The organism is Pedobacter sp. AC402 (assembly GCF_979252805.1).
In genome coordinates this window covers 1-57671 of the sequence record NZ_CEEDAI010000013.1, presented here as the reverse complement: position 1 = coordinate 57671, position 57671 = coordinate 1, and the positions used below count along the sequence as shown (strand labels likewise).

The following is a 57671-nucleotide window of genomic DNA, read 5'->3' as shown; positions in this document are numbered from 1 at the left end:
AAGCTGTTACCGCACCTGTTTTAGGAGTGTCTTCCAACGTAACTATTGCCGGAGAAGAAGCTACCGGAAGGTCATTCACGGCCGTAACATTTATTGGCACGGTAACCTGAACTGTGCCCCCATTGCCGTCGCTAACAATAACCACAAAAGCGTCAGTTCCGTTGTAATTTGCATTTGGTGTGTAAGTATAAGTACCATCTGCATTTAACACCACTTTACCATTAGCTGGTGCAGTAGTTAGTGTAAATGTTAACGGATCTCCATCTGCATCTGTTGCAGTAATTTTTCCATTTTGCGGGGTATCCTCTGTAGTAGTGATGGATGCCGGAATTGCTGTGGCCACAGGTTCATCATTAACTGAATTGACATTAATTGATAAAGTAGCTGTCGCAATAGTTGTTCCATCACTAAGTGTATAAGTAATAATCGGCACCGAACCATTAAAATTTGGTGCAGGAATAAAAATATAGCTTCCATCATCCTTAATATTGATTGAACCTATCGCTATCCCTCCAGCACCTGTAATATTAACATTGCTGTTTAACTGCTGATTACCCGGCATACCAGCTACAGTAAAGCTGCTGATTAATAAAGCATCGCCATCAATGTCACTATCGTTCGCCAGTAATCCAGCGGCTGCACTAATAGTGAGTGTTTCATCTTCATTAGTTACTTGAACATCATTAGTTGCAACAGGTGCATCATTCAGTGCGGTAACCGTAATTGCCAGGTTAGCAGAGACTGTACCTCCATTGCCATCACCAACAATATAGTTAATTAATGGCACTGTTCCATTATAGTTTTGGATTGGCACGAAGGTATAACTTCCATCAGAATTAATGGTTATAGTACCCTTATCTGGTATGGTAAATGGTGTACCAATTACTGGTGTATCATTTACGCCATTTACTGTGTAATTGGTAATGTTCAGGGTATTGCCATCGGCATCAGTATCATTTGATAATAATCCATTTGATGCAGACCTTGTTAGCGAAGCATCTTCTGCTATGCTTATAGCATCATCGTTGGCAATAGGTGCATCGTTTATAGGAGTAATATTTAATGTCAAACTCGCTGTTGAGGTTAATGAACCATCACTTACTGTATAAACAATTACCGGAACTGTTCCACTGTAATTTGCGGCAGGACTAAATGAATAGCTACCATCGACATTTATAATAATGGTACCAATTCCGGGAATAATAAACGGCGCTCCAGGTGTTGGAGCACCCGTTATTCCGGCTATGGTATAACCTGTTATGCTTAATGATGGTCCATCAACATCAGAATCGTTATTTAACAAACCAGTTGATGCCGGCACAGTTAAAATTTCGTCCTCTGTTATTACGCCACTATCATCTGTTGCAACAGGAGCATCATTTACAGGTGTTACGGTAATATCCAGAGTTCCATATGTTGTACCATTAACATCAGTTACAGCATATAAAATTGAAGGTACTTTACCATTAAAATTAGCAACTGGCACAAACTTATAACTTCCATTTGTTTTGATAATTAATGAACCAACTGCTGGTATTGTGAATAATTTGCTACCTATCGAACTACCAACAACACCATTAACTGTATATTCTAAAACAGCAATCACATCACCATCTGGATCATTGTCGTTTGATAATAAACCATTAGCAGCAGTTTTAATTAAACCAGGCGAATCTTCATTGATCGTTTCAGTTTCGCTGTTCACTATTGGCAGATCGTTAACTGGTAAAATGGTGATGTTTACATTTGCAGACACATCTCCGTAGGCTGTTCCATCAAATGCATCCCATTTAAATGTTGCTGAACCATTATAATTGGCGTTTGGCGTAAAAGTGATGCTGGCTAAATCAGCAGCATTAATTTCGTCGCCAACGGTAAGGTTTGTTGTGCCAGATTTTAAAACACCATTTGCAGGAAGGCTGATAATTTTAATTTTTGTTAAAACATCACCCAAATCTTCATCCAAAAATTTGCTGGTAAAATCTGAAGCAGTAAAGTTAACAACAGCATCTTCATCTCCAGATTTTTGAATATCTGCTACCGTTGGCAAATCATTTACCGGAGTTACATTAATGGTTAATGTTGCAGACGAGCTGAGTGCACCATCAGAAACAGTGTAGTTAATTACAGGAACGGCTCCATTATAGTTAGCCAATGGTACAAAAGTGTAATCGCCATTGGCATTTATTGTAATTGCACCTATAGTTGGGATGTTAAATGGTGTACCCAAAACTGGCGTTGCTGCATTTCCTGCAATGCTATAACCGGTAATGGTTAGCGTGCTTCCTTCAACATCAGTATCGTTAGTTAAGAGATTTTTTGTAATTCCGGGCGAATCTTCATCTGTGGTTTCCACTTCAGAAGTAACAACTGGCGCATCGTTTACCGGATTAACTGTTATTTTTAGTTTTGCACTTGCCTCTCCAGCAGTTGCTCCCGCCCTCGCAGAAGGATCATCTTTAATGGTGTAAGTGATTTGAGGTACAATCCCGTTAAAGTTTAATACCGGACTAAAGGCATACGTACCGTCAGCGTTAATGGTAATCGAACCTACTTCTGGTATTAAAATTGGTGTGCCAACGGCCTGATCTCCAGTAATGCCATCAATGGTAAAATTAGTAACCATAAATGCATCATTATCTGCATCGGCATCATCACCTGCTCCACCAAACAAGGTATTGGCAAGCGTTCCATCGTCTTCATTCATTGCAATCACATCATCCACAGCTACCGGAGCCTGGTTGTTTGATGTAACGGTGATACTGAAAGTTGCCGTGGCGGTGCCACCCTGACCATCATCAGCAGTATATACAATTGGCGGAACCAATCCATTATAGGTGAGTAGCGGGGTGAAATTATACCCACCATTCGAATTAATGGTAATTATTCCAACTCCCGGAATGGTATAAGGGCTGCCTACTGTTGCAGCAACGCCCCCAACGGTATAACCTGTTATGGTTAAAACATTACCGTCAATATCATTGTCATTTGCCAATAATCCAGGAGCATTTTGAGCAAGCGACGTTGTTCCCTGAATAATACTGGCAACGTCATTTCCTGCTATCGGAGCATCATTAACAGGAGTTATCGTAATATCTACATTCGCATCTGTATTCGCATAAACCGTTCCATCGAAACCATTCCATTTAAAAGTTGTGGTACCGTTGTAATTTGCGTTAGGCAAAAAGGTAATGTTTGCAAAATCTGCTGCAACAATCTCCTGCCCTGCGGTAATACTTATACCGGCAAGTTTTAAACTACCATTTGCTGGTAAGGTAACCACTTTAATTTTTGTTAATGCACTGTTTTCGGCATCCAGATAATGAGTGGTAAAATCTGCAGCTGTAAAAGTTATTAATGCATCTTCAGCACCATTTTTAGCAATATTGCTTACCACAGGTGCATCGTTTACAGGCGTAACACCAATGGCTAATGTAGCCGTTGCAGTAGCTCCGTTTTCATCTTTAACCGTGTAAGTTATCAATGGTAAAGCACCATTAAAGTTAGCCACTGGTATAAATGTGTAACTGCCATTTGCGTTGATAGTAATCTCTCCTACTGCCGGGATAATAAATGGAATGCCAATAACAGGCGTTCCAACTATTCCAGGATAAGTAAAAGCACTAACATTTAATATAGCGTTCAAATCAACGTCTATGTCATTTGCCAGTAATCCATTCCCTTGAGCTCTGGTTAGTGTTGCATCTTCAGGTATTGTCGCATTATCATTTGCAGCAACAGGAGGATCATTTACTGCACTTACAGTTAAGGATAAGGTAGAAACTGCACTTGAGGTACCATCTGTTATGGTATAGCTGATTACCGGAACCGGCCCGTTAAAATTCAATACAGGGGTAAATGTATAACTACCATCCGCAGCAATTATAATGTTGCCCACTCCGGCAATACTTACCGCATTTCCTGGTAATTGATTCCCTGCAATACCTGCAATGGTATAACCCGTTACACTTAATTGGTTTCCATCTGCATCGGTATCATTGCTGAGCAATCCGGTAGCAGCAGTAGTAATTAACGGTGTATCCTCTATTGCTGTATTGGCATCACTTACCGCAACAGGCGCATCATTTACAGGGGTAATGGTTATCGCAAGTGTACCGGTAGCTGTGCCACCTGCCCCATCGTTTATGGTATAAGTAATTACAGGAACTGCCCCACTATAATTGGCTGAAGGAGCAAATGTATACGCACCATTATCAGCTATTGTGATATTGCCTACACCAGGAATGGCAAAAGGGACCCCAATAAATGGTGTACCAACTATGCCTGGAAAAGTATAACCAGTAATTGATAATACTGTACCTGCATCAACATCGCTATCGTTTGATAACAAGCCTGTAGTTCTTGAAACTACCAAGGTATTATCCTCAACTATGGTAGCAACATCATTGGCGGTAACCGGTAAATCATTTATCGGATTGATTGTAATGATTACATTATCTGCAACCGCAGCATACACGGTTCCATCAAAACCATTCCATTTAAAAGTGGTGCTTCCATTATAATTAACGTTAGGCACAAATATAATTTCAGCAAGGTCTGCAGCATCAATTTCCTGTCCGGAAGTAACATTAACCCCATTGAGTTTTAATAATCCGTTGGCAGGAAGAGATACAATTTGAATTTTAGTAAGTTGATTGCCATCTGCATCAGTAAAATTACTGGTAAAATCTGCCTGGGTAAAGCCTATCACCGTATCTTCATTTCCAGATTTTACAACATCTGAAACCACAGGAGGATCATTTACCGGAGTTACAGTAATTGAAACATTGGCTACAGGTGCATAATCCGTACCGTCGAAACCTGTCCAACTGAAGCTGGTATTTCCATTAAAGTTAGTGGCAGGAATAAATATCAGGGCCGGGATATTAGCAGCAGCTATTTCCTGATTTTCTACTACGGTTACACCATTTAACTTTAAAACGCCTTGTGTAAGATCGGGAAGCCCGCTTACCTTAATTTTTTCAAGGTCATCATTGTCCTGATCTTTAAAATTGGAAATAAAATCATTTAAAGTAAATGGTAACGAAACATCTTCAGCTGTGGTTTTTACAATTGGGGTAACAGTTGGCAAATCATTAACGGCAGCAATCGTGATATTAACGTCGCTTGGGTTATCCGCATAAGCCACACCATCTGAAGCGTTATATTTGAAAGTTGCATTTCCATTAAAATTGGCAGCCGGAATAAAGATGATATTTTGCAAATCAGCCTGAACAATCTCCTGATTTTGCACAATGTTTACACCATTTAGCTGCAATACGCCTTGCGTTGCCGATGGAAGGGTAATAATTTGAATCTTATTTAAAGCTTGACCATCATTATCAGTAAATTTACTGGTAAAATCGTTGCTTGAAAACGATAAAGGTGTATCTTCATTACCCGATTTGGTTATAAAGGCAATCACAGGAATATCATTTACCGGGGCAATAGTGATAATAATATTTGCCGGATTAGCCGCGTAATCTATACCATCACTTCCATTATAACCAAAAGTAACTTTGCCATTAAAGTTTGTTGCTGGCACAAATCGGAGGTTCCCTAAATCGGAAGCCGAAATTTCCTGACCAGCAATTACATTAGCACCATTTAATTTTAGTACACCTTGTTCTACCGGAGGAAGGCTAGAAAGTGCCAATACCTGGATTTTTGCCAACGTTCCATCCACATCAACAAACTTGTTATTAAAATCAGTTGCGGTAAATAATATATCATTGTCCTCTAAACCAGTTTTATTGATATCAGCCACTACGGGAATATCATTTATAGGCTGTATATTTAATCTGATAGATTTTGTATCTGTCAATTCCGGCCCGCCAGTATTTCCCTGATCGTTAACGGTTATGGTTAACGTTCTTATCCCATTGATATTTGCTGAAGGAGTATAGGTAAGTTTACCAGCTGAGATTAAATCATTAATACTGGTTATACTACCTGTTAAGGTGATCGAACTGGTTCCGTCGCCACTTACCGTTACGCCATTTGCACTTAGGGCTGCAATTGTACCACTAGTGGCATCAACAGAAAAAGTAACTTTAACTGGCAATTGGCCAGCATCCTGATCTGCAAAACTAATCCCCGTCAATTTTCTTGGGATATCTTCCATCATTACAATTGTAGCAGGTGTTGTGGCTACGGGTGCAATATTATAATCTTCTCTCCAATCGCGTTCTGTAGTTCCCGGAGTATCAAGATTTGGAAAAGAGCCAGGGTTTTGTCCGTTTGTTGGATTAAATAAAGCATCATTATTGTCGAACGCATCATCCAGTCCGTCAGCATCAGCATCAGTACCGGCTTTTACAATATTTGCAATACCATCATTATTGGTATCATATGCTTCAATTGTATCTGCATCGCCATCATTGTCCGAATCAAGATCCAGGTAATCGGGTTGGTCTGCCGAATCTGTATTTACGGGTGTTAAACCAGTTGTTCCATAGGCATCGTCAATTCCGTCATGGTTGGCATCAATGCCAGATGGAGCAATATAATTTGCCGTTAGCTGCGCTTCAATGTTATCAGGAATACCATCTCCATCCGAATCCAGATCCAAGAAATTAGGGATACCATCTCCATCGGTATCTCCACTTCCTTCTACGCTATCCAAAATTCCGTCATTATCAGAATCAAGATCTCTATAGTTGGGAATTCCATCACCGTCGTTATCTTTCACGGTCATTGGAACACCAGAGGGCTTCCCTGCCAGTGAACCAGTAATATTATTATAATTATCTACATAATCATTAATTCCGTCTGCATCAAAATCTCCGGTAAATGAAGGTCCAGCTTTCCCATCGTTATTTTGATCGGGGCCATTATTTTCAATTACATCAAAAATACCATCATTATCAGAATCAAGGTCTAAGAAATCAGGAATACCATCACCATCGGTATCAGGCGGCGTGTAGCCTCCATTTGCGGCAAGCGGAATCCCGTTGGCATCTACATTTGTGCCAATTAAGCCTACTCCAGGTAAACCGTTGTTATCAGGATCACTACCTCCAGCTTCAATAACATCTGGAATTCCATCGCCATCGGCATCTAAATCGTGGTAATCAAGTAAACCATCAAATCCACCATCAGTATTATTTAAAATACCTTCAACTACATCTAATATACCATCATTATCATCATCAAGGTCGGTACCATCCGGCACACCGTCTTTATCAAAATCTATACTGGCGCGCCAATCTCTTTCCCCACCCGGAATTTGCGTATTTGGCATCGATAATGGCGTTTGCCCACCATTCGTTGCATAAAAAACAGGGTTAGTATTCCCGTTATCATTGTCATAAATATCTGCAAGTCCATCGCCATCAGCATCAGGAAGCAAATCCATAATTCCATCCCCACCGGTAGCACCTGTCTGGTTGTTAACTTTGTCTACCTCCAACGGACTCACAACTGCATTTTCCAACCAATCTCTAAATCCATCGTTTTCAGCATCGGTATCTACATAATCAGGTGCATTACCACCATCTATATTGGAATAGCCAGAAGGAACTCCACCATTATTTACATCATAAGCATTATCAATCCCGTCACCATCTGTATCCAGCCCGGTTGGTGCAACGTAAGAATTGGTTGGTAAGCCTTCAATGTTATCGATAATCCCGTCGTTATCTGAATCGATATCCAAATAATTCGACAGTCCATCGAAATCTCTATCCTGATTAAATGCACTATTGATGGCTACAAAATCCGGATCATTTAAATCCGACAAACCATCTCCATCGGCATCAACAATGTTACCTGTGCCAATTATGCCATCATTTTCTCCATCAACAATATAAAAAGCAGCTTCAAAAGTGTCAGGTAAACCATCTCCATCCGAATCAAGATCAAGATAATTTGGTTTCCCGTCTTTATCTTTATCTTGAATAACTAGCGGAGTACCTCCCATTGCCGGATCTAAAGCATCATTTAATCCATTTCCATTGGCATCCACAAATGCACCTATACCAAATCTTCCATCCTTATCAGGATCATTTGATGCTTTTCCGTTTGATTCAATGGCATCAACAATACCATCATTATCCGAGTCTACATCCAGGTAATTTGGAATACCATCTTTATCAAAATCTCCTGTACCTTCTATTGAATCAGGGATCCCATCATTATCATCATCCAAATCAATACTATCAGGAACACCGTCTTTATCAGCATCGGATATGCTCACCGAAATACCATAGTTTGCGGTATTTGAAACACCGCCAGAATTATCTGTAGCATTATACGTAAATGTAATGTTACCGCTAAATAGTGGGTTTGGGTTAAATGTTAAAATTGCTGCCTGTGCAGGAGTTAAATTTTGACCAATTGTAACTGGTGTATTGTTTAGTGCTAAGGTACCTTGTGCAGTAGTAGGTATACTTGTAATTTTATATGATGAAATGGTTCCATCAATATCTGTGGCTACAAATGGATCGATTGTTTTAGCGCCGGCCGCACTTTTTAAAGTAGCCGTATTGGTTACATTATTTGCAACTGGCAAATCATTTACAGGATTTACAGTAATTGTTACAGTAGCCGTTGCACAATCGCGGTTAACATCGCATACCTGGTAGGTAAAAACATCAGTACCATTAAAATTAGCTGTAGGGGTGTATGTATAAAATCCGGTTGAAGCAAAAACCACGGTACCTTTAGTAGCACCACCATTTACTCCTACTAAGCTCCATACGTTACCGCCATCACCACTTGGTGTATCATTTATGGCAACATTTCCTTGTATCTGCGTATCTTCATCGCCACTAATGGCATCACCAACCGCTGCCGGAAAATCATTTACCGAGTTTATGGTAAGCGTTACAGTTGCAATATCGCAATCGCCATTAATGTCGCATAATTTATATTTAAAGCTATCTGATCCAAAATAATTTGCTTTAGGCGTATAAATAAAAGTTCCGTTTGCATTAAAAACCAAGGTTCCGTTTGCAGGATCGGTTTCTTTACTAAACACATTCCCTCCATCTGTACTTAATACATCATTGGCAGCTACATTCCGATTTAATACTTCATCTTCATTTAAAGTGATATTATCATCAACCGCATCAGGTATCGCATTAAAAGTCATAGATACCGTTGCAGCAGCACTTGAAACACTAGCATTGTCAATTTCGCTAAAAGTAAAGCTAAAGGTGCCCGCACCCGGAGGATCAAAAGTTAGTAACGATGCATTGTAATTGGTGATAATCTGATTTACAGTTACAGCCACACCGTTATAATACAATGTTCCACTGGTGGGCAAGGTTTGAATTTGCACTTTATTGGTATTGCCTGTTCCATTGAAATTGCCGTCTTCCGGATCGCTACCCGTTAATGTGGGTACAACAACAGTGGCCGTACCGCCAGGTGTAATAAAATTAGCACTCGCATTATTGGCGGTAGGAATTTGATCAATGGCAAAATTTATACTTGCTATGCTACTGGCAACAACCGAAAAAGCAACTTTTCCGTCAGGGGTGGCATCGCCATTACTGTTTAAACCCTCTGCTGTATTTTTGGCATTAAGCAATGTGGTATTTACATTTGTTCCTACAGCCTGCGTACCATTGGAAACCGCAATAATAAAGTTCGAATTTGTGGTTACACCATCTGCTGTTGCAAAGCTGTATGTACCATTGGCTAAAACTGCAGTGCTTTTAATCACAGTACCAGTGGCTGAACAAAGATTTGCGTACAGGGTGTTTCCGCCAATTGTATTGGTAGCTGTTCCTGAAATTGTACCTCCATTCGCATCTGCATAAACGTTTCCACTTAAAATAACTTCATTAAAAGCCATGGTAACGGTACCAGCTGATGTGCTTGTTCTTAATGATTCATCTCTATAACTATAGCTAAAGGTAGGTGTAACCGTACCATTTGCCGGATCGAGCTGCAATTGCGTAGGTTCATACGCACGGATTACTTGCCCGGCAGTTACTGCTACGCCATTGTAATATAAAATTCCGGCTGCAGCCGCAGGCAAGGTATTAATGATTAGATCTTTACCAGATAAATCACTATTGGAAGTTGGAAGGTCTTCGGCATCACTTCCCCTTAAATTTGGCACCACTATTTGTGTAGTACCGCCAGGGTTAGCTTGAGCGCTAGCAGTTACATTATCTGTTAGCGGCAATCGCTCTACACCAAAGTTTGCATTTTGTACACTGTTACTGCTGTTTACAGTAATGCCTGTGATAATTCCGTTAGGGCTACCATCACCTTGAGTTATAATCCCTTCACCAGTAAAAACCCAGTTTGCATTAGGGAGAGATGGCCCACCACCAGAACTTGTACCTATGCGGAGGCTATATGTTCCGTTAGGAACCTCAGCGGCATTGAATGAAAAAATACCATTAGCGGGTATTAACTTTGTGGCTGTAACAGTAGTACCATTAAATACGGTAACATACATCGAGCCTGAAATATTTGTGCCGGTACCGTTAACAGCATTGTCTTTTAAACCATCTGCATCATTAAACAATGCACCTGATAATACTATTGGACTATCAAAAATATTGAATGAAGCTGTTCCTATTCTAACCGAGCAACCCGCACTATACCCACCAATATTGTAAGCCATATTTAAATTTGCATTACCGCCGCCGCCTCCGTTGGTGTTGGTAATGGTATAAGTAACAGTTTCGCCATTTGGCTCTGCTACTCCATCATTTAATGCGGTAAAAGGAATACTGATAATCCCTGCTGTACTTCCTGTACTTACAACTGGATCGTAATCGCCCGGTGGCAGCGTTAAAACAATATCACCTGCTGCATTTGTGCTTATGGTTCCTCGTGTAGGTACACCTATGGTATAATCGCTTACAGCAGTAGCATTACCACTTTTTTGCAAGGTAACGGTGGCGGCATCTTTTAAGTTACCGCTGATATATAATTCCATAGCAGTTGCACCATTGGTGGCACTTCCTTCTGTTATCACCTGTGAAGTAAACCGCCTTATATCTGCTAATGGCTTTAAATCAATATCTGCATCGTCAATTAAGTTACCTGCTGATTGCTCTCCTATAGGATTACCACTCAAATCAAAAACCCGCCCAAAAACGCCTAATCTCCGCGTACCCTGCACGCCATTATTGGTTACAACACCTTGATAAAGTGTCCATTGACCAAAAACCGCATTGTGGCTGGTTGCTGCTGTAGAAACCGTATTACCGGTTGCAGGATCTATTAACTGGACTAAAAGATTTTCATTTTGATTGTCATTCTTTTCCCGTTTTCTGTGCCATATTGAAAAAGTAACGGTTTCACCAGGTAAAAGACATAAATCCTGGTAAAGCCCATTGGCTACAAAAGCATTTACCTCTGCCAGTCGGGTGCCTGATTTAGGAGGAATTTGTAAATAGCCATTTGCCCAGATTTCAATAGGTCTAACTACATTCCTATTAGTTGGAATTTGACAAAGCACGCCTGGACCACCTACATTATCATTAGAAATCCATCCAGGTATGCCATCAGTGCTCACAACTGAGTAAGCTAGACCATTACAACCTGGAGCATAGGCCTCAAAACCTGGATTTAGCAAAAACCGGGGAGCCTGAGCAATAGCCAATTGGGTATTGAAAAACAAGATTGCAAACAAAACCAGAAGCTTAGCAAACCAAAGATTGAATTGCTTTTTCAAACTGAATTTTAAAGAAAAGGGGGTGGATGTACCAAAAATTGTAGGTAAATTTTTATCCATGGAGTAAATTTTAGCAGCGTATAATTAGTATTTCTTCAATGTTTAAAATGATGGCTTATTAGATTCGTAAACGGGATATTACTGATCTGGCTACATCAGAAAATTATTTATGGATAAGGTTAAGTTACTACCTGCCTGACTTTAGGAAATCAGATGAGGGTAAGACATGCAGATTGGCTTTTAGATAACTACTTACCAACTGACCTGAAACGCATGTTCTTTTAAACACACTTAACATTATTGACTCCACACTTTTTAATTAATAAATTATAAATCTTAAATCGGGAAACTCAGGACTATAAATATTCAAGCAAGTGATTTGTTGTTGAATAAAATTGAATAGCCTTAATTTTTTTTTACAAAACTATATACTGATTGAGCTGAACTTAATTATTTTCGTGTCCATTGCATGTCCAAAGTGGTTGGACATCTGTCCATCTGGATAAAGAATCCGGATATTCACTTGATAACGCTTAAACGCATAAAGAAAAAATCCAGGAAAGAATAATTTTAATGCTAAAATTCTTCCTTCTTTATAATGCTGCGTAATGATACACCCGAAGCTTTACCAATACCTTTAAATACAATGCTAATTCCGGAGACGTTACCAAGCGTTTTATGATATTTTGCCGTTAGCACAGATCGGCCATTTAGAAATATGGTTACGATTTTGCCCTTCACCACCAAACGAACTTTACCACCTTTCTTTAAATCCATTCCTAAACCTGAAAGATCTTCTTCAATTCCATTCTTTTTTAATTCTGAAAAAGAAACGCCAGCCATCGCAGCGCAGCCCATCTGGGTTAGCGATAAACGATGTTCAGAAGAATCACCATATATCGTAAAACGGACTTCGCCACAATCTCTTCGTGGAAATACATCAAGTGCTTTTACATCGGCCAAAAATTCCATATTATCACCACTAATTTTGGATGTTTTTATGTTTAAGTAGCTTAAAAAATAAGTATTCAAGGTATCTACACCCGCATTCTTCACATCTTTCGCATTTATTTCACTACCTGATTGTGGATCATATCGCTTATTTAATTCGTAATATCCAGAATCGCGAGGCAAAGCCGCGATGGTCCAACCACGCGTTTTAACATATATTGCCACTGTATCTAAAGGTGTATCTCCATATCTCAATACAGCAAGGTAACGCCCACTGTGCCCATAGTAATGAACAATCTGGTCGTGATTTTTTTTGATTGTATCGCGTTTACCATCCCCGAAGTCGATAGATAGAGGTGCAACTATGGAAGAACCTTTAAGGTTAACAATTTGAAAAACCGCTGACAGCATCCCCTGCCCTTCCGGATTTTTACAGGTTAGCCTCATCAATGGTTTTTCCTGTGAAAAAGAGATCCATAACATAATAATGGCAACAATTGGAAATACAATGGCCGTTATTTTTATTAAAAACTTATTTCTTGTATTCCTTGTTCTGGCTAGAGATGTAGGCACATTTGGCAGGTGGCTCTCCGTATTGGCGTCATTTTTAAAATCATGTGATGATTCAAAGTCTTCCCAGTCTACAAAGCCTACAAATCTGGCCATTGCATCTAAACTTGCTTTTTGTGGGCAGTACACATCATCAGTTTTGAGTTTACCGAAGATTCTCTTTAAAGTATTGATACTGATATTGACGCGCGTTTCTTGGAATAAGAGCGCACTAAGTTTAAGATAATCAGAATGAATCCAATTGTCAATATCTGTTCGCTCCATTTTCTCAGCCACTAATCTCCGACAGACCTCAAGTTGCGCATACATTTCAGATCTACTGAACCGCAAAGACATGTAAAATTAAGTTATAAATAAGTAAACGTTTCATTTCAATATTTTAAACCCTACGACAACATGTTAGCATGAATAAATTGTAACGGGTGGTTTTATAAGGCAGCTTGTATAAAATAAACATCCTTCTGGCATAAAGCAGAGTAAAGGCTGTATCCACAGCCTTTACTCTAAGTTATCACTGCTTCATCCCTCTGCAAACCTTCAAGTAAAGGTTTTTGTGATAACCCGTAATCATTACCTGCAATAATTAAATAAATATCTTAAGCACCTAATGAATATGTTATTGGCTTAACCAATGGTATAATTCCAGAATACAAGAAATCTTGAATTATTTTCATAAGCAGATTAGGATAGACATTTAGGTTTATTGCGCTAACGTCACAAAGTTAATACAGTCCATATCCAAAATTGATTTTTCATCCATCCATTGTCTTGTCCAAAATTGTTAGCCGTTTAATTTGCTTTCAGAATTTTAAAAACATAGCTTACAGCATCAGAATAAAGCTTTTTTTTCATTTTTGTATCTTTTTTAAATGCTCATTGAAAAACCGGTTGTACAAAAGAAGAAATACGAAATTCCTACGAATGAGAAAGACAATTTTTGTATGTCGATTTTACCCCGCATGTTTTTCTATTTCACCCCCCCTTACAAAAGTTTTTGTTTTTGTAGTAGCACTTATCTTTGAGGAGTTATTTGCTTTCAACTATAAAAAGTCAAAGTCAAAAAATATTATCTGTTTTGTAAATTATTAAACTAACCCTACAGCTACGCTATCATTGACAGATCTTTTAAGAAATGTAGTCATTGCTGAGGAGGAACGAGGAAGCAATCTTTCATGTAGTGATCATTGCAATAAAGATTGCTTCCTCGGCTGAAAAAGCCTTCTCGCAATGACGATACCAATAGGCTATGAATTCTCCGTGCTTTCTGTGTTTACGTGGCAAAAAATGCTATGTTGATTTGTGTAAATCTGTGTTAAAAATCCTTCGACTACGCTACCATTGACAGATCTTTTAAGAAAGGTCGTCATTGCGAGGAGGAACGACGAAGCAATCTTTCATGTTAGTGATCATTAAAATAAAGATTGCTTCGTCGGCTGAAAAAGCCTTCTCGCAATGACGATACCAATAGGCTATGAATTCTCCTTGCTTTCTGTGTTTCCTTGGAAAAACTGATATGTGTCGGTTTGTGTAAATCTGTGTTAAAAACCCTACAGCTACGCTACCATTGACAGATCTTTTAAGAAAGTCGTCATTGCGAGGAGGAACGACGAAGCAATCTTTCATGTTAGTGATCATTAAAATAAAGATTGCTTCGTCGGCTGAAAAAGCCTTCTCAGCAATGACGATTTAACTTACATATGCATAACATTTTTACGATCGTTACTTCAGAAAAGGTTTAACCTTAAGGGATATAATCAATTGATTAAACAAATTAATTGCGAAATTTAGTTAGTGATTGCAGGTTGGGGTTTAGACTGCCCTTATACTTTTTAACATAGGCTGAAGGATTAAGGCCAAAAACTTTTTTAAACTGTGTTCTAAAATGTTTGATATCATTAATCCCTACCTGAAAAGACACTTCATTAATATTACCCTCACTTGTTAGTAAAATTACAGCTGCACGGCGCAAACGAATATAACGGATGAAAGCATTTACCGACAATCCTGAAATGCGCTTGATTTTACGGTATAAACCAGAATGGCTAAGGCCTGTTTCGTACGCGAGTGCATTAATAGACAGTTCACTATCGTTAATATGCGCTTCAACAAATTTAATGCACTGATCTAAAAATGCGCTAAAATCAAGAGGAACCTTGCCATGGTTATTGTTTAACGTTATGGTATCAAGGAAATAGCGTTGAAGTTTACTTCTGTTTTTCAGAATATTTTCTATCCTGGCCAATAAAAGTTTGTTTTCGAAAGGTTTTGTAATGTAATCATCTGCACCAGATTCCATTCCGGTTAACCTGGATTGATCTGAAGCTGTTGCGGTGAGTAAAATAACCGGAATATGTTCTAAAGCAGGATTTTCCTTAACTTTTTTACAAAGTTCTACACCATCCATCTGCTTCATTAAAATATCAGTAATCACCAGATCTGGCATAAATTCCCTGATCATTTCCAGTCCTTGTACACCATCTTCAGCTTCCCTAACAGTATAAATCCCTTGAAGCAGCCTTTTAAGGTAATTCCGAATCTCTTCATCATCATCAACCACCAATACAATTTTTTTATCCGAAACAAAGCTGGCTGCCGAAAGATGGGGTTTATCTATTGCCGTTAATTCCTTTTCCGGCAAATCGGGTATTACAACCTGGGGTAATTCTGCTCTTACTGCTGATACTGATACAATATCCTCAGTGTTAATATGCGCTGATCCTTTTCTAAATTGCAGGGTAAAAATAGTATTTCCACCCAAGCCACGCTGATAAGTAATCGTTCCACCATGTGCCGTAATCAGTTCCTTCACCAAATAAAGCCCAATACCAAATCCCGAACCTGAAAACTTATGTTCAGCCTGAAAATATTTATCAAATATTTTTTCAGCACCGCCGTTTTTATCGGTTACACCGGGGCCGTTGTCGGTTATATTTACTGCAACATGGGTTGTTTTGCCAAGCACTTCCAGCGTAATTTCTCCTGCTATGGGAACATGTTTAAAGGCATTGGAAAGCAGGTTGAAGATGCATATTTCAATTTTTTCGTAGTCAATATATAATTTTGTATCTGTGCCTGAGGGAACAAAACTATAGTTGATCTGCTTTGCCCGCGCAGCCTGATCGAAACACTTAAATACTTCTTCACAGAGTTTATTGAGGTCTTCGGGATAAAATTTTAGGGCCTGACTCTCATTTTCAAGCTTTCTAAACCCCAAAAGCTGATCTATTAAATTTAAAAGCCTTTTGGAGTTCCTCAGCATGGTATCCAATTCTGTTCTTACATCAAGACGCTCAAAATTCTCTAAAAGATCTTTTATCGGATTGATAATCAGGGTTAATGGCGTTCTAAACTCATGCGATATGTTGGTGAAAAAATTCAGTTTCTTTTCGTTAAGTTCTTTCTCCCGCTGGGTTTGCAACTTTGCAAAATCAACTTCGTAACTCAGCCTGATCTGGCGCGAACGGTACCGAACAATCGCATAAATAAGGGCAACAACGCAAGCCAGATAAAAAACGTAAGCCCACCAAGTACGGTAAAACGGTGGCAGTACAATAATGGTTAAAATTGTTTCTTCATTATTGGCTACATTTCCAGGTTCGTTGAGTTTTACCTTAAAATAATATTTACCTTCGGCCAGGCGGTTATATACTGCGTTTGTATTTTTAGTGGTTAAACTCCACGTCTTATCCCAGCCTTGCAAATAATACGAATATGACCAGCCCGCCTGATTGGAATATTTGGGCGACACAAAACTAAGGTCTATACTTGCCTTATTATAAGGAATTTTTATGGCGAGAATCCTATCGGATGTTTTTTGTACAATGTAATCCTGCTGTTCTGCAATAGGCTTATTATTTACCCTGATGCCCGTAATGTAAATGCTCCTGGGTTTTAAATAACTTTTATAACTTTCGGGATCAATGATATTTAATCCCTTTGTGCCTCCAAAAGCCATTTCGCCCGAACTTAGCATTAAGGAAGCGTTATATGACAGCTCATTGCTGAGCAGACCGGCCTCTGCATTGATCGTTCTGAACTGTTTTCGATTAGGGTTGAAAATGGAAATTCCTCCGAGTGTGCTGATCCATAAATTGGCTTGCTTATCTTCAATAATTTTTAATACAGAATTGTTTGCAAGTCCTTCTGTTTCGGTGTAACGTACGAAATTTTTATGTTCCTTATCAAACAATTGGAGACCAGCCCCTTCCATTGCTAACCAAAGTTTCTTATCTCCATAGCCTCTAATATCCCTCACAGCAAATCCTGTAATGAAATTTTTATGAGTAAGTTTAGTTTTATCAATTTTGATCAGTGCATAATAATTGCCGGCCCAAAGCTGGCCATCTTTGTCTTCGAAGAAACTCAGAACATTCATCAGTTTAGGGTCAAAGCACACCATCCTGTTCTTTGCAGCGTCGAAACTGTACAACCCTCCTTCCCGGCATGTTCCTACCCAGATTTTATTCTGCCTATCCTGAAAGATTTTCCAGGTATTTTTATCTTCTTTTAAAGTTTTTGGATTGATGCAACTGTATCTCGTAAAATTATTTTTTACCGGATCGAACCTTAAGATCCCTCCTCCCCAAGTGCTTATCCAAACCGTTCCATCAGCAGCTGAAAGAATTGAAGTTACATAATCACTTGATATAGAGGGCTCTGATTTTGTGTTGTAGTTTTTAAACTGATGATTTTTGAGGTTTAAACGACAAAGGCCGTATCCATCTGTACCAATCCATAAGTTATTGTTTTTATCTTCACTTAGCGAAAGTACTTCTTTATTTACCAATGAACCCGCCAGATTAGGCAAATGCATAAAGTTTCTGATCTGAAGTGCGCCAGGATCCAAAATAATGCCACCGTGCCGTAAGGTACCTATCCAGGTTCTGTTATCCCGATCATGGAAAATGGAAAATATAGATTTGCCAAGGTCTGCATCCTTATTGTAAAAACGAAATCTAAGGGGTGCCTTTAAATCATCCGTACGCTTGGTTAACACGCCATCACCGTCTGAACAAACCCAAAGCATGTCTTTTTTTATTGAAAGATTTACAATCCGGTTTCTGCTTTCATAAACCTTTGTTACGCGTTTATCTGCATAACAATAAAGGCCATCATCTGCACCAATCCAGCACTTGCCCTGGTGATCAAATGCCATTGTATTGATGCCCGTAATTTGATTATTCTCTATATGAAGGGTATTATTTTTACTGTTATAAGCAAACAAACCAGCATCTCTTCCACATGCCCAAACAACATTTTTGTGAATGGCAATTGAGGAAACCTGAAAATTGTATAAGGGAGTAGCACCTGCTCCTTTAGTAACTATCCTATGGCCAATCAGCTCTGTTTTTTTACATTTTAGCAAACCATCATTTGCGGTGGCAATAAAAATATCACCTTGAGGATCTACTTTAATATCTGATATATAAGCGGTTATTAATTTTATTTTACCTTCATCATTAAAATTAAGGTGATTGAAAGAATCCGAAATGGGATCGTAAATATTCACACCATGATTGGTACCTACCCAAATCCTACCCTGGGAATCAGAAGTAATGCAAACAATCCAGTTACCATCAATGGTACCAGGCTGATTAAACTGGTGGCGGTATACCCGAAAACCGTGACCATCGTAACGGTTTAACCCATCCTGAGTTCCAATCCACATAAAACCTGCCTTATCCTGATAAATAGCGTTAATGGAACTGTTGGATAATCCCATATCTACCCCCAAAAGCCGCTCAGAATAAGCAAGCTGGGCAAAAGACAGTTTCGCTGAAAAAACACAAAATATCAGCAATAAACGGGTAATAAAAAGCATAAAGTTAGTTATTTGATAACCATAAACATAAAAAAGTAAAAGTAATGCACGTCAGAAATTCCGAAAATCACCCTAAAATTGACGATTTTACCCCCTTTTTACAAGGAAGTTTGAGCTATAATTGGGTTTTATTCTTTTTGGCTCTACAATTCATTTCCTTTTTATTCTTAACCCTAAATTATGCGTAAATTATTTTTTACAGTTATTATTTTATTTCAAACAAGTATTACGTTTGGGCAAACAGCCTCAACAACTAAAAAAAGCTCATTTACTGACTTAAATGCTAAACCAATCAACGCTCACGGTGGCGGAATTCTTTTTCATGAGGGAACATATTATTGGTATGGAGAAGTAAAATTGGGCAAAACATTTAAAGTGCCTGGTTCAAATTGGGAAAATTACAGGGTAAACGCTGGTGGCGTATCATGTTACACGTCTAAAGACCTTAAAAAATGGAAATTTGCAGGGATTATACTTCCTTCAGATCGATTGAATAAAAAGAGTGATTTGCATGTTTCTAAGGTAATTGAAAGGCCTAAAGTGATTTATAACAAAAAAACCAAACAGTTTGTAATGTGGATGCATATTGACACTGATGATTATGGTGCTGCAAAATCGGGTGTTGCTGTAAGCAGCTCACCAACAGGAAAATTTAAGTATTTAGGGAGCGAAAGGCCAAATGGCAATATGGCCAGAGATATGAATCTTTTTGTAGATGACGATGGAAAGGCATATCATTTTTATTCCTCTGAAGATAATGCCACCATGTACATTACCAGGTTGAGTGATGATTACCTAAAACATACGAAAACCGAAAAACGGATTCTTATCGGATTGAAAAGAGAGGCTCCTGCCGTTTTTAAATACCAGAATAAATATTACATGATCACTTCAGGATGTACAGGCTGGTCTCCTAATGAGGCAAATTATGCTGTAGCAGACAGTATTATGGGTGAATGGAAAGCTTTTGGAAACCCTTGCCTAGGCAAAGATGCCGACAAGACCTATTATGGACAGAGTACGTTCGTACTACCAGTTGCAGGAAAAACTAACCAGTTTATCTTTATGGCCGACCGCTGGAATAAGCTCGATTTACAAAATTCAAGCTATATATGGTTGCCGCTCAGCATTAATAAATCAGGTGCTCCAGAAATAAAGCCAACTGAATAAAATAGTTTTTATAATTCACAAGTAAATGCCGCGGGCTTAAACCCAGCGGCATTTTTTTTTTATAGATTAAAGTAAAAGAATGCAAGTTATGTGCTTCCGATTTCAAAAAAACTTACAATTTGATTGGCCACTATTTCATGTCCTTTTTCATTGATGTGGTTGGTTTGAGCCATGTAATCCGATAAATTTTGTCCCTTTTCTTTCAATTTTTTAAATGTACCATAAGCATTCACCACGGGGATTTGATATTTTACGCCAAGTGCAATAATCTGCTTGCTGTGTTGTGCCAACTTTGAATTGCTATCTAAAATATCCTCAGTTAAATCGGGTGTTGGCGTGAGGAGTATAACTTTTACTTTCGATGCCAGTGCTTTTTTAATCATCGATTCCCAGGCTGAACGGGCACGGGTTAAACCAATATTACGATCATTTAAAGCATAATCGATAAATAGCACATCAGGCCTATGACTCAAAACATCTTTTTTAAATCTTTTAGCCCCTTGTTCAGAATTTTCTCCTCCTATACAGGTCTTAATTACGTTAACAGTCGCTGTAGGGTAATGAGCAGCTATTTTACGCTGCACTAATAATGGATAAGACTCGAAAGTATTTACTGTAGGCGTGCGGAAATATCCACTCGGCACACTATGTCCATGAAATACAAAATTAAGGTTTCGGTTTTCAGGCCATTTCTTTTTCAGTTCCCGTATCATTGATGAGCAATAGGAAGAATCGACCAATTGCTGCTCTTGCCCCAGCCTATCTGATTTGGTTAACCTGGTTTCTGCCATAGTGTGGGTTTTAGCAACCAACAGCATTAATACCATCGTTAACTTTGCGCAAAAAATATACATTTCTTTTATTTTTTTCATTTTATCGGTTTGGTAAAATCAGTTGCAATTCTGCTGGGCTTAGGTTATCTAAAGGATTAAAGTCATTTCCTGAAGCGTACTTAATCAAGCTGTGCCGGAGTTGTTTGGCAGCGGGTCTTTCGTTTAAATTATTATGGATATCAAACGTACAGAGCATAAGCTTTCCCTTGCCTATATTAAATTCTGCCAGGGCAGCCAGGTTTCTGTTTTTATAAAAATTATCGATTACCCTTACAATTGGGTTGATTTTTTTGGACAAAGAATCAATTGAAATAGATTTTGAATGGGTAACCAAATCCCACCATTGCCAATCGCTATAGTAACTGGAAGGAAAATCGGCCAAAGCGGGATGCTTGGGATCAATTAACAAGCCCATACTCCCGGGCTGATCAGGAAAATGCACCGGACTCCAAAAAACTGGAGCATATCGGCCTTCGCTGCCTTTAAGCACCGTTGTATCAGGATTTAATACTACATTGTATCCTTGCTTTAAAAAAATTAATGCACTGTCAACAGAGGTGGTGAACCTGGCTTGATTGTTTTTTACATTTTCTTTAATTTGAGGATAAACCCAAATTTTCCAGCTGTTGCTAATGGTAGAGTGATCAAACTTTAAGGTTACGATGAGTTGTTGCGGTTTTTTAATGCTGTTTAGGTCTATATCTAATGAGCCGATATTGTTTCCATTCCCTATGGCTATTGTTTTCTTTCCTAAATTCCCACTAAAAATTATCTTATTGTTAATATCGGCAACTGTCCATATAAGCTGATTATTTAACGTTTTAGCTGAAAAATTTGCTACTTCGGCCGTTGCTGTAAAATGTTCATTGTTTGTATAAACTGCTTTTTCGAACCTCAATAACGGCACAACGGGTCCGCAGAAACGGCTAAATTCATCAGCAGTAATAATGCCTTTGCTATCCCAAAAAGCATTCAATACCCCAACCAAAGCGGTTCCCTGACCTGGAAAATCATGGAGATCAAGAAGCTGGAAACCACTTACCCCTTTTGTTTTTAATGCCCTTTCTATTTCTTCCTTGTACAAACTGGCAGATAACATTCCACTGGCTTTTAAATAAGGATCAGACAATGCGAGCATACCTTTCTTTCTGAGGTCGTTTCTGATGGTTTTAAAATTCATTGGCGATAACACACCGTTGTATTTTTCTATTTCTTTCAGATCCGGGTAAACAGAATATTGTCCAACTTCATGAATAATCAGGGGCACAGTTACATCTTCAACTGCTTTGCTGTAATCCGTTTTAAAATCAGGCACGTTGGTATTAAATATTCCCTGTCCACGCACCCAGCCTTTATCTGTGTATTGGGTTACAAAAAAATCATCAATAGGTTCAGGCGATTTGCCATGCCCTTGCTGAAAACTGAATGTGGTAGTGGTGTAAAGGCGTCTGCTATCCTGCGCTTTTAATTGTTTAACCAAATTTTGAAGCCACGCAAAATCTCCTTCGAGTTCGTTACCCATACTCCAGAAACAAAATGAGGGATGGTTGCCATATTTTTTGATAATCAACTGCGCCTCATCTTCCAAATAGGCCAAAGTAGGCTTATCCTTGCCCACATTAAGGCTCCACAATGGCAGTTCTACTTCCAGGTAAAAACCTAATGAATCTGCCACACGGAATGCTGCATCAGGCGGGCACCATGAATGAAAGCGGAGATGGTTTAATCCATACTGTTTGGCCGTTTTAAATACTTTCAGCCACCCCGCATTTTCCATTGGCGGATGACCTGTAAGTGGGAATATATTGCACTCCAGCGTTCCTCTTAAAAAAAGTTGCCTACCATTAACCAAAAGTTCTTTCTTTGTTGCAGTTAAGTTTCTGAAACCAAAAGTTTCCGTTTTTTCATCAATCAGTTTACCAGATTTGTTGAGCAGACTAATTTTAATGCGGTACAAATGCGGCGTAAATTCATCCCAGGTTTTGGCCTCTTTTAAGTGGACTGTAATTTTTTTTACCCCGCCAGTATCTGTACCAAACGGAATATTCTTGAACTCTTCAATCAGCTGGTTACCTTTAAACACTTGTGCCCTGAAAATCAGCTTTTCTGTAGCTTTGGCCATTGTTAAAGTAATATTTGCAGTAACTTTTTTAGTTTGCAGATCTGGAAATAGCTGTAAATTTTCTATTGCCAGATCTGGCTGATTTTTTATTTCGATTTTGCCGATTACGCCGTTCCAGATAATCTGGGTTCCATCGGTATAAGCATGTGCAAAATCGTTAAAGCTGATATCAAACTGTTTCTTGTTATCAATGCGTAAAGTGATAATGTGTTCTCCGGGATTTAAACTGCCAAGCTTAAAGTTTTGTGCTGCAATTAAACTATTCTGAGTTCCTGCAGGGCGGCCATCTATCCAGCAGTCTGTTCTCCATATTACCCTTTCGAGCATTAAGCTGGCATTATCCATTTGATTACTTAATATTATCTTTTTCTGATACCACACTGCCCCGGTGTACTGATGTTTCCTGGAAAGGCGCAACATTACCGACTTGTTCATTACTGAGGTATCAACGGCCATGGCTTTACCCACTCCCGCATCATCAAGTGTTCCGGGCAAATGGATTTCGTTCTGTAATTTTTGCCCATACCACTTTTCTTTGATTCCGCTATCCAGCGAATCCAATTTATAGTGCCAAATACCTGATAAAGATAAAGGCTGCTGCTGTGCCAGCGCGATATCAGCGGAAAAGAGTGTGATTAAGAAAAAAAAGAATATTTTCATCGAAACAGGTTAAGTTTAAAGTTGATTTTTTGTAGTTGCTGTTTGTACTAAAGTAACCATTAATAACCAGGGTTTTGTGTTATTCTACCCTTTGAGGCTATTACTTCTTTTGAGGGTATTGGCCATAAATTATGCTTGCCTGCAACAAAATTGAATCCTTTATTTTGAGGCTCGTTAAGATTTTTAGTTTCGTAAGGATCGGTACTTTGGACTGTGTTATATTTAACAAAACTGCCATTCGGACCCATAACGCTATTGATAACAGGTTGCCCGGCCTGATCTTTCCATCTACGGAGATCAAATAACCGATCGCCTTCCATAGCAAGTTCCAATCTGCGTTCTGTACGTACAGCATTAATTAAATCCCAGCCGGTGAGAGACATATCTGTATTGAGCGATACCCGATCTCTCAATGCTTTTAACGATTGCAATGCTGCACCATTTTGCTGTAACATTGCCGCAGCTTCGGCATTTATGAGGTAAATATCTGCCAGTCTAAAATAAATATGGTCTTTCGAAAAATAACCACCAGGACTACGTTCAGCTCTTGGAACATAGTTTTTTCGGTTGTAACGGGCAGATTTGTTCTGTGTGGGGTTGCCATCAAGTGCGGTAACCGCAGGATCGCCAATTACTGGTTCATTATGCTTCATGATTGTCCAGTTGAGCCTAATTTGATCACCTTGACTTAAAAATGCATTTTCAAGATCGCTGGTTGGACAAAAATATCCCCATCCACCTTCAGAGTTGGGCATAGTTGTTGTCGGAGAAATATTTCCTAAACCCGGATACTGGGTAGAAAACTGGAACTGTATTTCAAAAATAGATTCTTTTCCATTGGAATTATTACTTTGCCAGATGTTTCCAAAAGCGGGTTCCAAAGCATATTCACCAGAAGAAATGATTTGGTTGCTTACGTTTAATGCTTCCTGCCAGTTTTCGGTATACAAGTTTACCTTCGCCAAAAGGCTTTGAGCAGCTCCTTTTGATACCCGGAATTTATCAGCAGTACTGTATTGCGATTTTGCCGGCAAAACTGCTACCGCACTGATCAAATCTTGTTTAATGAAACTATATACTTCTGCTGCACTTGTTTTAGTGTAATTATTATCCTGCGGGCCAAGAGGTTTGGTTAAAAGCGGAACATCGCCAAAGCTCCTAACCAGTTCAAAATATTGGAAAGCGCGTAAAAACTTTAATTCTGCTATTAATTTCTGCTTTACAGCCTGGTCTACTTTCGAATTTTCTAGTCCCTCAATCGTAGCGTTATAGAGGTATATGCTTTTGTAAATTAAAATCCAGTGTACCTCAAGTCTGTCGTTTTCTCCATTGAGTGTGTAGTGAGCAGCTTGTACCGCCGTTCCTTGTCCGCCGTTTACACCAATCCATGCATTATCAGAAGCGGCTTCCGCAATCTGACGCCACCATTGCCCCTGCCACCAGTCACTATAATCGATATACTTATAAGCCGCCTGGGTGGCCGATGTAGCCTCATCAACAGTGTTATAGTAGGTGCTGGATTGGATGGAACTCCCAAAAGGTTCCTGATCTAAAAAACTTTTTTTACAACCTGCGGTACCGATTACAATCAATACCAATATAATATATTTAAATTTTGCCATGATATTTTTTTTGATAAGCATTAAAAATTTGCATTGAAACCTATGTTAAAAAATTTCGGAATGGGGTTCTGACCGTAGTCAATTCCATAGCGGAGAATACCTTCAAAAGGCATTTCCGGATTTAAGCCCTTATATTTTGTAATGGTGAAAAGATTTTGGGCAGAAACATAAATGCGTGCATTGGCTAGCTGACCAAAAATCTTTTTAGGAACAGTATAACCTACTTGTAAGAGTTTATTTCTTACATAACTACCATCTGAAACAAAAAAGCTGGAGTTATTTGAGAAATTCCCATTAGGATCTGTAAGGCTTAATACTGGGTAACTATTTGTACTTCCTGGTCCGTTCCAAAATTTATCTGCGCTACCACTTATAAAGTTATAATTGTAAACCGGATTCATCCTCACCAGGTAATCGTTGGCTATTTTATTACCAAATGAGCCATAAAATTCTGCGCGGATATCGAAACCCCGATAAGAGGCCTGCAAAGTTAATCCTGCAGATAATTTAGGATATGGATTTCCTATTGAAGTTCTGTCGTTAAGGTCTATTTTACCATCACCGTTAATATTTTGATACATAAAATCACCTGGTCGTGCATTGGGTTGCAATACTGTACCATCTCCGGATTTATAGTTTAAAACATCCTGTGCCGTTTGAAAAACGCCCAAAACCTGATAACCATAAAAACCGCCCACAATATCTCCGGCTTCTGTTTTAGTTCTTCTGGTCGATTGGAAAACATCATTAGGAATTTCGTCATATAGTGTTTGTCCCTTCAGGTCTATCGCTTTTGTGGTAAAATGCTGTAAGGTTAACCCTATGCCGTAAGAAACCTCTCCTACTTTATCTTTGTAGTTTAAAGCAATTTCATAACCGGTGGTACGAATACTCCCCACATTTGTGTACACTGAAGGAATATAGCCCTGTGGATAGCCTAATGATGGTTGCACAGGCAAATACAGCAACATATCTTTTGGTGAACGCCAATATTTATCAGCTGATAATGAAAGCTTATTGTTAAGAAAATCGGCATCTAAGCCAATGGTAATATCCTGTGTGGTTTCCCATTTAATATTGGCATCCGGAACATTGGCCGGTACATAACCGTATATGCGGTTTCTATCACCATTAACGTAATCAGCTATGCCCAATGTGCTTTGATAAGCACCTGGAGAATTGGGCAAGTTACCGCCAACTCTACCAAAAGAAGCTCTCATTTTTAAATAGCTTAACCAGGTAATACTTTTCATAAAAGTTTCATTGGAAATAACATATGCCCCGGATATAGTAGGAAAATATCCCCAGCGGTTTTTTGGCGATAACAATGATGAACCATCTGTACGGAAAGAGCCACTCAGGTAGTAAGTTTCATTAAAATCATAAGATACCCTGGCAAAGTAAGAATTCATTTTACCAAAAGGCCCTGCACCAGGTTGGTAAACACCGCTTCCACCGGTGAGGGTTGCACCAGCAGAAACATAACGGTACGGCTCAGAATCATATGGAATATCCTGGCGGAATAAGTAGGTACTATTGGTGGTATAATTATCTGCCGATTGGCCTGCAAGCACATTGTAATGGTGTTTACCGATTTCTCCAACATAGTTTAAAGTATTATCAATCTGCCAGCGGTAAGCAATTGCCGTGTTTTGAGAAACACCCGATTTATCACTTCGATCTTGTGGATCAATATAATACTTAGGACCATAAATGGCTTGATTAGCTGAATTATAAAATCCTGATAGGGTTGTTTTAAATGTTAGGCCTTTTATGGGTTTCACCTCTATATAAGTAGATCCCTGGGTACTAAAAAACTTGCTATTGTTGAAATTACGAGCCATTGCCGCAATCGGATTATTTACATTATTAAAATTTGAGCGGGTAAACTGACTATATTCAGGATTGTAAGCTGAAAAATCCCAACTGGGGTTTGTGGCTGCATAGGCATTTACATCAGCCTGAGTTTTTTCGGGAGATTTTGTAATTGGAACATTTGGCGCTATAGACATTACACTAAAAAGGCCGGTGCCACCACCATTTCCATAATCTTCCAGTCGTGGTGCCAGGTTAACACCAATTTTAAACATTTTCGAAATTTCATAATCAATGTTAAAACGTGCTGTTATTTTACGGTAATCGGCTGTTTTTCGCTGCGCATTGTAATTTGAAGTTTGGTTGAAATAACCGATACTGCCATAAAAAGAAAGCCCGTCTTTTGCGCCTGATGCACTGACATTGTAATTTTGAGTATAAGATTTTTTAATTGCCGCATTCCACCAGTCGCTATTTACATCTGTTACCGCACCATTTTGAGGCACTGTTTGGTTATTATTGGCATAAATTTTTTGGTAATGCGCCACAAATTCCGGTGTTTGAGCAAGGTTGGGATTTGTCCACTCGCTTAAGCCCGAGGTTCCGTTAAAATTAACCTGGGCTTTTCCTTTACCTCTTTTTGTAGTGATGATAAGTACTCCAGCTCCGCCTCTTGATCCATAAATTGCAGTAGCGGCAGCATCCTTTAATACATCTACTTTTTCAATATCAGATGGATTAATATCGTTTAGGCCACCAAAAGAACTGATTACTCCATCTACAACCACCAAAGGATCACTTGCACCGGTAATGGTGGCAAAACCACGGATAAGTAATTTTGGTTGCGCCCCAGCACTCCCGCCACCATGAAATACCTGTAAACCAGGTACTTTACCCTGCAAGGCCTCTGCAACGTTTGATGTTGTTATTGGGGCAATATCTTTGGTGCTTACTGAAGATACTGCCGTTGTAATACTTTTTCGCGATATTGTTTGATAACCAATAACCACAGCATCATTAAGTGTATTTTCTGCCTGGTTAAGTACTATATTGTATTGATTGGCAGTAGAGATTGTTAACGATTTGGCCGTATAGCCAATGTAACTGAATACCAGTATGTCTCCGGTTTTTGCTGAGATTTTAAAGGCTCCGTTTTCATCAGACACGGTACCTGTTTTATCATTTTTGAGCATAATGTTAACGCCCGCGAGCACCCGGTTAGTGTTATCTGTAATGCGCCCTGTTACTAATTTACGCTGTGCAAATGACAGCATAACGACACATAACATTAACATTGCGGTTAATGTAAATCTTAATTTCATAATTTGGTTAGGTTTAATATATGTAAACTAAGTTAAGTAATTTACGTATTTCAACTATAGACAATCTTTTCTTATGAATGGATTATTTTATGATTTACAGAAAAAGTATTTTTTTTGATCAGGCTTATTACTGGCTTAATTGAAGATTTTGCTTCGCCAGTTTAGAATCAAAGCAAAAAACGGAATTTCTTCCGTTTTTTGCTTTTAAAGAAAGGTATAGGTGTTTATTTCTTATCAATAAAAAAATATTCCTGGTTGATCATTTCCTGATGCGTTTTTGCACCTAAGTGCATAACATCCAGGATTAATACCTGTTGAAATAAAGCATCACTTTCTTGAAGATTATTAAGGCCTAAATGACCCAGAGCTTGAAGGTAAAGGCAATGTATCTGGTTACGGACATTCAGATCATCATCAAAAACCATCAGATCAGGAAGGGAAACAGCAAAATAATCGATTTTAATCTCATCTCCATAATGGCTTTGACCATGAGCAATGAGTTTGTTAAAAATTTCTGCTGACCTTTCCAAATGCCCTAATGCTTTAAAAGAAAGTCCTTGATAAAATATCTTATCGGGCGCAGAATCGTTATAAAATATGGCAGCACTTGGTTCTTCATCTCCAAAAGTTGCCAACTGCCAGGTTTTATGTGCTTCATTTTGGTTACCAAGTGCAAGATGCGCAGCACCAAGCCAAAAATAAATGTCATTATCTCTTGCACCAGGTAATTTCCCCTCGCCAAGGTTGTGCGGAAATAAAAGTGTTGCATTAAGCAGTTCTATACCTTTTTCAGCATTTCCATTTAAAATCGTTGCTTTGGCCATTTCTACCAAACTATGCACATATTGAGCGGCAACCTTACCTTCTCCACCTTCCCAGGGATGAAATTTACGTTTCATCAGCAGCTCATAAGCGATTTTGTGGTTACCCAAAAAATTATGAATAGCCGCTATTTCCAGGTACAAATCGTCTCTGAAATTGGCTGTGCGGATATTTTGCTCTAAAAAATCCAGTCTATTTTCTGGAGCATGATTAAGTCTTTTATAAAGTTGATCCAACTCCATTAAAATCCTTGCATCATTCCGGTCTAAATTAAAAGCTTTTTCAAAATGCAAAACTGCATTGTTTTCATCTTTGAACTTGTTAAAAAAAGCAATGCCAAGGTTTCTGTTCAACGTAGAAAAACCATTATCAAATTGATATGATTTAAGCCAAAATGTGATTGCTGTAACATATTGACGTTTATCGTAATAAAGGTTACCAAGATAATAATAAGCCTTACTGTCTGTAGGGTTATGTGCTATGGCCTTTTGTAAGACTAAAATATCTTCTAACCGGTTAGGAAAACAGTAATCCGGGCTTGCAGTGCTTGCTTTTGTAAGATAGGTAGTGTTGGATTCCAGATCTTCAAGTGCTGAATATACAAACGCGAAATAATAATTGATCAATGGGGTATCTGATTCACTTTGATCAACAAAATTCAGAATATTGATGGCGTCCTGGTAAAATCCAGAATCTATAAAATCAATGGCGCAGCCAATAAGGTTGTGGCTTGTACAACGGCTTCTGCTTTTAAACATTTGTAAAGCCTGCGCAGCATTTTCTTCCTGTTTCAATTCCAAATAGCAAACATGCAATAAATAAAGTATTCCAAAGTTGAACCTGTCGCGTTTTAAGGCCTGATCAGCTTCTGCAATAGCTTCATATAAATTATTTAATTGCCTCAATGCCTGCACCTTAAGCACATATGCTTTTCCATTACGGGCATTTTTGTCTATAGACCAATTGATATGCTCCAGTGCCTTTGTGTAATCCCTGTTTTGCAAATCGATCAAGGTAATGAAATAATAGGCTGCATCCTGCCATGCGCTGCTCCAGCTTGCTTTAAAAAAAGCCTCGTATGCTTCTGTTAATCTGCCTTGAAACTTTAAACTCAAACCTAGATTGAAGTAAGGTTCGCTATCGTAAGGGTTGGGGTTTTTCTGTATTGTAGTAGCAATGGCATTTCGGAAAAATCCTTCACTTTTTTCAAATCTGCCACGCCTTAAATACCATAAGCCCAAAGCGTTATTGTTGCGCGCATCATTTGGATTTAACTGAAGTGCGCGTTCGTAATAAGGAACAGGACTAAAAGTTGCGTGGCGGTATTGCTCCAAATGTTGCCCGGTTAAAAACAACTCTTCGCAGCTTTCAATTTCAGTAGGATCCAGTGCCGGCTGCGCAGCTTGCGGAATGCTTTTTGTTTGTTCTTCAGCACTATATTTCAGCGAGCTCAATCCTGTTTTTATCAGTTATGCTCACACTGATCTGCTCTTTATTTAAATCATCGTTTGCGGTGCTGGTACGCTGATAAATGTGGTGAGGGTCCACATCTGCAACATCTTCAAACAAGAGCACATCACCACATAAAACATTAATTTTCAAATCATTATGTAATGATGTAGCAAACACTTTAATTGTAATTTCGTTTTTATCAATCTCAAGCCCCAACAATAAATCTTTTGTTGCGTTTTTAATCAAGCCAAGTTCCTGATAAGGCAAAAAATACTGTGTGAATGATTTCTCTTCTAAAGGCATTAGCCAGGTAAAATCCGGTTGATTATCGGTAAAAACGCCAGTCATCAATTCGATATAAGGTCCGTCTTCATCCGTAAGGTTTCTATCCCAGGCTACCCCAAAATCACCGTTGCCCCATGTCCACTGTTTTTTACCCGGCGATACATGATGATCGGCTATATGCAACATCCCGGCCCGCGCATCGTGCTCGTACCCTCCAACAAAATCATAAGATGAATTAACTGCCATGTAAGAGGTAGGCACAGGAATATTTTTATACATCGAAATATCTGTTCCTGGTGAATAATCTACCTTATAATAAACTCCTGTTGCTATCGGAAATGTAGATACATCGCGCTTTCCATGGTCGAAAACTGCATTCACATCAGGTGGAAATACCGATTGGTAATAATCATTTACCTTAACTGCCGGATTTGCCCACCAAAGAAAAGTTTGCGGCAGTGCTGACGCATTGAAAAGTTTGGCCTTTATTTCGAGGTAAGCATTACCTGGATGAAGTGTAAAACCAGCCATGCCTTTGGTATGGAACATTTTTTCGAGTTCGTTTACCCAAATGGTTTTACTTCCGTCAGCATGTTCTTCAATGTCGAAATCTACAGGATCAAATGTACTTGGCCGATGGTGCTGAGGCCAGTTAAATTCAATTCCACCTGAAATCCATGGTCCGCATAAGCCAACAAGTGCAGGTTTAATTACCTGGTTATAATAAATGAAATGTCTTTCTCTAACTTTATCATAGGCCATTTGCACCCTACCTCCCAGTTCGGGCAGCACCATTATTTTAAGAAAATCATTTTCGAGGAAAACGCCTGTATATTCCCTGTTTTCTTTTTCATCTGAAATTGATTCTATTACCGGATTTGGATAAACTACGCCGCTGCTGCCCTGATAGATCCTCTTCTCAAAAAACATTGGATTTTTATCGGGCGCGCCGGTTCCGTAAGTAGGGATAGTTACTTTTTCTACCCATGCTTTAACTGTCATATCGTTTTCTTATTTATTAATGTCCCGTAAAATTTGATTCTAACTGCTCTAAACTTTTACCTTTCGTTTCTTTCACTTTAGCCCTGATAAAAACAAAACCAAATACACAAATACCTGCATAGAGGTAAAATACGCCGTAGGTACCGAGTATTTCTGCAAGGATTGGAAAGGTAAAAACCAGCACGAAGTATGCCGCCCAAAGGCATAATATGGCAAATGATGAAGCAACGCCACGGATGTGTGTAGGAAATACTTCAGAAATTATTACCCAGGTAACTGGTGCCAACGAACTGGAATAAACAGCAATGGCCAATAAAACAAACACAGAGATCCAGCCTGCGGGTGCCTGATTGCCGAGTAAATAGGCCAAAACAAGATAAATAACAGCAAGACCAAGAGAACCATACATAATTAATGGTTTTCTGCCTAACTTATCTACTTGCAACATGGCCAAAAACGTAAATATTACATTTACTATCCCTATAATTACAGTTTCCCACAACTGCCTGTCCAAACTTGCGCCAATGGACTTAAAAATGGTTGAAGTATAATTAAAAACGACGTTGATTCCACAGAATTGCTGAAATACTGCTAATGTAACTCCTACAAGTACCGCAGGCCTAACATCTTTTGCAAAAATACTTTTAAAATCAGATGCATTTTTGGTTACTGGTTTTTCCTCTAAATCCAATATGATTTTATTTGCAGCAGCATCAGAACCAATTTTGCGAAGTGTTTTTAATGCATTTGCCTTATCTCCGCGGCTCAGTTGCCAACGTGGACTTTCAGGTAAAAATGCCACACCTAAAAGAAACAATATGGAAGGTACAACACCAAGGCCAAACATCCACCGCCAGGCTTCTTCCCCTTTATCAGCGAGCGTATAGTTTACAAGATTGGTGATGAGTATTCCCAGTACGATGGTTAACTGATTGAGCGAAACGTTTCTGCCTCGAACGGCTGCCGGTGATATTTCGGAAATGTATAACGGACTTAACATAGACGACATGCCCACACCTATGCCTGCACTAAAGCGGAATAAAATAAATATGGGCAAGTTGCCTGCCAAAGCCATGGCTAGTGAAGAAATGGCAAATATGGATGCCGCTACAATTAACCCGGGCTTTCTGCCATAACGATCGGCAATTTTACCAGCCAGCAGGCAGCCTACCATGCAGCCAAGAGCTAGTGATCCGGTAAGGAAGCCTTCTCCTACGGTACTGAGCTGAAACTGAAGTTTAAGAAAAGGCAAGGCCCCGGAAATTACAGCAAAATCAAACCCAAATAGGTAGCCGCCAATTGCGGATATAAGCGAAATAAAAATGATATAGTTATTATTGAATTTTTCTGTTGCATTATGCATTTCAGATGTGTTTAAGTTTAATATTGAAGCATTTTTAATCCTGAGCGGCACAAAATCCACGTATTAACGAAGATATTGTGCCTGCAACCAGAAAAGAATGGATTATTTTCAGTTATCAATGGATATTCTTACTAAAAATTACCAGGTTATCCTTACAGTGGTAAATGATTTTCCTGGAAATTCAACATTATAATAGTTTAGATTTACATTATCCTGGCTCCATACCAAAAGGTTGTTCTCTGTAGCACTTGTTCTATAAATTTTAATTGAACTGAAGTTTCTTCCAAAATTCAATCTGACCCTATTTTGTGCATCAGTATTCCAGTTTACTACATTTACATCGGCTCTGTTGCTACCAGCAAAGGCTGTAACATTATCTTCTCCAAAATTTGTGATTCCACTGAGGGAGGTGTTGATATAATTTTCATTCAATAGGTTGGCGGTGTATTGTTGGAAGCTGTAATAATTTTTCTTTCTTTCTGCGGCAGCACCCCAGGGTGTGTATACAAGACCGCTAAAATTTGTACCCGGACTTCCCCATTCAAAATAAAGCCAGCCTTTTGCTCCTCCTCTAAAGGTATCATGAAATTTATTAACAAGATCCAGTGCGGAAGTAAGTTCATCAGGCGCATTTATACCAAAGCCTGTATGCCATTCGGTCATGTATAAACCTTTACTACCCGCCACAGCAGAAGCAGTTGCAAAATTTGCAGCAGAGCTGCCGCCATATTGATGGGTTGAATATAAATCCATATTTCCGGAAGTGCTGATGGCAGAAATATAACCCGGGGCATTAACAACGCTAAGGCAATCTGGGGAGGCGAAAAGAGGAACTGTTAAACCAAGAGAAACCAACTTTGTTTTTAACCAGCTAGCAGTAAAGGTATAAACATCTTTAGCCTGGGCAGCGGTAAAATCAGCCGATTCGTAACCTACGCCAGATGCTTCATAATCAGGCTCGTTCATTAAACTAAGGTAATCAACATTTATTCCATTATCTTTTAGATGTTTAATATGCGCATATAAAAACTCGCCATATTCGCTGTAGGCATTAGGCACGTTAACATCAAGCGTTCCGCCAAGGTTTACATTTCTATTGGTTTTAAGGAATTTGGGTGGAGAAAGCACCATAGCCCAGACTTTAATTCCAGGATTGATTAAACGAGCCTTTTTTACTGCTGTAATCTGATCAACAAGATTTGAATTGGCTGTAAAATTAAACTTTGAAAAATCAGTATTATTGGGATCGGCATTATCATTCAGATCTTCTACCTGATCTGCCCGTAGCACAATCTTAAATGCATTAACATTCAAATCACGCCACATCCAATTGGCCGCGTCCGTAAAATTATTTATGCCATTGGTTATATGACCACTAAAAAAATAACAACCCGCGCCGATCAGGTCGATTTTCTGTTTAGGGGTTTGAAGATTTACATTGATGCTCCCTCCCGTCTGCACTGCATTAAGTGGACTGGTGATTATTCTTTCGGTGCCCAGTTCGGGTGCAATCATAGCTTTCTGGCAGGAAACAAAACTGAATGCCAGCATAATGGCAAAAGCCTTAATAGTTTGGTGTTTTCTCATAACATTATAATTGGTTAGAATTAGTTTATGTAATTTTCAGCAATTATAGTCATGTTAAAAATGGACTGCCAATTGGTTTTAATGGATAATATTCTGATTAATAAACTGATATTATAATCATGGCATGATGCGGTTGTTTGATTATCAAACAGGACAAAGGAACTGTAATACTTTTTATTTTGAAGTTAGTTTAAGAAAATCATCATTAACCGTTTATAGTACATCCGTTAATCTCTTTTCCAGTTTATCCCAATCCAGGTTATTAAATGGATGATTATATTTTCCTAATGCATTAATAAACAATTTATCTATATCCACTTCTTTCATAGTATGTTAAAGTTCAGTTGTACGAGTGTTGCGACTGCTTTAAACTTTTCACCTGCCAGGGGTTATATTTTTGGCTTTTAACATTTCCTGTAATTTTTTCTTTGCTTTAAAGAGGTTTGATTTTGAAGTACCTTCCGTTATGCCAAGCCTGCCAGCAATTTCTTTATGAGAATAACCATCAATAAAAAGGTTAAAAACTGCCCTGTAAGGATGTTTTAATTCATAAACGAGTGCCAATACATCATTGCAGGCAAATTTATCATAGACTGAAATTTCGTGCGCAATATTTTCATGCTCTTGAATATCAACATGATCCGCAAATTTTAAATTGCTTCGGTAATAATCAATTGCAACGTTGGTCATGATCCTTTTAAGCCAGGGTAAAAATGCTTTTGATGTTTCATATTTGGATATATTGTTAAATGCTTTTAAAAAGCCACTGTTCAGTATTCCAGCTGCATCCAATTGGTTGTTTGCATACCGCAAACAGATACCCATAGCAAAGCTGTAGTAGTGCTTATATAGTGCATTCTGACTATTTCTATCCATTTTGATGCAACCCTCCACATACATTTGAATGCTATCTTCCCGTTTGCGCTTGGTGATTAGAGGTTTCTCTTTCAAAACATATTACAATTAGAAATTTTATAAAACTGCTCGCTTAGGTTTCCATTAACCTGTTGCCTTTGAATTTATTTTCACTCACTATATTTTTTCAATTTACGCCAGACATAAAACCGCATGATTACGTTAATCCAGAGGCAGAAACTTTCTAATTACGATCGATGACAGATGATAACACAATGTATTGTTGGTAAAAATTGTAATTCTATATTTGGCCAAAGCTGATAATTTGATCAATCAGCAGGTTGTTTTCTTTTGCAGTTTAGTACTACTAAATAATTAAGCTTTATTAAAATTTAGCTTAATGAATTCTTATATGGATAAATACCCTACATAAAATAAAAAACAAAGGCTGCATCCACAGCCTTTGCAGGAGTTTACATATCCCGATATAAACTGCCTTGATAACTAAATTTACGCTGAGCGTACGCAAATGTAGTTTTCCAATGTTATGGTTTAGAGCGGCTAATCAGTCAATTAAAGGGTTAATTTGAGCGTTGGTAAAATATTAACTAGGCCTGATGAACTCATCACCAAATAAAAAAATGTTATAAAAATCTCCAAAGCTTTCTTGAGGTAAATGCTTTAAAGGATAAACACGAGTTAAATCGTTCAAACTATGGATAAGTATGGACAACCTTACCTTAAGTTTAAGTTTCAAAAATTATGTTGTTTCTCAGAAAATTGTAACTGGTAAATTTTTAAAGATCGAAATGCTGATAGCTGTTGGTGCAGCTGATATTGAACTAAGCTTAATTAATTTGGATGCTCATACAAAGCTCTGAATTTCTTGCAACCAAGAGTCTGCGAATTGCACCTCAGTACTTAATTACAGGGCTTAAAATAAGCAAAGGCTACATTGTAGCCTCTACTTAACTTTATTACACTAAGGGAAATAATTGCTAAATCCAACCTGATATCTATCAGATATGCCCTACATCAAAAGTAAACATGATACATTAAACGTAACGGGACAAAACATTCAATTTAAGGGTCAAATTGATACCGCTATCTTTAAAATCCATTTAAAAAGCCAGGGCATTTATTTTTTCTTGAACTCCACCAATAAACGATTGTCCATTTTATAAGTATTAAAATCATTTGTTACCAGAAGTTTGGGCAACATAATGGACATGCCGATACCAAGTAATTTTTTGTGTAATGTAGATATTGGTGCTAAACAAAAAATAGTTTAGCAATATAAGTCTTTCAGCATTTTGGTTGAGCATTTCTACAGATTTTCATTCATAGCATTTCCTGTTGAAATGTAATTGATAAAAGCATACAAATGAAACCTAAAATAGCAACACAAGCCTAAAATAATCCATTATTAAACCAGTATATGCTTTTAAATCAAAAAATTAAACACCGAAGATTAGCGATGGGTTATAGCCAGCAGTATATTGCAGATAGACTAACAATATCACAATTTGCATATTCTAAAATCGAAAGAGGTAAAACAGATTTAAGTGTGAATAGACTGATGGAGATTGCTAAAATACTGGAGACATCACCATGTAACCTTCTCTCCTACAGTTAAATAATGCATAATATTTAGTGTAGTATTGATATATTATAATAATTTTCAAACAGAGATTGGCCAAATAATGGACAGTAAGTCTGTTTCAATGGATAATACGCTGATCGCAAACCCTGTAATTCACAATTCAACTTTTAATTTTATATGTTTACTACTGTTTATTTAAACAGGAAGCTGAATTAACAGGCCAGACTTCGGACTACAACATATTAATGAATTTATGGATTACAAAAAAGATGGGTTTGATGGTCAGAAAGCAATTGTGATTCCAAAATCTATTTTAACAAGATTTTGTACATAGAAACGAAATTATAAGTGGTGCATTTATAACTGACATCGGATATTACCCAAAAGCAAAATTTCATAGAAGAAAGCGCACAAACGGTTCGGAACAGAATATTCTCATTTATTGTATTGAAGGCCGTGGCATGGCAAAAATCCAGTCGGCAGAATATCAAATCTCTCCGGGCGACTTCATCATTATCCCTGCAGGCACTGCGCACAGTTATGAAACCGATGACAATAACCCATGGACGATCTATTGGACCCATTTTAAGGGTTTACAGGCAAATGCCCTGGTAAAGGAAATGGATGTGAAATTTCAATCGCATAAAAACAGTGTTGAGTTTCTTCAGGAACGTGTTGATCTTTTTGAGCAGATTTATGCTTATCTACAACAGGGTTATAGCGCAGAAAACCTTACTTACATAAATCTTTTGCTTATGCAGTATCTATCAACATTTATTTATGCTGAGCGGTTAAAAATTAAATCGCCACAAGATAGCCACGATGAGATCGAAAAATCAATTCTTTTTATGCAGGAACATTTAAGAGAAACTTTATCACTTTCTGAACTAGCCTCATCTGTAAATTTATCAAATAGTCATTACTCTGCTATCTTCAAAAGAAAGACAGGCTTTCCGCCAATTGAATATTTCAATCACCTCAAAATCCAAAAAGCTTGTAGTTATTTGCAATTCACAAAATTAAGGATCAAGGAAATTGCTTTTAAGCTTGGAATTGATGATGCTTTTTATTTTTCGAGGCTTTTTACCAAAACCATGGGTTATTCGCCTAAAGAATACCGCGAAACACGATATTCCAATAAAAAATAATTTAATTTTAAGTGCAATTTTAGGCTTGATCCATTCAACTTGGCTAATTCACCTTAAACAAGAAACCCCTTGAATGATTAATTCAAGGGGTTTATAGGATTTAAATCCTTTTTGTGTCGGGATGGCAGGATTCGAACCTACGACCTCCTGCTCCCAAAGCAGGCGCGATACCGGGCTACGCTACATCCCGAACTTGGTATCGATCTTTTTTTTAATCCTGTTTTAAAAGTGGATAAACTTTTTGTCGGGATGGCAGGATTCGAACCTACGACCTCCTGCTCCCAAAGCAGGCGCGATACCGGGCTACGCTACATCCCGAACTTGGTATCTTCTTTTTTTTATCCTGTTTTAAAAGTGGATAAACTTTTTGTCGGGATGGCAGGATTCGAACCTACGACCTCCTGCTCCCAAAGCAGGCGCGATACCGGGCTACGCTACATCCCGAACTTGGTATCTTCTTTTCCCCTCTTTCGGAGAGATTGCAAATTGACGGTTTTAAATTGATAATACCACTTTAATTTGCAATTATTTTTGTTTCTGCGGAGAGGGCGGGATTCGAACCCGCGGTACCGTTACCAGTACGACAGTTTAGCAAACTGTTCCTTTCGGCCACTCAGGCACCTCTCCTTTCACCTTCAAAATTTTGTCCTACCGACCTTGTTTTGAGGTCTGCAAATATAGTAAAACAAGTTATCCAACAAAAAAAAATTACAAAATTTGTTGATAATCTATTCGCACATGATAGATACTCATAAGCATCGTCTTGAATATCAATTTGATAGTCTCGATATCTTTTAACGTTAAATCGCAGTCATCTAACTGATTTTGCTCCAATTTATAGTTAATTATCCTTTCAACGATGTCATTTATGTTCTGAGCATCGGGATTTTTCAGGCTTCTTGAGGCAGCTTCTACCGAATCTGCCAACATTAACACACCAGTTTCTTTACTAAAAGGGATCGGTCCGGGATAGCGGAAAATGTTTTCGTCGACAAATTTTTCGGGTGTATTTTTTAAAAACGACTGATAAAAATAATCAACACGGGTATTTCCATGGTGCGTTCTGATAAAATCAATAATCGCTTCAGGAATTTGATTTTTTCTCAATATTTCAATCCCTTTGTGCACATGCTGGATAATAATTTGCGCACTTTGCTCATATGGCAATTTATCGTGCGGACTTACAGCCGTATTCTGGTTTTCGATAAAATATTGCGGATTATCCACCTTACCGATATCATGATATAATGCACCAGCCCTTACCAGCACCGAGTTACCCCCTATTTTAAATATGGCAGCCTCAGCAAGATTTGCCACCTGTAATGAATGCTGAAACGTTCCAGGAGCTTTAAAAGCAAGTTCTCGCAAAAGTTTATTATTGGTATTGGTCAGCTCGATTAAGGCAACATCTGATGTGATGCCGAAAATACGTTCGAAAAGATAGATTAGAGGATAAGCCAGTAGTGATAACAGTACGCTAAATACAAAAGGAATAAAATTGATCCACTCTATTTCACGGAAAGAACCTTCGCGCAATAGCGCAATCCCAACAAATGAAACAAAGTAAGCCATAAGTATAAACAAGGCCGAAACCAGGAACCTTTCGCGCTTAACAAAGTTTTTAATGCTGAATATAGCAACCATCCCGGCCGTAACCTGATAAAATACAAATTCGAAGCTGTTGGCAACAAAAAAACCTGCAATTAAAATCACCAGCATATGCAGGTAAAGTGCCAAACGTGTATCGAAAAGGATCCTGATTTATAATAGGCACCACGCAAAACGGAATGTAATACAAACTGGGAATTTCCATTTTAATGGCCCAGGTTAAAGCAAGCAACATCCCAGTGGTTACAATCAGGATTAATGATAACTGGCGGTTATCGGCAAAAATATCTTTCCTGAAAAGAAAAAGGAACGACATTAAAATGGTTAACACAAAACCCACCAAAACCACCTGCCCTAAATAAACGAGTGCCCTGCTGCCTATGGTTTTTGTTTGCGCATCATAAGTGGCTTTATAAGATTCTAATTTTTGATAAATTTCTTCATCAATCACATCATTTTTGGCCACAATAAGTTCACCTTTTTGCACCATTCCTCTTGTGGTAGAGATGTTGTTAATGGTATTATCCTGTATGGTTTGGGTTAGGCGTTCATCAAAAACAATGTTTGGGGTAATGTGATCTATGGCCAGGTTTGCCACCAGATCGTCCATAACCTGGTTTGAGGCTTTAAAGTTTTCTTTGAAGAAATTCAATGCAGTTTCTGCGGTAAAAACATCCTGCGCATTTTTCTCTTGTGCTACATTATTCTCCATTAGCGAAAAATCGTAGTTTTTACCACCGGTTTGGTGTTTTACATTTAAGCTGATAATGCCTCTCTGGTAAATATTCTGCAGCAACTTATAAGCGTTGCTTTTATATACATCTTTATCTTTTTCGTTAAGCTGCTTGGTTTTCCACTTTACATCAAACTCATTGGCAAATTCTTCCAAAGCATTGGCGGTAATGCTCCTATCGAGTTGATAAACAGGTAATATATCTTTTAAAGCATTTTTTTTATCGGCACTAACCTGAGGGTTGGTTTTTAAAATGGCAAAGCTGAAAGGCGAAATCAGGTCCTTATTTTTTCCATACCGCATTTTTCTCAAATTCGTACCTGAACCTGGGTTGCTTGGGCAGAAAGAGCGTGATAATGAAAACAGTAAATATCATCATCACATATTTTAGGTTTGATGAATATTTACGATAAAGGATTTTATGTGAGTTTCTCTTGATTTTAGCCAAAACGATGTATTTATTGTACTGTCAAAAATAACATTTTTATCTAATATACATTTTAGAGATTTTGTTTGCAATTACCAGATTTTATATTTTACTTTATGATATCAAATTAATATCAATTATGTATCAAGAAAAAATTATCAGCCCTCCATCCGGGTATTTAACATTTGCATTATCCATCGCACTATTGGGTGCATCAATTTTCTGTTTTATATCGGAAATTTTTCTCTGGGGTGGGATTTTGCTCGCGGTAGATTTATTTTTAATATTCCCCGGCTTTTTAATTATCAATCCCAATCAATCCATGGTACTCACCCTGTTTGGTAAATATCTGGGTACCGTTAAACAAGATGGTTTTTTCTGGGTAAATCCGTTAACTACTAAAAGACGCCTATCGCTTAAAGCCAATAACCTGAACGGGCAACAGTTAAAAGTGAATGATAAGCTTGGAAATCCGATTGAGATTGCTGCTGTAGTGGTTTGGAAAGTAAATGAAACGGCAAAAGCTGTTTTTTCTGTAGAAAACTACATGCAATATGTTAACATCCAAAGTGAAGCTGCAGTTAGGCACCTGGCCAATATTTTCCCTTACGACCATGCTGAGGGCGAGGAAACCAGCATTACCTTAAAAGATGGTGCCGAAAAAGTAAGTGAATTATTGGAAAATGAACTGAACGAACGTTTATCAAGAGCGGGCATTGAAGTTTTAGAGGCCAGAATTTCTCACTTAGCCTATGCGCCCGAAATTGCCAGCGCCATGTTACAGCGCCAGCAAGCTACCGCCGTTATTGCAGCCCGTAAATTAATTGTAGAAGGTGCTGTGGGTATGGTAGAAATGGCATTGGAAAAATTATCACAAAAAGGAATAGTTGATCTTGATGAAGAACGCAAAGCTGCTATGGTGAGCAATTTATTGGTTGTTTTATGTGGCGATCGGCATGTACAACCCGTGGTAAATACAGGAACCTTATACAATTAGGTAAAATGGAATTCGAGGAAAAACAAGGTTTAAAACTTTGGTGGCTTTATATTTTACTGGCAATCGATGCTGTTATGGTGCTGAGTATTGTGCTTTTTGATAAAGGCGGAATGAGTTTCGAAACTTTAAAATCCACTTACTTTGCTCCATTTTGGGCGGTAATACTTCCTTTTGCTATCATTTTTATGCTTCAAAAAAACAAATTGACTGTGCAAATCGGGAGCCAAGGCATTTCCTATAAGTATTTTCCATTTCAGAGAAAATTTAAATTGTTAAACTGGATCAACATGGAAAAGGTTTACATCAATAAATATGATGCTTTAGGTGATTATGGTGGATTTGGTGTGCGGAACAGACTTTGGTTTAAATTTAATGATAAAGCCTATATTCTTAACGATAAAAACAAAGGTTTACAGATTGAATTTAAAAACGGCAAAAAATTATTGTTCAGTTCTAATAAAATAGAAGACCTTGAAATTTTCCTGATTAATTTGAAAACGAGGTATAATATACAAGCAATACAATAAGAATGGCGGAGAAAGATAAAAAGGCTTTTGTATTAAGAATTAGTGCTGCTTTATTAAAAGAAGTAGAAACCTGGGCTGCCGATGAGTTTAGGAGTACCAACGGGCAGATTGAGTTTTTACTTACCCAGGCGTTGAAAACGCGAAAGAAAGGGAGAACGAAAGAAGAATAAATTGCGAATTGTTATTTGTTAACTGAAAACCGGGCAAGTGATAACTGGCAAACTGGCAACTGGCAACTGTAAACTGGTAACTGGTAACTGGTAACTGGTAACTGATTATTATCAACTGTAAACTGATTTGGGCGTTACCCTATACCGATGAAAAATCGGTATGGGGTCGGGCTTTTCAGGGCTGCGCTACGCTTCGGTACCGATGAAGGATCGGTACTGAACCCTTACAATCCCTAACGCAAAACTCATCGTTTTAAATAAATTTAATTTTTGCACCTGGCAACCAAGTATAAGGCCCATTTTTTTTATCGGTTGGAATTGAAAGGATTACAGGACTAAATATTGCCATTTATAACTGGCAATTACTAACTGCAGACTGGCAACTGAGAACTGGCATCTGATTATTATCAACTGCAAACTGATTTGGTCGTTACGCAAAACCCACCGTTTTAAATAAATTCAATTTAGGCACCTGGCAACCAGACCTAAGGCACACTATCTCTGGTAAAATAAACCTGATAGAACGGAAAGCCCGCAACCCGATTTTTCATCGGGTGAGGACTTGAAGGGATAGCAGGACCGCAGACAGCCATTTACACGGAACCACTCCTTTTCAAAACAAACAACTAACCAAGCACATTTAACTTTCTTGATTTAACGACTAATAAAAATACAATATCAATGTGCTAAATGAATTTCTCATACGTTATTTATAAACCTTACAGGCTTTGGAAACCTGCGGGGTTTAACTAACTTAGCGGCCTAACCAAAAATTCATAAAAATTTGCACATGAAAGAAGTTGTAATTGTATCAGCTGTAAGAACACCTATTGGCAGTTTTGGAGGCTCATTAGCTCAGTTTTCTGCCCCTCAACTTGGTGGTTTTGCTATAAAAGCAGCCATCGAAAAAGCTGGTTTAAAGCCAGATCAAATTCAGGAGGTTTATATGGGCAATGTATTATCTGCTAATTTGGGTCAGGCACCAGCCACACAGGCTGCAAAATTTGCGGGCTTACCAGATTTACCTGCAACCACAATAAATAAAGTATGCGCCTCGGGTACAAAAGCCATCATGCTTGCCGCACAAAGTATTGCCAACGGTGATAACGACATAATTGTTGCCGGCGGAATGGAAAGCATGATGCAATGTGCCATATTACCTTGATAAAGCAAGGAACGGTTACAGGTTAGGCCACGGACAGCTTACTGATGGGCTTGTAAAAGATGGTTTATGGGATGTTTATAATGATTACCATATGGGCAATGCTGCCGAACTTTGTGCAACAGAATGTAATATCAGTCGCGAAGCGCAGGATAATTTTGCCATCACATCATATAAAAGAGCACAAGCTGCACAAACATCTGGCAAATTTGCCGGCGAAATTATAGCGGTAGAGGTTAAAGACCGTAAAGGCGATATTACTGTGGTTGATACGGATGATGAGCCTACAGCGGTTAAATTTGACAAAATACCTTCGCTGAAACCTGTTTTCAAAAAAGATGGAACAGTAACGGCAGCAAATGCATCTACACTTAATGATGGTGCTGCTGCTTTGGTTTTAATGAGTGCAGATAAAGCAAAAGAACTGGGTTTAACACCTTTAGCTAAAATTTTAGGCTATGCCGATGCACAGCAGGCACCAGAATGGTTTACAACGGCCCCATCAAAAGCCATTCCGCTGGCTTTGCATAAAGCAAATATTGATATTAAAAATGTTGATTATTTTGAAATTAACGAGGCTTTTTCTGTAGTTTCTTTGGCTAACAATCAATTATTGAACTTAAACGAAGATCAGGTTAATGTAAACGGTGGCGCAGTATCGTTAGGGCATCCGCTTGGTGCTTCCGGAGCCAGAATTGTAGTTACTTTACTTTCGGTATTGGCACAAAATGAAGGAAAAATAGGCGTTGCAGGAATTTGCAACGGGGGTGGCGGCGCAAGCGCATTAGTTATCGAAAAGTTATAATTTTGGGTCGGCAGATTATTATGGGCCGTTAATTGCATATGAAACATTACAGCTTTTATATCCTTTTCATTACAGGATTGCTCAGCTTTAACCTAAAAGCACAGCAAAGCCCAAATAAATTGGTTATTTTTCAGGATACGCTGATTAAAATTTCTGCAAATGTTGTTGCAGCGCAAAGTGATGACCAGAAATTAGCAATAAATGGCAAATTTGTAAAAACTTTGGTTGAAGCTTTAAAAGCACCTAATTCTTTTGCATTCGCCTTTGATTCACTCAAAAATGTATCGGTAATTAAATCTCCAGACCAGGCTTTCAGGATATTAAGCTGGTATGTACTATTGGAAAATGGCAACTATCGTTATTATGGTGCCATACAACTGAATACCAAAAGCGGCCCGTTAAAACTTTACCCACTAATCGATCAGACTGAAAATCTGAACGATCCAAATATCATTACCAACAACCAGAAATGGTTTGGCGCGAGGTATTACGAAATTGTTCCGGTAACGAGTGGCAACCGAATGCCTTATTACGTACTTTTAGGCTGGAAAGGAAACACACAGGCAACTACTAAAAAGGTAATTGAGGTGCTTTCTTTTGATAAGGACAACCTTACTTTTGGTGCTCCGGTTTTTGACGGAAAAGAACTGAAAGGAAAGAACAGGATGATATTTGAATATGCAAAATCGAATGCCATGACTTTAAAAACAGATTTAAAAGCGGGCATGATTGTATTTGATCACCTGGCCTCTTTTGATCCTGAAATAAAAGACAAATTCGAATATTATGGATCGGATGGTACTTTTGATGGTTTTAAAATTATTGGCGGAAAATTAAAACTGCAAGAAGACCTGACACTTAACAACGATCCTGATGCGAGCGACGAACTTTATGCCGACCCAAAGAAAAATGTAAAACCCATCCGAAAGTTCTGATTTTTAACACAGCTTAACTAAATCATTACCTTACACATTACTTAAAAATTTGTGAGTTTGCCAATCGCTGACTATATTGCGCCCTGCTAAACTAGCTTAAACAACACACAAATTCTGAATTCATAAACTAAAACCAACAAATGTTTTATGCAAACATCTAATGAAACCATTAGTATTGACCATGATAAGGAACTAGACCTCCATTTAAACAGTCAAGGCGTTTCACCCGAAAAATTATTTAGCCATCCGGTTGGCCTTTTTGTACTCTTTTTTACCGAAATGTGGGAAAGATTCAGTTACTATGGAATGCGTGCCATTCTGGTTTTATTCCTGATTAGTGATTTAAGCAAAAACGGTTGGGGCTGGCCACGGCCAGAAGCCTTACAGCTTTATGCTATTTATACAGGTTTAGTATACTTTACACCAATACTTGGTGGTTTAATTGCCGATAGATTTACAGGTTATAGAAAAGCTGTTATCATCGGCGCTTTTATTATGACGCTAGGCCATGCCGCAATGGCAATGGAAGGCATCAGCACCAACTTCTTTTATATTGGTTTGCTATTGTTAATTATCGGTAACGGCTTTTTTAAACCAAATATTTCCTCAATTGTAGGTAAACTATATCCACCAATCAGTGATAAAAAAGATAGTGCTTACGCTATTTTTTACATGGGTATTAACTCCGGAGCATTTATCGGCATGTTAATGTGTGGTTATATCGGCGAAAAAGTAGGCTGGCATTATGGTTTCGGCCTTGCTGGTATTTTTATGCTTTTTGGCATGCTACAGTTCTATTTCGCACAGAAAATTTTTGGAGTAATCGGCTCTGCTGTTGATAAAACCAAAGCAGTCGAAAAGGCAGATCCTACTGTTGAAGAAATTCCTGCAAAGGTTAGAAGTCAACGTTTATGGGTGATTGCTATTTTATCTATTTTTACCATTTTCTTTTGGATGGTATTCGAACAGGCAGGTGGTTCAATGACCATCTTTGCTAAAGATTATACGCTCAGAAACTTAACCGGCGGAGCAGCAACTACCTTTAAATGGGTTGATGCGATTTTAACCATATTTCCATTGGTAGCTGTAACTTTCGTACTGCTTTCGTTAGCCGGAAAAATTTTCAAAAAATATCCTGCAACCATTTTATTTACACTATTGAGTTTTGCCATCATCTGGGTGTTGGCAATCTGGAAGGTAAGCAGAGAAATGGGATCGGTAAGTACCGAAGTTCCTGCTTCATGGTTCAGTGTATTAAACTCTTTCTTTATTGTATCCTTGGCCCCTATTGTTTCAAAAATCTGGGAAACCAAATTTAATCCTAGCGGACCTGTAAAATTCGGTTTTGGATTGATTTTCGTTGGTATCGGTTTTGCAGGTTTAGCTTATGGCGGCTCATCAATTCCACAAGGAGCTACCTCCGCTGAAGTAAGTTTATTCTGGTTAATTTTTGCCTATTTCTTCCACACTGTTGGTGAGTTGTGCATCTCTCCTGTCGGATTATCTTATGTGAGTAAGCTTGCACCTTCAAACCTTGTTGGTTTAATGTTTGGTGTATTTTTTACTTGTACAGCTATTGGTAATTATTTAGCTGGTGCAACCGGATCTTTGATTGACAAAATAAGTTCTGCTTATTCAATTTCTACATTCTTCTTAATATTCACTATAATACCAATTGTTGCGGGTTTAATTATGTTTGCCATAAGCCCTATTTTGCGCAAATGGATGCATGGTGTTCACTAATCAAAAATATATTTTTACCAAAAAGCCCGATCTACAATCGGGCTTTTAATTTTTAAACCTATTTAATGGAAAAAACAGTTTCAATAGAAGATATTCAAAATTTTGAGGGTAAATATCCAAAACAGCTCTGGCATTTATCGCTGGTAGAAATGTGGGAGCGTTTCTGTTTTTATGGCATGCGCGGGGTATTGGCTTTCTTCATGGTTGAACAATTGGGCCTGAGCGATCAAAAATCAAATTTACAATATGGTGCCATACAGGCTTTTGTGTATGCTTTTACCTTTATAGGTGGTATTTTTGCCGATAAGATTTTGGGCTTCAGGAAATCGTTATTCTGGGGTGGTTCTTTAATGATTATTGGCAACCTGGTTCTGGCTTTTTCTCCGCACGACCTTTTTTATGTAGGCATTACTTTATCTATTATCGGAACAGGTTTTTTTAAACCCAATGTTTCCTCAATGGTGGGCGAATTGTACCATGAAAAGGATAACCGCAGAGATGCGGGCTATGGTCTTTTTTATGCCGGTATAAATGTTGGTGGTTTGCTGGGCGGCGCGATGTGCATTTACCTGGGCAAATATTATAACTGGCATTTGTGTTTCTTATCGGCTGCATTGGTGATGATGTTTGGCTTGGGCACCTTCATTTTTACTAAAAAACATTTAGGGCCTATCGGAAATTCTCCGTTATTGCACCTTAAAAAATCAAGACAGCAGTTTTCAGAAATTGCCGTTTACGCAGGGTCGATATTGTGCATCCCGTTGATTTACATTATGGTAAAAAATACCGCTTTTACCGATTATTTCATGTACACGATTGGTGCTGTGGCTTTGATTTACTTCTTGTTCGAAACCTTTAAAATTAAAGACAAAAAGGCTCAATACAAGCTGTTAGCTGCTTTCGTTTTTATATTCTGTTACTTTATTTTCATGGCTATATCGGAGCAAAGCGGTGGTTCTCTCTCTTTGTTTGCGAAGGATAACCTTGATCATAAAATTTTGTTCTTTAATATCGACCCAAATGTGGTAAACAATAGTGTTAACTCATTATTTGTAATTGTTTTTAGTCCGATTGTAGGTATTTTATGGTTGGGATTGTATAAACGCAAAATTGAACCGAATACTGTTGTAAAATTCGGGATCGGTTTCCTGCTACTGGCGGTAAGTTTTTATGTGTTTTATGCCACAAGATTCTTTGCAAATGCACAAGGCATAACTTCTTTAAACGTTTTTACCCTCGCCTATTTATTGTTAACCCTCGGCGAACTTTGTTTGGGGCCGATTGGCATGTCGATAATTACAAAACTTTCTCCAAAGAAAATGTTTGGAATGATGATGGGACTTTGGTTTTTATCTAGTGCTTTTGGCCAGTTGGCTGCCGGAAAGTTAGGCGCAGAGATGTCGAGTATTGATCATGCTTCGTTGTCTACAAAGTTAATGGCCTATACTGAAGGTTATAAATCTTTGGCCATATATTCTTTAATTGCAGGTTTGGCGCTGATTATTTTTTCACAACTGGTTAAAAGGTTGATGCAGGAAGTGCGGTAGAAAATAAAGTGTTATCCTTAGCGTAGTTGAAGGATAATCTTTTCTATCACTCAGAGAGAAAAATCTTAGCCTGTGCTTAGATCGAGTATTGTTAGAAGAGGTGGGCATTTTGGAAACGAGGGAACAGTAGTTCTTGGAGGCCTGCTATCCCGCCATTCGCTATAGTCCATACGAAAAGTCGGGAGCTGCCGCTGCTGTCGGGTTTAGGAACAAAGGTTTGTACCTAGAAAAATGAAGGTTAAAGCTCGAAGGGATTTAAATAACGATCCGGATTACAAACCCACACCAATGAGAAGCTGAAAAACTTAGTTGAACACGCTAATCATTCCGAATTAATGAATTTTCATAAAGGTTTCACTTTTAATATTTACTTTCGCAGTTTAAAAGCAAAATATAATTCAATTATATACATTCAAAGCTTAATTATTAAATAACCACAAGCAACGTGTCAGATAGTTTAGTCATCATACCTACTTATAACGAGAAGGAAAATATTGAAAAGATCATTAGAAAGGTTTTTTCTTTAACACAACCTTTTCATGTTTTAATTATTGATGACGGTTCTCCGGATGGAACTGCTGAAATCGTTAAATCGTTACAGGCTGAGTACGAGGGGCATTTATTTATCGAAGAACGTGCAGGCAAACAAGGTTTGGGTACAGCATATATATATGGCTTTAATTGGGCTTTACAAAGAGATTATGCTTACATTTTTGAAATGGACGCAGATTTTTCACATAACCCGGATGATTTGGCCCGCTTGCGAGAGGCTTGCGTAAATGGTGCAGATGTGGCCATAGGCTCGCGTTATGTTAAGGGTGTAAATGTGGTAAATTGGCCTATGGGAAGGGTTTTAATGTCGTACTTTGCTTCGATGTATGTGCGTTTTATTACCCGGATCAACATTCAGGATGCAACTGCAGGTTTTAAATGTTACCGTAGAATTGTATTGGAAACTATTCCGTTAAATAAAATTAAATTTGTGGGTTACGCCTTTCAGATCGAAATGAAATTTACCGCCATTAAATTTGGTTTTAAAGTGGTAGAAGTTCCCATCATTTTTACCGACCGCACCGAAGGTACATCCAAAATGAGCACCCGTATTTTTAGAGAAGCCTTTTTAGGTGTAATACAAATGAAGGTTTGGAGTTGGTTTAGGAGTTATAAAAGGGAGTCTTAAGTTCGGAGCTGGGAGCCTGGAGTTTAGCGTTCCTAAATGATAAATAATTTAAATTTGGGACTGGAAAACAGGAGTTGGGAGTTCTAAGCACCTAGTTGTTTGCTCTTTGCGAGACTCCGAACTAAAAACTCCAAACTCACAACTTACTTTCCGCAGTCTTAAGTTTGGAGCTGGGAGCCTGGAGTTTCTAAATGCTGAATAATTTAAATTTGGGACTTAAAAACAGAAGCTGGGAGTTCTAAATACCTAGCTGTTTGCTCTTTGCGAGACTCCGAACTCAAAACTCCAAACTCACAACTTACTTTCCCTTATCATTGTACCAAAATCCTGTCCCTTATCCATCGCTTTAACCGTCATCACGATTCTTTTAGTCCGTGTAGGTTCTGTTTTGGCTTGGTTAATCCAGTTGATGTAATAGTTCTGGTGCGACTTAGGCTGTTTTAAAAAGTTATGCATTAAATGTTCTTCTTCTGAGAGACAGATGTCGAGATCTTCGGGCATTTCGACCTTGAAATCTTTATCTTCTTCTAAATATAGCTCAACAACAGCACCGGATTCCTTTTTTAGTTTTTTACGGACTTCGCTTTTTAAAGCTATTATAAAATCACCTTCACCCATAGGGGTGGTTGCCATTCCGGCAACTTCAAGTTGATCTATCTTACCCTTTACCCTAAAACTTTTTTTGCAACCAGGCTTAATTTCGTTTGCCAATGCCGCCGGAACAAACACATAACTCCAGCCAGTTTTTTCACCCATGCTCTCAAAACGTTCTATCTCTGCTTTAAAGTGGATCATGGTTTAAAGATAAATATTATGTTTTAACTTGTAAATGAATAATACTTTAGCAATAGTAGATTACTTTATAAACTGATTATTAATAACACAGCGTCATCTCGACTGAAGCGCAGCGGAATGGAGAGATCAATTGATATTGGGGTTTCATTACGGCGATGTTTCCGATCGAAAGCTTTCTTTAAATGAACATTCATTACAGTTTATCACCGCAAAATCTTTGGTTTATATATTTGTCACGTTGAATTTTTCCGAAACGTTTTAGGGGAATTTAAGCAAGCCCTACCACAAGCTTAGGATGACACTTTTGCTTAAGATATGTACTGAATTAATATAAAAAGGTCTGTGGAGACACAGACCTTGGAGTTAGGAAAGATATTATCGACTGAAGCGGAGCGGAATGGAGAGATCTCACGATAAAATATCTTAGGCAGATTTCTCGACTACGCTCGAAATGACGACTTAATTGTTATTTATATTTTCTGAAAAATTAAAAGAAAATTAATTCAACCGCATAACAGAATTCATAAAATTATTAATCGGCTCAAAAACAATCCAATTTATGAGCCGATTAGCAGAATTAATCGGCTCATTATCTTCAAATCAGGTTTTAAAACTACTTAACAGTTTACTTTTAGTTTTAATTACTTAAGGAATTTAAAGCTCATTCTGTACAGGAAAGAATCTTTTAAGGGTTACACTTAAGGGAGCTTTCTTCGATTTTATAGCGCATGTTGTAGCGATTGTTGTAAGATTGCTTCGTCGGCTGAAAAACCCTTACGGCAATGACGATACCCATAGGATATTCATTTCTTTAAAATCATGTCACTTATATTTTTATCATAAATTATCACTCAGGATGACACCATTGTTTAAAATAGGTAGTGAATAAATATAAAAAGGGTTGTGGAGACACAGACCTTGGAGTTATAAAACGAGCAGATTTCTCGGCTACACCCGTAATGACGACTCAATTCTAAGCTTATTTCCCCTAATGATGCTTAATCAATCGCTACCGGGTTCATCCGGATATCCAGCTTGGCAAACTTTAAAACTTCGATACTTTGAAAGCCAAAATCTTCTACTACCTTTCCTAAAATAAGGTAACAGCCTTTTCCCTTAAAAGGATACATAGGTGTGGAATTGGGAAAGTGGGTGGTATCAAAAAAGTCGCCATTGGCATCTAAAAAAGTACCGAACCACATTTTGGTATTCTTAATGGTATGTACTGTTTTTTCGCATACATAGTTACCAACCATCCTTACTGTTTTACCCAAATGTTTATGCATATCTGCGGCCATGGTATCGCCCCTGTAAGGTGTTTTCAGAAAATCGAACATGTTATAATTAAGCGGATAACCCAATAACTCCAATTCTGTGTAGGCATTTTCCAGTTCGGAATCGGCCAGTTCGGGAAGCTGGTAGGTTTTGTAACTTAGTTTAAAAAGTTCGGCATGGTTTACTTTCTTCTGCTTAAAACCTAAGTAATTGTGCACATCCCAAAGCAGGGTTTTACGGTCTTTGCCTGTAAAACGCAGTGCGCCCAAACGGATTAAAATAATGGCTTGTTCAAGGGAAATGCAGGTGCGTTTCACAAAATCTTCTAGATCGAGATATTTTCCGTTTGCCTTCCGTTCTTGCGGAATGGTCTGAATGTATTTTCCTTCTAAACCCTGGATACCAATAAAACCCAGATAGGCATCTTCGCCATTGATGTTTACCACTTCATCACTACGGTTAACACAGGGTAAATGTACTTTCGCACCAGTTTTCTGCAACTCGTGCACATACACCCACCTGCTGTAAAAGCCACCATAATTATTAAGCACGGCTACCATAAACTCCATCGGATGATAGGTTTTGAGGTATAAACTCTGATAACTTTCTACCGCAAAAGATGCAGAATGGGCTTTAGAAAAGCTATATCCTGCAAAAGAGGAGATTTGCCGCCATACTTCTGTAATGAGTTCTTCGGAGTGGCCTTCTTTCCGTGCGGAGGCAAAAAACTTTTTTACCAGTTCCTCGAAAGCAAGTTTTGAACGGTATTTACCACTCATGGCTTTACGAAGAATATCAGCATCAGACAGATCCAAACCTGCAAAATAATGGCAAACTTTAATCACATCTTCCTGGTATACCATTACGCCATAGGTTTCGCTAAGCCGCTCCTTCATCACTTCGCAAAGGTATACCACCTTATCGGGTGCATGGTAGCGTTCGATATACGATTTCATCATACCCGAGCTGGCCACACCTGGCCGGATAATTGAACTTGCGGCCACTAGAGTAAGGTAATTCTCGCATTTTAGCTTTTTGAGCAATTGCCTCATTGCCGGCGATTCGATGTAAAAACAACCTATGGGCTGGCCTTCTTTAAGGATAGCATTTAATTTCCTGTCTGTTTTAAAAGTTTTAAAATCGTGTATATCAATATCCAGGTCTTTATTTTTCTTAATCAGTTGTACGGCCTCGCGAATGTGCCCAATACCGCGCTGACTTAAAATATCGAATTTCTCATAACCAATGGCTTCAGCTTCATACATATCCCATTGAACGGTTGGAAAACCTTTTGGGGGCATATCCAAAGCGGTATAATAGGTAATCGGTTCTTCGGAAATCAAAATCCCCCCGGCATGGATAGATCGCTGGTTGGGCATTCCTTTCATGTATTGGTATACAGCCAGCAGCTTCTTGTAAGTAGCATTCAGCAAGTTTTCGCGCTCTTTTGTAGGATCGGTAAAACCATCGATTTCGCCCTTGGGCAAACCCAACACTTTACCGATTTCCCTGATGATTGCCCGATCTTTAAAAGTGCTCATTGTACCCAAAAAAGCAACATGCCATTTAGGATAGCGGCTAAAAATATAACGCTGTATTACTTCGCGTTCATCCCATGAAAAATCGATATCAAAATCTGGCGGACTGGTTCTTTTTTCGTGGAGAAAACGTTCGAAGTACAAATCAAGATCAATCGGATCTACATCTGTAATGCGCAAGCAATAGGCTACAATACTGTTTGCGCCTGAGCCACGGCCAACATGATAGAAACCGCAGGTATTCATGGCATAGTTTACAATGTCGTGAGTGATCAGAAAATAAGCGCAAAAGTTTTTAAGTTCAATAATCCGCAATTCTTTTTCCAAACGCTTAACGGCTTCCGGATTGTTTTCGCCATAGCGGTATTTTAACCCTTCTTCGGCCAGCTCGCGAAGCATTTTTTTATCTCCGGCCAAGCCTTCGCTGGTGTAGAAAAGCTTATTTTTAGATTTAGGCACCGCACTATCTTCAAAATAGGCACTTAAATCGCAACTGTTTATCAGTTTTTGTGTGTTTTGAACAATAAAAGGATATTGTTCGAATTTCTGCGTGAGTACTGCTTCTGGAATCAGGTATTCGTCTGCATCGCATTTTTGTTCTTCGGGTACTTTACTTAAAAGCGTATTGAGCTCAATGGCCCTAAAATACTGGTGCAAACGGTGGGTAATTTTATCATTTACAGTAACGGGATGCCACACCAGCAATTTTTCTTTTTGTTTTAAAAGCGGGTGCTGATACAAAAGGTTAAGCTGTTTGGCGCGAATTCCTACAAATTCATTTTCCTTTAGTGTTTTATTTAGAGTTTTTTGAAAGGGATATACAATGTATACGTTTTCCATTTCGGGCGGAATTTCGGGCAAGGGAATGTGGTTGATGTTGTGGTGACTCAAAAACTCATTTAATTCGCGCATGCCCTCCCTGTTTCTGGCAATACCCACATACAACAACCTGTTGTTGAGCCTGAATTCGATACCTGCTACCGGTTTAAGCTGATATGGAATGTTCCCTTTGTGTATTTCATCAGCCTCTTTGGCAATCCCCTGCCTGTAGCATTCACGTATAAATTCTACCGCACCGGTTGAATTGTTGATATCGGTTAATACCATCTGGTGAATGCCAAGCGATCGCGCAGTAGCAATCAACTGCTCAACACTCAGCGTTCCATATTTCAGGCTATATGAAGAATGCACATTTAAAAACATCGCTAATCATATGATTTTGTACCCCTTGTGCCTTTTTCGCTCATAAAACTCCTGATTTTGGATCGTTTTCTTGTTTCCAAATCTTCTTTCGGCTCTCCTTCTTCCGTATTCCCAATCAGCACTTTCTTTTTGCGGGGATTGTATTTTATCACTTTTCCCTTTTCATCGCGGGGTGGCTGCGTAACTATGCAGGCTTTTACCACCGCTTCGGCACCGTAATGATTGCGCACCTTATCCATAGCCTGGTAAAGACTGTATTCTTCTTCGGCGATATTATATAAACCAATCTGCTCGTAACCGCTTACTAAATGCGAAAGCTTTACCCCCACCAAACGCAGCAACATCCGTTTTGAATATAATTTTTCGAACAGGTTATGTGCCTTGCTGATCAAAAACGAATCGAGTGAGGTGTATGGAATTCTTTCCTGCTGGGTAACTGTTTCAAAATTGGTATAACGTACGGTTACAGTAATGCAGGCGGTTAGTTTTTTTTGGTTGCGCAACTGAAAAGTTAATCCGGTAACCATTCCGGTGATAATGGCTTTCAGTTTGGCCATATCCATCGTATCGCTTTCGAAAGTGGCTTGTGTACCTATTGATTTTCTTTCGCGGTAAGGCACAACCGGCGAAAGGTCGATCCCGTTGGCTTTTTGCCATAAACTTAATCCCTGCTGACCCAATATTTTAAACATCAGCTGTTGAGGAATCTGTGTGAGTGTAAGGATTTCGCGCACTCCCATTTCGCTCAGTTTTTTATAGGTGGCGTGGCCGATACCCGGAATTTTATGAATGGCCAGCGGATCGAGAAATGGCCGCAGTTCGGGATAGGTAACCTGCAATTCGCCATCCGGTTTTGATTCGTTTGTAGCAATTTTGGCTACGGTTTTGTTGATGGATAAGCCAAAGGAAATGGGCAGGCCCATCTCTCTGATAATTGTTTGCCTGAGTTCGGAAGCAAACTTCATGCAACCAAAAAAGCGGTCCATACCCGTCATATCAATATAGTGCTCATCAATGCTGGCTTTCTCGAAAAGCGGAACTTTATCGGCAATAATTTCGGTGATTTCGTGCGAAGCCTTTGAATACTCTTCCATATCGCCTTTTAAAAATATTGCCCCCGGACAAAGTAGTTTGGCCGTACGCCCGGGCATTGCCGAGTGTACCCCGTATTTACGCGCCTCGTAACTGCAGGATGCGACTACGCCCCTATCACCGCCGCCCCCAATAATAACGGGTTTCCCAATTAAATTGGAATTCTTTCTAATTTCTACCGACACAAAAAATGCATCCTGATCCATATGAATAATCTGCCTTTCTTTTTCCATTTCTATACAAGTGGGATAATTGAGATCAAAAATACTAATATAATTAGTTTTATTAATGATCTATAGCTTTAACTTATGAACATAATACTAACATTTTTAGTTTTAATGTTTGTTATCAAAAAGGTTTTGGCCACGGAAATATGAGAAGACAGAAATAGCATTTGTACCTTACCTTCTACATAGATCGAAAAAAAATCAGTATCAATTGCGAGACGTTCACTGTGCTTTGCAAACCTTCCAGTATCAATTGCGCAAGCTTCAGTATCGATTGCGAGACGTTCACTGTGCTTTGCGAACCTTCCAGTATCAATTGCGCAAGCTTCAGTATCGATTGCGAGACGTTCACTGTGCTTTGCGAACCTTCCAGTATCAATTGCGCAAGCTTCAGCATCGATTTCGAGACGTTCAATGTCCTTTGCGAACCTTCCAGTATCAATTGCGCAAGCTTCAGCATCAATTGCGAGACGTTCAATGTCCTTTGCGAACCTTCCAGTGTCAATTGCGAGACGTTCATAGTGTCGAAGGACTTTAACCACAGATTTACACCGTTCAGTTTTTTGCCACGGAAACACAGAAAGCACGGAGAATTCATAGATTGTAATCCTATGGTCGTGTCATCCTGCGTCATTGCGAGAAGGCTTTTTCAGCCGACGAAGCAATCTTTATGGCAAGGCTTACTAGCATGTAGTCGAAGGACTTTAACCACAGATTACACAGTTCAGTTTGCCACGGAACACAGAAAGCACACAGAATTCATAGATTGTAATTCTATGGTCGTGTCATTTTGCGTCATTGCGAGAAGGCTTTTTCAGCCGACGAAGCAATCTTTATGGCAAGGCTCACTAGCATGTAGTCGAAGGGTTTTAACCACAGATTTACACAGAGATCATTTTTAGCCACGGAAACACAGAAAGCACAGAGAATTCATAGATTGTAATCCTGTGTCATTTTGCGTCATTGCTGAGAGAAGGCTTTTTCAGCCGACGAAGCAATCTTTATGGCAAGGATCACTAGCATGAAAGATTGCTTCCTACCTAAGCAATAACGACCGCTT

Annotated in this window: 28 protein-coding genes, 4 tRNA genes and 1 pseudogene (1 of these 33 running past the window's edge); 11 read left to right on the top strand and 22 right to left on the bottom strand. The window is 38.6% G+C overall.

What is annotated here, in order from left to right:
• From AC0IWE_RS22930 to AC0IWE_RS22920, 3 genes are all read right to left on the bottom strand, one after another.
• Positions 1-11644, bottom strand: partial view of a beta strand repeat-containing protein gene (locus AC0IWE_RS22930; RefSeq protein ID WP_471794888.1) — the 5' portion only. Its footprint begins 2261 nt before the window's first position; only the first 11644 of its 13905 coding nucleotides appear in the window; the start codon lies at positions 11642-11644; its stop codon lies off the left edge, out of view.
• 576 nt (positions 11645-12220) lie between these two features.
• A complete protein-coding gene (locus tag AC0IWE_RS22925; RefSeq protein WP_471794887.1) occupies positions 12221-13429 on the bottom strand; it encodes a hypothetical protein in 1209 nt (402 codons plus the stop codon).
• Positions 13430-14936: 1507 nt separating this feature from the next.
• A complete protein-coding gene (locus tag AC0IWE_RS22920; RefSeq protein WP_471794886.1) occupies positions 14937-18986 on the bottom strand; it encodes a hybrid sensor histidine kinase/response regulator transcription factor in 4050 nt (1349 codons plus the stop codon).
• Positions 18987-19166: 180 nt separating this feature from the next.
• Here AC0IWE_RS22920 and AC0IWE_RS22915 point away from each other — a divergent pair, with 180 nt between their 5' ends.
• Positions 19167-20156 carry a glycoside hydrolase family 43 protein gene (locus tag AC0IWE_RS22915; protein WP_471794885.1) on the top strand — a complete coding sequence of 330 codons (990 nt, stop codon included), beginning with the start codon at positions 19167-19169 and terminating at the stop codon, positions 20154-20156.
• 86 nt (positions 20157-20242) lie between these two features.
• Here the strand turns inward: AC0IWE_RS22915 and AC0IWE_RS22910 are convergent, their stop codons facing one another.
• From AC0IWE_RS22910 to AC0IWE_RS22870, 9 genes are all read right to left on the bottom strand, one after another.
• A complete protein-coding gene (locus AC0IWE_RS22910) occupies positions 20243-21028 on the bottom strand; it encodes an SGNH/GDSL hydrolase family protein (protein ID WP_471794884.1) in 786 nt (261 codons plus the stop codon).
• A gap of 1 nt (position 21029) precedes the next feature.
• The gene (locus AC0IWE_RS22905) at positions 21030-23771 is read right to left on the bottom strand and encodes a glycoside hydrolase family 2 TIM barrel-domain containing protein (protein ID WP_471794883.1); all 2742 of its coding nucleotides are present in this window, start codon (positions 23769-23771) and stop codon (positions 21030-21032) included.
• Between the two features lie 59 nt (positions 23772-23830).
• Positions 23831-25393 carry a RagB/SusD family nutrient uptake outer membrane protein gene (locus tag AC0IWE_RS22900; protein ID WP_471794882.1) on the bottom strand — a complete coding sequence of 521 codons (1563 nt, stop codon included), beginning with the start codon at positions 25391-25393 and terminating at the stop codon, positions 23831-23833.
• 20 nt (positions 25394-25413) lie between these two features.
• Positions 25414-28530: a SusC/RagA family TonB-linked outer membrane protein gene (locus AC0IWE_RS22895; RefSeq protein WP_471794881.1), complete on the bottom strand. Its 3117-nt coding sequence runs from the start codon at positions 28528-28530 to the stop codon at positions 25414-25416.
• Positions 28531-28754: 224 nt separating this feature from the next.
• Positions 28755-30806 (bottom strand): tetratricopeptide repeat protein, encoded by a 2052-nt coding sequence (locus tag AC0IWE_RS22890; RefSeq protein WP_471794880.1) that lies wholly within the window; start codon positions 30804-30806, stop codon positions 28755-28757.
• Positions 30787-32091 (bottom strand): DUF5107 domain-containing protein, encoded by a 1305-nt coding sequence (locus tag AC0IWE_RS22885; RefSeq protein WP_471794879.1) that lies wholly within the window; start codon positions 32089-32091, stop codon positions 30787-30789. The genes AC0IWE_RS22890 and AC0IWE_RS22885 overlap by 20 nt, the downstream gene beginning before the upstream one ends.
• A gap of 16 nt (positions 32092-32107) precedes the next feature.
• The gene (locus tag AC0IWE_RS22880) at positions 32108-33454 is read right to left on the bottom strand and encodes a sugar porter family MFS transporter (RefSeq protein WP_471794878.1); all 1347 of its coding nucleotides are present in this window, start codon (positions 33452-33454) and stop codon (positions 32108-32110) included.
• Between the two features lie 138 nt (positions 33455-33592).
• Positions 33593-35041 carry a glycoside hydrolase gene (locus AC0IWE_RS22875; protein WP_471794877.1) on the bottom strand — a complete coding sequence of 483 codons (1449 nt, stop codon included), beginning with the start codon at positions 35039-35041 and terminating at the stop codon, positions 33593-33595.
• Positions 35042-35416: 375 nt separating this feature from the next.
• Complete coding sequence (locus tag AC0IWE_RS22870; RefSeq protein WP_471794876.1) at positions 35417-35992, bottom strand: RNA polymerase sigma factor; 576 nt, start codon at positions 35990-35992, stop codon at positions 35417-35419.
• Between the two features lie 1342 nt (positions 35993-37334).
• On the opposite strand from AC0IWE_RS22870, the gene AC0IWE_RS22865 reads away from it, so the two are divergent.
• Positions 37335-37532, top strand: a complete 198-nt coding sequence (locus AC0IWE_RS22865; protein WP_471794875.1) for a helix-turn-helix domain-containing protein — start codon at positions 37335-37337, stop codon at positions 37530-37532.
• 428 nt (positions 37533-37960) lie between these two features.
• The gene (locus AC0IWE_RS22860; RefSeq protein ID WP_471794874.1) at positions 37961-38647 is read left to right on the top strand and encodes an AraC family transcriptional regulator; all 687 of its coding nucleotides are present in this window, start codon (positions 37961-37963) and stop codon (positions 38645-38647) included.
• Positions 38648-38763: 116 nt separating this feature from the next.
• On the opposite strand, the gene AC0IWE_RS22855 is transcribed toward AC0IWE_RS22860, so the two are convergent.
• The 6 genes from AC0IWE_RS22855 to AC0IWE_RS22830 form a co-directional block, all read right to left on the bottom strand.
• A tRNA-Pro gene (locus AC0IWE_RS22855) sits at positions 38764-38837 on the bottom strand.
• 54 nt (positions 38838-38891) lie between these two features.
• Positions 38892-38965, bottom strand: a tRNA-Pro gene (locus AC0IWE_RS22850).
• A gap of 52 nt (positions 38966-39017) precedes the next feature.
• A tRNA-Pro gene (locus tag AC0IWE_RS22845) sits at positions 39018-39091 on the bottom strand.
• A gap of 96 nt (positions 39092-39187) precedes the next feature.
• Positions 39188-39274, bottom strand: a tRNA-Ser gene (locus AC0IWE_RS22840).
• 81 nt (positions 39275-39355) lie between these two features.
• Positions 39356-40366 carry an HD family phosphohydrolase gene (locus tag AC0IWE_RS22835; RefSeq protein WP_471794899.1) on the bottom strand — a complete coding sequence of 337 codons (1011 nt, stop codon included), beginning with the start codon at positions 40364-40366 and terminating at the stop codon, positions 39356-39358.
• Entirely contained in the window at positions 40269-41291 is a 1023-nt protein-coding gene (locus AC0IWE_RS22830) for a hypothetical protein (RefSeq protein WP_471794873.1), read from the bottom strand. Before AC0IWE_RS22830 ends, AC0IWE_RS22835 begins: the two co-directional genes overlap by 98 nt.
• A 263-nt stretch (positions 41292-41554) precedes the next feature.
• On the opposite strand from AC0IWE_RS22830, the gene AC0IWE_RS22825 reads away from it, so the two are divergent.
• The 8 genes and pseudogenes from AC0IWE_RS22825 to AC0IWE_RS22790 all read left to right on the top strand — a co-directional run bounded on the left by AC0IWE_RS22825 (position 41555) and on the right by AC0IWE_RS22790 (position 50481).
• Positions 41555-42412, top strand: coding sequence for an SPFH domain-containing protein (locus AC0IWE_RS22825; RefSeq protein WP_055912012.1), 858 nt, complete (start codon positions 41555-41557; stop codon positions 42410-42412).
• A 5-nt stretch (positions 42413-42417) separates the two neighbouring features.
• Entirely contained in the window at positions 42418-42939 is a 522-nt protein-coding gene (locus tag AC0IWE_RS22820; RefSeq protein WP_471794872.1) for a hypothetical protein, read from the top strand.
• 2 nt (positions 42940-42941) lie between these two features.
• Complete coding sequence (locus AC0IWE_RS22815; protein ID WP_471794871.1) at positions 42942-43109, top strand: type II toxin-antitoxin system antitoxin; 168 nt, start codon at positions 42942-42944, stop codon at positions 43107-43109.
• Between the two features lie 790 nt (positions 43110-43899).
• A pseudogene (locus AC0IWE_RS22810) lies at positions 43900-45076 on the top strand (acetyl-CoA C-acyltransferase).
• 38 nt (positions 45077-45114) lie between these two features.
• Positions 45115-46011 (top strand): hypothetical protein, encoded by an 897-nt coding sequence (locus AC0IWE_RS22805; RefSeq protein ID WP_471794870.1) that lies wholly within the window; start codon positions 45115-45117, stop codon positions 46009-46011.
• Positions 46012-46158: 147 nt separating this feature from the next.
• A complete protein-coding gene (locus tag AC0IWE_RS22800; protein WP_463494353.1) occupies positions 46159-47754 on the top strand; it encodes a peptide MFS transporter in 1596 nt (531 codons plus the stop codon).
• 65 nt (positions 47755-47819) lie between these two features.
• On the top strand, positions 47820-49301 hold the full coding sequence (locus AC0IWE_RS22795) for a peptide MFS transporter (protein WP_463494351.1): 1482 nt from the start codon (positions 47820-47822) through the stop codon (positions 49299-49301).
• A gap of 445 nt (positions 49302-49746) precedes the next feature.
• Positions 49747-50481 (top strand): polyprenol monophosphomannose synthase, encoded by a 735-nt coding sequence (locus tag AC0IWE_RS22790; protein WP_055911461.1) that lies wholly within the window; start codon positions 49747-49749, stop codon positions 50479-50481.
• A gap of 291 nt (positions 50482-50772) precedes the next feature.
• Here the strand turns inward: AC0IWE_RS22790 and AC0IWE_RS22785 are convergent, their stop codons facing one another.
• From AC0IWE_RS22785 to AC0IWE_RS22770, 4 genes are all read right to left on the bottom strand, one after another.
• Positions 50773-51276 (bottom strand): YdeI/OmpD-associated family protein, encoded by a 504-nt coding sequence (locus tag AC0IWE_RS22785; RefSeq protein WP_463494347.1) that lies wholly within the window; start codon positions 51274-51276, stop codon positions 50773-50775.
• Positions 51277-52274: 998 nt separating this feature from the next.
• Positions 52275-55280 carry a DNA polymerase III subunit alpha gene (gene dnaE / locus AC0IWE_RS22780; RefSeq protein WP_471794869.1) on the bottom strand — a complete coding sequence of 1002 codons (3006 nt, stop codon included), beginning with the start codon at positions 55278-55280 and terminating at the stop codon, positions 52275-52277.
• A gap of 14 nt (positions 55281-55294) precedes the next feature.
• Positions 55295-56617 (bottom strand): DNA polymerase IV, encoded by a 1323-nt coding sequence (gene dinB, locus AC0IWE_RS22775; RefSeq protein WP_471794868.1) that lies wholly within the window; start codon positions 56615-56617, stop codon positions 55295-55297.
• A 68-nt stretch (positions 56618-56685) separates the two neighbouring features.
• Positions 56686-57153, bottom strand: coding sequence for a hypothetical protein (locus AC0IWE_RS22770; RefSeq protein WP_471794867.1), 468 nt, complete (start codon positions 57151-57153; stop codon positions 56686-56688).
• Positions 57154-57671 lie beyond the last annotated feature (518 nt).

Bases quoted from the DNA above. Each gene is read 5' to 3' on its own strand.
- AC0IWE_RS22925 (WP_471794887.1), bottom strand. From the start codon at position 13,429: ATGGAGCGAACAGATATTGACAATTGGATTCATTCTGATTATCTTAAA.
- AC0IWE_RS22920 (WP_471794886.1), bottom strand. From the start codon at position 18,986: ATGCTTTTTATTACCCGTTTATTGCTGATATTTTGTGTTTTTTCAGCG.
- AC0IWE_RS22915 (WP_471794885.1), top strand. From the start codon at position 19,167: ATGCGTAAATTATTTTTTACAGTTATTATTTTATTTCAAACAAGTATT.
- AC0IWE_RS22910 (WP_471794884.1), bottom strand. From the start codon at position 21,028: ATGAAAAAAATAAAAGAAATGTATATTTTTTGCGCAAAGTTAACGATG.
- AC0IWE_RS22905 (WP_471794883.1), bottom strand. From the start codon at position 23,771: ATGAAAATATTCTTTTTTTTCTTAATCACACTCTTTTCCGCTGATATC.
- AC0IWE_RS22900 (WP_471794882.1), bottom strand. From the start codon at position 25,393: ATGGCAAAATTTAAATATATTATATTGGTATTGATTGTAATCGGTACC.
- AC0IWE_RS22895 (WP_471794881.1), bottom strand. From the start codon at position 28,530: ATGAAATTAAGATTTACATTAACCGCAATGTTAATGTTATGTGTCGTT.
- AC0IWE_RS22885 (WP_471794879.1), bottom strand. From the start codon at position 32,091: ATGACAGTTAAAGCATGGGTAGAAAAAGTAACTATCCCTACTTACGGA.
- AC0IWE_RS22880 (WP_471794878.1), bottom strand. From the start codon at position 33,454: ATGCATAATGCAACAGAAAAATTCAATAATAACTATATCATTTTTATT.
- AC0IWE_RS22875 (WP_471794877.1), bottom strand. From the start codon at position 35,041: ATGAGAAAACACCAAACTATTAAGGCTTTTGCCATTATGCTGGCATTC.
- AC0IWE_RS22865 (WP_471794875.1), top strand. From the start codon at position 37,335: ATGCTTTTAAATCAAAAAATTAAACACCGAAGATTAGCGATGGGTTAT.
- AC0IWE_RS22860 (WP_471794874.1), top strand. From the start codon at position 37,961: ATGGCAAAAATCCAGTCGGCAGAATATCAAATCTCTCCGGGCGACTTC.
- AC0IWE_RS22835 (WP_471794899.1), bottom strand. From the start codon at position 40,366: ATGCTGGTGATTTTAATTGCAGGTTTTTTTGTTGCCAACAGCTTCGAA.
- AC0IWE_RS22830 (WP_471794873.1), bottom strand. From the start codon at position 41,291: ATGCGGTATGGAAAAAATAAGGACCTGATTTCGCCTTTCAGCTTTGCC.
- AC0IWE_RS22825 (WP_055912012.1), top strand. From the start codon at position 41,555: ATGTATCAAGAAAAAATTATCAGCCCTCCATCCGGGTATTTAACATTT.
- AC0IWE_RS22820 (WP_471794872.1), top strand. From the start codon at position 42,418: ATGGAATTCGAGGAAAAACAAGGTTTAAAACTTTGGTGGCTTTATATT.
- AC0IWE_RS22815 (WP_471794871.1), top strand. From the start codon at position 42,942: ATGGCGGAGAAAGATAAAAAGGCTTTTGTATTAAGAATTAGTGCTGCT.
- AC0IWE_RS22805 (WP_471794870.1), top strand. From the start codon at position 45,115: ATGAAACATTACAGCTTTTATATCCTTTTCATTACAGGATTGCTCAGC.
- AC0IWE_RS22800 (WP_463494353.1), top strand. From the start codon at position 46,159: ATGCAAACATCTAATGAAACCATTAGTATTGACCATGATAAGGAACTA.
- AC0IWE_RS22795 (WP_463494351.1), top strand. From the start codon at position 47,820: ATGGAAAAAACAGTTTCAATAGAAGATATTCAAAATTTTGAGGGTAAA.
- AC0IWE_RS22785 (WP_463494347.1), bottom strand. From the start codon at position 51,276: ATGATCCACTTTAAAGCAGAGATAGAACGTTTTGAGAGCATGGGTGAA.
- dinB (WP_471794868.1), bottom strand. From the start codon at position 56,617: ATGGAAAAAGAAAGGCAGATTATTCATATGGATCAGGATGCATTTTTT.